Origin of the sequence: Aeromonas sp. 102P, from assembly GCF_051920345.1 — a bacterium.
In the GTDB taxonomy this organism is placed as follows: Bacteria; Pseudomonadota; Gammaproteobacteria; order Enterobacterales; family Aeromonadaceae; genus Aeromonas; species Aeromonas veronii.
The window spans coordinates 2,586,858-2,644,528 of record NZ_JBQBCZ010000001.1 but is presented as its reverse complement, the minus strand read 5'-3'; the positions used below and the strand labels follow the sequence as shown (position 1 = coordinate 2,644,528).

The 57,671-nt window shown below is 59.9% G+C and carries 37 protein-coding genes, 6 tRNA genes and 4 pseudogenes (2 of these 47 cut by a window edge); 20 read left to right on the top strand and 27 right to left on the bottom strand.

The genetic code is table 11. The annotated features are described in order from the left end of the window. Window positions 1-287 carry the 3' end of a transcription-repair coupling factor gene (gene mfd, locus ACTG1K_RS12445; RefSeq protein ID WP_440006822.1) on the top strand. The gene continues 3,196 nt to the left of window position 1, outside the view, so the window shows 287 of its 3,483 coding nt (coding positions 3,197-3,483); its start codon lies beyond the left edge, outside the window; its stop codon occupies window positions 285-287. A 246-nt stretch (window positions 288-533) separates the two neighbouring features. On the opposite strand, the gene fbp is transcribed toward mfd, so the two are convergent. Next, entirely contained in the window at window positions 534-1,568 is a 1,035-nt protein-coding gene (gene fbp / locus ACTG1K_RS12440) for a class 1 fructose-bisphosphatase (RefSeq protein ID WP_202006001.1), read from the bottom strand. Between the two features lie 382 nt (window positions 1,569-1,950). Between fbp and ACTG1K_RS12435 the strand changes: the two genes are divergently transcribed. Next, on the top strand, window positions 1,951-3,567 hold the full coding sequence (locus ACTG1K_RS12435) for a peptide ABC transporter substrate-binding protein (RefSeq protein ID WP_124929635.1): 1,617 nt from the start codon (window positions 1,951-1,953) through the stop codon (window positions 3,565-3,567). A 16-nt stretch (window positions 3,568-3,583) separates the two neighbouring features. Here the strand turns inward: ACTG1K_RS12435 and ACTG1K_RS12430 are convergent. The 5 genes and pseudogenes from ACTG1K_RS12430 to ACTG1K_RS12410 all read right to left on the bottom strand — a co-directional run bounded on the left by ACTG1K_RS12430 (window position 3,584) and on the right by ACTG1K_RS12410 (window position 9,257). Beyond that, window positions 3,584-4,747: pseudogene (locus ACTG1K_RS12430) on the bottom strand (IS3 family transposase). A gap of 70 nt (window positions 4,748-4,817) precedes the next feature. Continuing rightward, window positions 4,818-5,678 carry a PA4780 family RIO1-like protein kinase gene (locus ACTG1K_RS12425; protein WP_019445814.1) on the bottom strand — a complete coding sequence of 287 codons (861 nt, stop codon included), beginning with the start codon at window positions 5,676-5,678 and terminating at the stop codon, window positions 4,818-4,820. A gap of 195 nt (window positions 5,679-5,873) precedes the next feature. Further along, window positions 5,874-6,869, bottom strand: coding sequence for an LpxL/LpxP family acyltransferase (locus tag ACTG1K_RS12420; RefSeq protein ID WP_425855341.1), 996 nt, complete (start codon window positions 6,867-6,869; stop codon window positions 5,874-5,876). Window positions 6,870-7,019: 150 nt separating this feature from the next. Then, window positions 7,020-8,009 carry a lauroyl-Kdo(2)-lipid IV(A) myristoyltransferase gene (gene lpxM, locus ACTG1K_RS12415; protein WP_440005528.1) on the bottom strand — a complete coding sequence of 330 codons (990 nt, stop codon included), beginning with the start codon at window positions 8,007-8,009 and terminating at the stop codon, window positions 7,020-7,022. Between the two features lie 255 nt (window positions 8,010-8,264). Beyond that, window positions 8,265-9,257 (bottom strand): TDT family transporter, encoded by a 993-nt coding sequence (locus tag ACTG1K_RS12410; RefSeq protein ID WP_236287922.1) that lies wholly within the window; start codon window positions 9,255-9,257, stop codon window positions 8,265-8,267. Between the two features lie 102 nt (window positions 9,258-9,359). Between ACTG1K_RS12410 and ACTG1K_RS12405 the strand changes: the two genes are divergently transcribed. After that, a complete protein-coding gene (locus ACTG1K_RS12405) occupies window positions 9,360-10,265 on the top strand; it encodes a LysR substrate-binding domain-containing protein (protein WP_040068074.1) in 906 nt (301 codons plus the stop codon). A 95-nt stretch (window positions 10,266-10,360) separates the two neighbouring features. Here ACTG1K_RS12405 and nfo read toward each other — a convergent pair whose 3' ends face one another. The 5 genes from nfo to ACTG1K_RS12380 form a co-directional block, all read right to left on the bottom strand. After that, complete coding sequence (nfo, locus tag ACTG1K_RS12400; RefSeq protein WP_005333444.1) at window positions 10,361-11,203, bottom strand: deoxyribonuclease IV; 843 nt, start codon at window positions 11,201-11,203, stop codon at window positions 10,361-10,363. 317 nt (window positions 11,204-11,520) lie between these two features. Beyond that, window positions 11,521-11,850 (bottom strand): YbaB/EbfC family nucleoid-associated protein, encoded by a 330-nt coding sequence (locus tag ACTG1K_RS12395; RefSeq protein ID WP_005333445.1) that lies wholly within the window; start codon window positions 11,848-11,850, stop codon window positions 11,521-11,523. 114 nt (window positions 11,851-11,964) lie between these two features. Beyond that, the gene (dnaX, locus tag ACTG1K_RS12390) at window positions 11,965-14,556 is read right to left on the bottom strand and encodes a DNA polymerase III subunit gamma/tau (RefSeq protein WP_440005526.1); all 2,592 of its coding nucleotides are present in this window, start codon (window positions 14,554-14,556) and stop codon (window positions 11,965-11,967) included. A gap of 172 nt (window positions 14,557-14,728) precedes the next feature. Further along, window positions 14,729-15,274 carry an adenine phosphoribosyltransferase gene (apt, locus tag ACTG1K_RS12385; protein ID WP_005352403.1) on the bottom strand — a complete coding sequence of 182 codons (546 nt, stop codon included), beginning with the start codon at window positions 15,272-15,274 and terminating at the stop codon, window positions 14,729-14,731. 134 nt (window positions 15,275-15,408) lie between these two features. Beyond that, entirely contained in the window at window positions 15,409-15,786 is a 378-nt protein-coding gene (locus ACTG1K_RS12380; protein WP_111900114.1) for a YbaN family protein, read from the bottom strand. Between the two features lie 123 nt (window positions 15,787-15,909). On the opposite strand from ACTG1K_RS12380, the gene dusC reads away from it, so the two are divergent. The 3 genes from dusC to ACTG1K_RS12365 all read left to right on the top strand — a co-directional run bounded on the left by dusC (window position 15,910) and on the right by ACTG1K_RS12365 (window position 18,200). Next, complete coding sequence (gene dusC / locus ACTG1K_RS12375; RefSeq protein ID WP_429206058.1) at window positions 15,910-16,854, top strand: tRNA dihydrouridine(16) synthase DusC; 945 nt, start codon at window positions 15,910-15,912, stop codon at window positions 16,852-16,854. Between the two features lie 97 nt (window positions 16,855-16,951). Beyond that, window positions 16,952-17,320 carry a TraR/DksA family transcriptional regulator gene (locus tag ACTG1K_RS12370; RefSeq protein ID WP_005333451.1) on the top strand — a complete coding sequence of 123 codons (369 nt, stop codon included), beginning with the start codon at window positions 16,952-16,954 and terminating at the stop codon, window positions 17,318-17,320. Window positions 17,321-17,480: 160 nt separating this feature from the next. After that, on the top strand, window positions 17,481-18,200 hold the full coding sequence (locus ACTG1K_RS12365; RefSeq protein ID WP_201950754.1) for a substrate-binding periplasmic protein: 720 nt from the start codon (window positions 17,481-17,483) through the stop codon (window positions 18,198-18,200). Window positions 18,201-18,316: 116 nt separating this feature from the next. On the opposite strand, the gene yjjG is transcribed toward ACTG1K_RS12365, so the two are convergent. From yjjG to ACTG1K_RS12325, 8 genes and pseudogenes are all read right to left on the bottom strand, one after another. Then, window positions 18,317-18,997: a pyrimidine 5'-nucleotidase gene (gene yjjG / locus ACTG1K_RS12360; RefSeq protein ID WP_005333455.1), complete on the bottom strand. Its 681-nt coding sequence runs from the start codon at window positions 18,995-18,997 to the stop codon at window positions 18,317-18,319. Window positions 18,998-19,011: 14 nt separating this feature from the next. Then, window positions 19,012-20,510: pseudogene (locus ACTG1K_RS12355) on the bottom strand (M17 family metallopeptidase). Window positions 20,511-20,681: 171 nt separating this feature from the next. After that, window positions 20,682-20,758: transfer RNA gene (locus tag ACTG1K_RS12350), tRNA-Met, on the bottom strand. An 88-nt stretch (window positions 20,759-20,846) separates the two neighbouring features. Beyond that, window positions 20,847-20,923: transfer RNA gene (locus ACTG1K_RS12345), tRNA-Met, on the bottom strand. A gap of 88 nt (window positions 20,924-21,011) precedes the next feature. Further along, a tRNA-Met gene (locus ACTG1K_RS12340) sits at window positions 21,012-21,088 on the bottom strand. 87 nt (window positions 21,089-21,175) lie between these two features. Continuing rightward, a tRNA-Met gene (locus tag ACTG1K_RS12335) sits at window positions 21,176-21,252 on the bottom strand. Between the two features lie 88 nt (window positions 21,253-21,340). Further along, a tRNA-Met gene (locus ACTG1K_RS12330) sits at window positions 21,341-21,417 on the bottom strand. 94 nt (window positions 21,418-21,511) lie between these two features. Next, a tRNA-Met gene (locus tag ACTG1K_RS12325) sits at window positions 21,512-21,588 on the bottom strand. Between the two features lie 196 nt (window positions 21,589-21,784). Between ACTG1K_RS12325 and glgX the strand changes: the two are divergent. Beyond that, window positions 21,785-23,847, top strand: a pseudogene (gene glgX / locus ACTG1K_RS12320) (glycogen debranching protein GlgX). A gap of 94 nt (window positions 23,848-23,941) precedes the next feature. On the opposite strand, the gene ACTG1K_RS12315 reads toward glgX, so the two are convergent. The 3 genes from ACTG1K_RS12315 to ACTG1K_RS12305 form a co-directional block, all read right to left on the bottom strand. Then, a complete protein-coding gene (locus ACTG1K_RS12315) occupies window positions 23,942-24,661 on the bottom strand; it encodes a hypothetical protein (protein ID WP_440005524.1) in 720 nt (239 codons plus the stop codon). 198 nt (window positions 24,662-24,859) lie between these two features. Then, window positions 24,860-26,497, bottom strand: a complete 1,638-nt coding sequence (locus ACTG1K_RS12310) for an ATP-dependent endonuclease (RefSeq protein ID WP_069555949.1) — start codon at window positions 26,495-26,497, stop codon at window positions 24,860-24,862. Between the two features lie 262 nt (window positions 26,498-26,759). Then, window positions 26,760-27,638, bottom strand: a complete 879-nt coding sequence (locus ACTG1K_RS12305; RefSeq protein WP_005333465.1) for a helix-turn-helix domain-containing protein — start codon at window positions 27,636-27,638, stop codon at window positions 26,760-26,762. 168 nt (window positions 27,639-27,806) lie between these two features. Between ACTG1K_RS12305 and ACTG1K_RS12300 the strand changes: the two genes are divergently transcribed. After that, the gene (locus ACTG1K_RS12300) at window positions 27,807-28,724 is read left to right on the top strand and encodes a DMT family transporter (protein ID WP_236302003.1); all 918 of its coding nucleotides are present in this window, start codon (window positions 27,807-27,809) and stop codon (window positions 28,722-28,724) included. Window positions 28,725-28,793: 69 nt separating this feature from the next. Further along, entirely contained in the window at window positions 28,794-29,660 is an 867-nt protein-coding gene (locus ACTG1K_RS12295; RefSeq protein ID WP_440005522.1) for a LysR family transcriptional regulator, read from the top strand. A gap of 76 nt (window positions 29,661-29,736) precedes the next feature. Here the strand turns inward: ACTG1K_RS12295 and ACTG1K_RS12290 are convergent, their stop codons facing one another. The 4 genes from ACTG1K_RS12290 to ACTG1K_RS12275 form a co-directional block, all read right to left on the bottom strand. Beyond that, complete coding sequence (locus tag ACTG1K_RS12290; protein ID WP_005333472.1) at window positions 29,737-30,513, bottom strand: TSUP family transporter; 777 nt, start codon at window positions 30,511-30,513, stop codon at window positions 29,737-29,739. A gap of 188 nt (window positions 30,514-30,701) precedes the next feature. Further along, window positions 30,702-31,457 (bottom strand): tRNA-uridine aminocarboxypropyltransferase, encoded by a 756-nt coding sequence (locus ACTG1K_RS12285; RefSeq protein ID WP_440005520.1) that lies wholly within the window; start codon window positions 31,455-31,457, stop codon window positions 30,702-30,704. Window positions 31,458-31,631: 174 nt separating this feature from the next. Next, a complete protein-coding gene (locus ACTG1K_RS12280) occupies window positions 31,632-32,843 on the bottom strand; it encodes an ROK family transcriptional regulator (protein ID WP_005333476.1) in 1,212 nt (403 codons plus the stop codon). Between the two features lie 132 nt (window positions 32,844-32,975). Beyond that, entirely contained in the window at window positions 32,976-34,643 is a 1,668-nt protein-coding gene (locus ACTG1K_RS12275; protein WP_047439503.1) for a methyl-accepting chemotaxis protein, read from the bottom strand. A 123-nt stretch (window positions 34,644-34,766) separates the two neighbouring features. Between ACTG1K_RS12275 and ACTG1K_RS12270 the strand changes: the two genes are divergently transcribed. From ACTG1K_RS12270 to glpC, 4 genes are all read left to right on the top strand, one after another. Beyond that, window positions 34,767-35,222 carry a YchJ family protein gene (locus ACTG1K_RS12270; protein WP_081990741.1) on the top strand — a complete coding sequence of 152 codons (456 nt, stop codon included), beginning with the start codon at window positions 34,767-34,769 and terminating at the stop codon, window positions 35,220-35,222. A 242-nt stretch (window positions 35,223-35,464) separates the two neighbouring features. Beyond that, window positions 35,465-37,138 (top strand): anaerobic glycerol-3-phosphate dehydrogenase subunit A, encoded by a 1,674-nt coding sequence (gene glpA / locus ACTG1K_RS12265; RefSeq protein WP_047439508.1) that lies wholly within the window; start codon window positions 35,465-35,467, stop codon window positions 37,136-37,138. Beyond that, window positions 37,128-38,393 carry a glycerol-3-phosphate dehydrogenase subunit GlpB gene (gene glpB / locus ACTG1K_RS12260; protein WP_047439510.1) on the top strand — a complete coding sequence of 422 codons (1,266 nt, stop codon included), beginning with the start codon at window positions 37,128-37,130 and terminating at the stop codon, window positions 38,391-38,393. The genes glpA and glpB overlap by 11 nt, the downstream gene beginning before the upstream one ends. A gap of 51 nt (window positions 38,394-38,444) precedes the next feature. Further along, window positions 38,445-39,647, top strand: a complete 1,203-nt coding sequence (gene glpC / locus ACTG1K_RS12255; RefSeq protein ID WP_440005517.1) for an anaerobic glycerol-3-phosphate dehydrogenase subunit GlpC — start codon at window positions 38,445-38,447, stop codon at window positions 39,645-39,647. A 103-nt stretch (window positions 39,648-39,750) separates the two neighbouring features. Here the strand turns inward: glpC and ACTG1K_RS12250 are convergent. Next, a pseudogene (locus ACTG1K_RS12250) lies at window positions 39,751-50,439 on the bottom strand (retention module-containing protein). Between the two features lie 726 nt (window positions 50,440-51,165). Here ACTG1K_RS12250 and nrfA point away from each other — a divergent pair. The 7 genes from nrfA to ACTG1K_RS12215 all read left to right on the top strand — a co-directional run. Further along, window positions 51,166-52,605 (top strand): ammonia-forming nitrite reductase cytochrome c552 subunit, encoded by a 1,440-nt coding sequence (gene nrfA, locus ACTG1K_RS12245; protein WP_423243608.1) that lies wholly within the window; start codon window positions 51,166-51,168, stop codon window positions 52,603-52,605. 53 nt (window positions 52,606-52,658) lie between these two features. Next, entirely contained in the window at window positions 52,659-53,258 is a 600-nt protein-coding gene (gene nrfB / locus ACTG1K_RS12240) for a cytochrome c nitrite reductase pentaheme subunit (RefSeq protein ID WP_047439514.1), read from the top strand. Then, window positions 53,255-53,935, top strand: a complete 681-nt coding sequence (gene nrfC, locus ACTG1K_RS12235; RefSeq protein WP_047439516.1) for a cytochrome c nitrite reductase Fe-S protein — start codon at window positions 53,255-53,257, stop codon at window positions 53,933-53,935. Before nrfB ends, nrfC begins: the two co-directional genes overlap by 4 nt. Before the next feature lie 87 nt (window positions 53,936-54,022). Continuing rightward, window positions 54,023-54,976 (top strand): cytochrome c nitrite reductase subunit NrfD, encoded by a 954-nt coding sequence (gene nrfD, locus ACTG1K_RS12230; RefSeq protein WP_047439518.1) that lies wholly within the window; start codon window positions 54,023-54,025, stop codon window positions 54,974-54,976. Window positions 54,977-55,095: 119 nt separating this feature from the next. After that, entirely contained in the window at window positions 55,096-55,539 is a 444-nt protein-coding gene (locus ACTG1K_RS12225; RefSeq protein WP_270906057.1) for a hypothetical protein, read from the top strand. A 46-nt stretch (window positions 55,540-55,585) separates the two neighbouring features. Next, window positions 55,586-57,535, top strand: a complete 1,950-nt coding sequence (gene nrfE / locus ACTG1K_RS12220) for a heme lyase NrfEFG subunit NrfE (protein WP_440005514.1) — start codon at window positions 55,586-55,588, stop codon at window positions 57,533-57,535. After that, window positions 57,532-57,671: the 5' end (the start) of a DsbE family thiol:disulfide interchange protein gene (locus ACTG1K_RS12215; RefSeq protein WP_440005512.1), read on the top strand. 487 nt of this gene lie beyond the right edge of the window; the window shows 140 of its 627 coding nt (coding positions 1-140); its start codon is at window positions 57,532-57,534; its stop codon lies off the right edge, out of view. Before nrfE ends, ACTG1K_RS12215 begins: the two co-directional genes overlap by 4 nt.

Sequence of the window (57,671 nt, the reverse complement as noted above, 5' to 3'; positions counted from 1 at the left end):
TGCCGGAGGCGACCAAAACTCTGCTGGAGCTGGCCGCTTTCCGCCAGCGTGCCACCGCCCTTGGCATTCGCCGGGTGGAGATGAGCGAGCGCGGTGGCTATCTCGACTTCACCCAGGAGACCAAGGTCAATCCGGCCTATCTGGTCAAACTGCTCTCCAGCCAGCCAAGGGTCTACAAGATGGACGGGCCGACCCGGCTGCGCTTCCAGGTGCCGACCCAGGATCGCGCCATGCGCCTGAAACTGGTGGATGGATTGCTGGCTGATCTGGCCAACAACAGCCTGTGAATATCTGCAACGCTGGCGGCGAGCCAGAGAGATAATGCCAACTAAAACGGGAGCCATATCGGCTCCCGTTTTGTTTATGTTGGCTGGTGACTAGCGTCTCCCTTCTCCCCTTGTGGGAGAAGGGTCGGGGATGAGGGGGGCAGTGAAAACCATTCCCCTCACCCTGCCCTATCCCAGGGGGAGAGGGAATCGCGCCGGAAAATGTTGGGCTTCGCTGCGCTCAGCACCAACCTACACCTCTGACGATCAGCCCTGGTTGGTCGGATCCTCATGGGCGGAGAATTCACGCATAAAGGCCTCGGCGCGCTCCACCATCTTGGTCGAGCCAACAAAGTAAGGGGTACGCTGGTGCAGCGCGGTGGGCTGGATATCCATGATGCGGCCAAAACCGTCAGAGGCCTTGCCACCAGCCTGCTCCACCAGAAACGCCATCGGGTTGCACTCATAGAGCAGGCGCAGCTTGCCGTTCGGCGAATTGGTGCCGGACGGATAGATGTAGATGCCGCCCTTGAGCAGGTTGCGATGGAAATCGGAAACCAGGGAGCCGATATAGCGGGAGGTGTAGGGTCTGTGGGTCGCCTCATCGCGCTCCTGACAATATTTCAGGTACTTCTTCACCCCGTCCGGGAACTTGATGTAGTTGCCTTCGTTGATGGAGTAGATCTTGCCCTCTTCCGGAATGCGGATGTTCTCGTGGGAGAGGCAGAAGCAGCCGATGGAGGGGTCGTAGGTAAAGCCGTTGACGCCAAATCCTGTGGTGTAGACCAGCATGGTGGAGGAGCCGTAGACCACATAACCGGCGGCGACCTGACGGTTGCCCGGTTGGAGGAAGTCCTCCAGCGTCACCGGCGAACCCTGCGGGCTCAAACGGCGGTAGATGGAGAAGATGGTCCCGACCGAGACGTTGACGTCGATATTGGAGGAGCCATCGAGCGGGTCGATCAGCACCACATACTTGGAGTTTTTGGAGAGCGGTGAGTCAAAGGCGACGAAGTCCTCTTCCTCTTCCGAGGCCATGCCGCACACCTCGCCGCGCGCTTCGAGCGCCGCCTTGAAGCGTTCGTTGGCGTAGACATCCAGCTTCTGCTGCACCTCGCCCTGTACGTTTTCAGCGCCCATGGAACCGATGATATCCGCCAGTCCCGCCTTGTTGATCTCCCGGTTCACCACCTTGGCAGCAAGGCGGATCGAGCTGAGCAACGAGGTTAGCTCGCCGGTCGCGGTAGGATAATCCGCCTGCTTTTTGACGATGAACTCACCCATGGTGATCATGTTTCGCATTTTTGTTCCTTTAGATCGCATCCGTTGGCATTGAAAACGTTTGCAGGCATCGGCAAAAAAAATGCCGATCACCGGCGGCCTTGATTTGTAACCTAATGTAACGTCTGTTTTTTGTTTTTGCAGCGAATTAAGCGGCCTATTAAATAGGCTATCTCGCCTAACGTTATGGTAAAAGACGCGTTTTATTCGGTTTCAATCGATAACTTCCAGCCCCTTAATTCGTGGCAATAACCTGCTGCAAGCCATGAGTTGACTGGCCTTGAGCCATTAAAAATGGAGTCTGATGGGCCTGCCGTTCCCTCAGCCATTGCCTCTTGAGATCCGATCGCCAATCCAGCACACTGATTTCGCTTTGGAAGCAAATAAAACTCAAGGATTATCAATGAACAAGACTCTCATTGCCGGCATGGTAGCCGGACTGTTTGCCCTTCCCGCCTGGGCTGCCCAGGTGCCTGCCGGTACCAAGCTGCTGCCGGATGCCCAACAAATCTACGTGACCAATATCGGCACCGAACCCACCACCATCGACCCCCAGCTGGTAGAAGAGACCGCCGGTAGTGCCATCGTCAACGATCTGTTTGAAGGGCTCTATGAGCTGGATAATACCGGCAAGATCAAACCAGCAGGCGCCGTCAGCTACGAGGTAGACAAGACAGGTACCGTCTACACCTTCAAACTGAGGCCCGAGGCCAAGTGGTCAAACGGTGAACCGGTCACCGCCGCCGATTATGTCTACGGCTGGCAACGGGCGGCCGATCCCAAGACGGCCTCCAACTACGCCTGGTTTATCGAGTTGACCGGAGTGGTCAATGCAAGCGAGGTGACACAGGGCAAGAAGAGCCCATCAGAGCTCGGGATCAAGGCGCTCGATGACCACACCCTGCAGGTCACCCTGAAAAATCCGGTCCCCTTCTTCCTGAAGACGCTTGCCCACTACACCACGTTCCCGGCCCCCAAGGCCACCATTGAAAAATTCGGCAAGGATTGGGTCAAACCGGGCAATATCGTCTCCAACGGTGCCTTTGTACTCAAGGAGTGGACCCCCAACGAGCGGCTGAGTGCCGAGCGCAATACCCACTACTGGAACAACCAGCATACCGTCCTGAACAAGGTGATCTATCTGGAGATCGTCTCCGAAACCGCCGCCTACAACCGCTATCGCACCGGTGAACTGCACTACACCACTTATCCGCTGGAGCAGTACAAACAGCTCAAGAGCAAGAGCCCGGAAGAACTGGTCAGCGTCCCCACGCTGGCCAGCTATTACTATGTCTTCAATACCCAGCGCAAACCGTTCGATGACCCGAAAGTACGCAAGGCGCTCTCGCTCGCCATCGACCGGGAGACCATCACCGACAAGATCCTGGGACAGGGACAAATTGCCGCATATAGCTTCACGCCCCCCATTGTGGACGGTTTTGAATTGAAAAAACCGGCCAGCCAGCTGCAGAGCAAAGAGGAGCGGATCAAGCAAGCCAAAGCCCTGTTGGCCGAAGCGGGATATGGCCCGGACAAGCCACTCACAGTGGACATTCTCTACAACACCAACGAGAGCCACAAAAAGATCGCGCTGGCCGTCTCCTCCATGTGGAAACACAACCTGGGGGTCACTGCCACCCTCAACAACATGGAGTGGAAGACCATGGTCTCGGCACTCAACGAGGGGGATTTCGGGGTTAGCCGCTATGGCTGGAACGGGGATTATAACGATGCCTCCACCTTCCTCGACATCATGACCTCCAGCAGCAGCGCCAACAGCGGCAAGTGGTTCAACAAGGAGTACGACGCCCTGCTGGCCAAGGCCCACGATTCGCTGGATCCCGCTGAACGCAATGCCCTGTATCAACAGGCAGAGGCACTCATTGATGCGGATGCCCCCATCGCCCCTATCTATTTCTCGGTCAAATCCAGGTTGCTCAAGCCTTTCGTGAAAGGCTACCCCCACCTTAACCCGCAGGATGTGGTCTACAGCAAGGAGCTCTATCTGGTTGCCCAGTAACCGGCTAGTGTAGTGGTCAACTAAATCCGGACTCTTGGTTAGGCCGTTCTTCGGCTTTTGCTGGTGGCATCCCGTCATTGTGGCAATGTGGACGCCGCCAGTTGTAGTAATCCATCAGGTAGTAACTGATATCCCGCTTCGCCTCTCGCAAGCTCATATATCCCATAGCCGGGAGCCACTCTGACTTCAGGCTTCTGAACAACCGTTCCATCGGGGCGTTATCCCAGCAGTTGCCACGCCGACTTATACTCTGGGTCATGCGATAGCGCCACAGTCGTTGCCGAAATGCCCGACTGCCATATTGGCTGCCCTGGTCGGAGTGAAATAGCACACCGGATGGGCAACCCCTCTGCTGATAGGCCATCTCCAGTGCTTTGATTGCCAATTCTGCATCAGGTTTATCAGACATCGCCCACCCCACGACCCGCCGGGTATGCAGGTCAAGAACCGCTGCCAGGTAATGCCAGCGACCACCTGCCCAGACGTAGGTAATATCGCCACACCACACCTGATTGGGTTGCTGGACATCAAATTCGCGGGCCAGCAGATTGGGAATGTCCGGTCGTTCAGACCGAGCGACCTGATAGCGATGAGCGCCCGGTTGCTTGGATACCAGCCCGGCTTCCTTCATCAGGTTACGTACTTTGAATCGACCAATCTGATATCCCAACTCCCGCATCATCGACATCAAGGCGCGGCTGCCCGCTGAGTTCCGGCTCGCTTTGAACAAACGGCGCAACTCAGAGCGCGGCTGCATGCGCTCACGGTTAATCGCCCGCCTGCGGGCCAGATAGTCGTAAAAACAGGATGTTGGAACATCGAAAGCGCAGCAGACCAGGGTGATGGGGGCTTGCTCCCTTAATCGGTCTATCAGCGCGTACGTGTGAACTCGTCCGCCATCAAGAGAGCAGTAGCCTTTTTTAGAATGTCCTTTTCACGTTCGAGTCGATTGATACGGGCTTCCAGCTCCTGGATTTTTTGCTGCTCCGGAGTCAGTGCTTTGCCGATTGGGGTTGTGCCAGTTCGTTCGGATTGCAGTTGCTGAACCCAGCGACGGAGTACGGTTTCATCGACATCCAGTGAACGGCTGGCTTCAGGGACAGAATATCCCTGGTCGAGCACCAGGGATGCGGCTTCGAGTTTGAATTTCGGCAGTAAATGAGCGACGTAATCTTGTCATTGAACACCTCAGGTCATGGTGGCGACTGTACCACCTAAAATGGTGTCCGGGATGATTAGACCACTACACTTTAGTAACTGTCTTCCTGCTCCGCCTTCATCCGGGCCTGACGGGCATAGGCCTCCTCCTCGGCGCTCTCGATCTCCTGCAGCACCGAATCGAGATCGATGGCGGCGCGGCTCTCTTCAAAGTGACCGGTCAGCTCGCTATCGGGGGTGAGTTTGCCATCTTCAAACAGCGCCCACATCTCCTGGGCATAACGGGTCTTGAGCAGCTCGGGGGCATACATGCCGTAGTAGTTGCGCATATTGTTGACGTCCCGCTCCAGCATCGCCTTGGCCTGGTTGTTGGCGGCGGCGTCCACCACCTGGGGCAGGTCGATAATGACGGGGCCCTGTTCATCCACCAGCACATTGAACTCGGAGAGATCGCCGTGGATAAGACCGGCGCAAAGCATCCGCACCACATAGCGGATCACCTTGTGGTGATCGATGACCGCCTGCTCGGGGGTAAGCGCCACATCGTTGAGGCGCGGCGCGACATTGCCATCCTCATCGGTGATAAGTTCCATCAAGAGGACGCCATCGAGGCAGACATAGGGCTGTGGCACCCGCACACCGGCCGCCGCCAGCTTGAACAGGGCGTCGACCTCGGTGTTCTGCCACACCTCTTCATGCTGTTTGCGGCCGTACTTGGAGCCTTTTTCCATGGCGCGAGCGCTGCGGCTGTTGCGAACCTTGCGCCCCTCCTGATAGACCACGGCCTGCTTGAAGCTGCGCTTGGACGCCTCTTTATAAACTTTGGCGCAGCGGATCTCGTCGCCGCAGCGCACCACATAGACGTCGGCCTCTTTGCCGCTCATCAACCGGCTGACGACCTCATCGACCAGGCCGTCATCAACCAGAGGTTGGATTCGATTTGGAATTTTCATGGCCGCCCTTTTACCCTATTTCCGCTCTCGAAGATAGCTCCGCGCACGCTCGCCTGCCTCTCCCTTTCATAAGACACCCTGTTATCCCCTGTTTGCGCTGTTTTTGTCCACCCGTTCGCCTTAAAAACCACCAGCAGCAGACCAAATACGAAAGGCGCCTGTGCCAACAAAAATGGCCCGCAAGCGGGCCAATTTTCAAGGTTCGGGCGGCAAGCCCTGACGAATGCGCTGGATCCCCGCTTCATAGAGGCCGTCATCCCCCTCCTGATGCTCCAGGGTTTCGAAGATCTTGAGAAACCACATGTACTGCTCGGGATGGCGCGCCACCTGCATCTCTACCACCCGGTTCATGGTATTGACGTCTGCCAGCAGATCGGCGGTGGGATAAGGGTCAAACGGCGGCTCAATCTCCAGCAGATAGCGCCCCTCATCCTCGTCATAGCTGGCGAAGATGGGCACGGCTCTGGCGCCAGTCAGTTTCACCAGCTTCGGCAAGGCAGGCAGGGTTGCTTTGGGGCGACCAAAGAAGGGGACAAACACGCTCGCCTCGCGGCCGTGATCCTGATCCGGCAGGTAGAAAAAACTGGCACCAGCGCGGATCGACTTGATCGCCGGCTTGATGCCGGCGCTGCGCTCATAGACCTTGCCCCCTTTGGCCCGCTCGCGGTTGATGTACCAGTCAAACACCTGATCTTTCGGACTCTTCATCATGGTGCACATCTCAATGCCCATCATGGAGAAGTAGCGGCCAATCATGTCGACCGCCCAGGTGTGAGGCACCACCAGGATCACCGGGCGGCCCGCAGCCTGCTCCGCTTGCACATGCTCCCAGCCGGTAACCTTGATGCGACGGGTCAGCCGCGCCTTGCTGCGCCAGCTGAGCTCGCCAAAGCCCATAAAGGTCTTGAGCCCGACCCGGATCGATTTGAGCAGCAGCGCCTGCCGTGCAGCGGCATCCTGCTCGGGAAAGCAGATCTTGAGGTTGGTATCGGCGATATAGGCCTGCTTTTTCGAAAAACGCAGCAGGGTTGGAGAGATCAGATCGGCAAAGCGATCCCTCAATCTCGCAGGAGTAAATGCCAGCAGGGAGAGCAGGCCCAGCGCACACCAGCTGCCCCACCATTTGGGATGCAGCAGGCGGCTATGAAATGAGGTATCAAATACCGGATCTAACGCAGACATGGCGGCCATCAAGTCATCAAAAACAAACGGTTATTGTAGTTATCCTGACATTTATTTCTACCCTGGGGAGGCTGGCCATCAGCCTGCAAGGCACTGATCAGACTAGTTATCATAAAAAATGGCCCACCTGGGGCCATTTCAATCAATCCAAATTCTGGGTCAGCCGTGGGGCGACAATCCCTTGCGGATCCGGCGTATCCCCTCTTCGTAGAGGCCATCCAGCCCCTCCTGATCTTCACGGGTATCGAAGATCTTGAGGAACCACATGTATTGACCCGGATGGCGCATCAGCTGCTGTTGCACCATGTCGTTCATGCGACAGGTATCGGCTATCACATCCTCGGTGGGATAGTTGTCGAACGGTGCCTCAATCTCCAGCCGGTAGCAGTGGTTCGCTTCGTCATAGCAGGCGAGCAGCGGCACCGCCTTGGCGCCACTGACCTGCACCAGACGGGGCAAGGCAGGCAGGGTCGCTTTGGGATAGCCAAAGAAGGGGGCGAAGATGCTCTTCTCGCGGCCATGATCCTGATCCGGCAGATAGAAGAAGCTGCGACCGCTCTTGATGGTCCTGATCACCGCCTTGATCCCGGCGCTGCGCTCATAGACGCGGCAACCGTTCTTGGCTCGTGCACGGTTGAGGTGCCAATCAAACACCGGATTGCGCGCCCGTTTCATCATGGTGCACATGGGCACCCCGCGCTGGGTGAAGCAGTAACCGGCGGCATCCACCGGCCAGGTATGGGGCACCACCAGGATCACCGGACGGCCGGCCGCCCGCTCCGCCTCGATATGCTCCCAACCGATCACCTGCATCCGGCTCATCAGATAACGCTGGCTGCGCATGGTGAACTCGCCAAATCCCAACAGACTCTTGAGGCCGACCCGGATCGAGGTCAGTGCAATGGCATCCCGCTCTTCCGGGCTCTTGTCCGGGAAGCAGATCTCCAGATTGGTTCTGGCGATATAGATCTGTTTTTTCGAGATACGAAACACCAGCGGAGCCAAGGCTTCGGCAAAACGGTCGCGCAATCGCACCGGCACAAAGGCGAGCAACATCAGCACACCGAGCGCCAGCCAGCTGAACCAGTAGCGGGGATGCAGAAAACGGGCTTCAAAAGAGGAGTCAAATACGGGATCTTGGGACGACATGTATTGGGGTCGAGCGAAAAAGTGGTGCTGCATTGTAGTCGTCCTGACAGGTAATACCAGTTAAATCCATGGCAAATAGCCCGCCACGGGCGCCACATCAAAAAACCATAAAAAAATGCCCCGCACTGCGGGGCATTTTGCTCGTTACACAACCAGGGTGGAGGCTCTTTGTCCATCCATCGTATGACTGGTCGTTTATCCCGTCGCTCTCGGAGCGCACTGCTTATCCATTTCCCGATGTCACATCATCAAGGTTTATCGGTGAGCCCCTTGGCGAGCCATGCCGTTGCTCATTTCTGTATCACGCTGCGGCAGAAAAAACATCAGGTAACGCAGTGCCACATACCCGACGATCACGGTAGCCACCCCCAGCTCGAAGTGGGCTAGCAGTCTGATCTGCTCGACGTAGTGACTGCCTTGCGCAAACCCTTCAACCAGATGGGCCACTTTGAACAGGGCGGTAGCACCTATCACCAGCGGGAAGGTAAAGGCGGCATAACCCGGCGAGAAGGGCAGACGCAGCAGTTTGATGAAGGCCAGATAGATGATACCGGTCATCAGGATGGCGATCCCCAACAGCACGGCCACCAGCAGCAGTGACGGCTCCTGGCTGACGGTCAGGTAACCGGCCAGAGAAAGGCTGGCAGGGGCCGCCAGAATGGCGATGGTCGGTTTGGCGGCATCCGGCACTTCATGGCTGAAGATCAGGCGATAGAGCATCAGCGGCAACATCAGGCCGTAGCAGATGATCCCGAACCAGAGCAGGCCGTTGGCCAGCGGGGCAAACTGACCGCCCGGGAAGGCGACGTCAGCCACGATGATCCCCACCGGCGGCACGAACCAGCTCGGCACCATGTGGTGGATTTCAAACTCTTTGGCGCGATGCCAGATAAAGGTGGCCAGGAACAGCAGGTGAACCGCCACGGCAAACAGCCAGAGGACCTCGCCCGCTTGCGGCGCAATCATACCCAGCGCTTTGGAGACCACCATGGTGCCCATGGCATAGGTCGGAACCACACTGCCCACCACGGGGTGAGCGAGATCCTGCAACAGCAGGCGGGGGTGGAGCAGAAACTTGAAGGTCAGGATCACCAGCAGCACGGCCGCGATGGCAGCGCCCAGCAGTTGCATCCGGCCATCGAAGTGACCGGCATTTTCCCAACACCAACCAAGGCTGGCGATGCCCAGCGCCAGACCCGCCATGGGTGTTGGGGCGGCAGCCAGTGATTTACGGGTTCTTGCGATCATGATGACACCTTTCTATTGATGACTATGGCGATAGGATAATGCCCCCTTATCGTTTACGATATCTAAATGAATTAAATCAATCATTCAGGAAAACCAAACACGATGAAACTGACCCTGCAGCAGCTGAAAGTGTTCGCCACCATTGCCCGCTATGGAAACCTTGGCCTTGCCGCCAACGAGCTCTGCCTGAGCAAGGGGGCTGTCTCCCAGTCGCTGCAGGAACTGGAGCGCCAGCTCTCCACCCCGCTGTTTGACCGCATTCACCCCAGATTGCAGCTCAACAACGAGGGGCGCCTGCTGCAACCGGCCGCCGAAGAGCTGCTGACCCGGATGCAGGATATCGAGAACCTGTTCAGCCCCGATGCCGAGCCGAGCGGCCAGCTGCGCCTTGGTGCCAGCCAGACCATCGGCAACTACCTGCTCCCCACCCTGCTCGCCAGCAGCAAACAGGAGCTGGGACTCCCCCCCAAGGTGACCATCAACAACACTCACCTGCTCTGCCATGCGCTGGCCAACTTCGAGCTGGATATGGCACTGATCGAGGGGGAGAACCACCACCCCGACCTGCTCGCCGAACCCTGGCTGCAGGACGAGATGCTGGTGGTGGCGCCACCCGGTCACCCGCTTGCCAACAAGAAGGAGCTCTCCCTCTCCCGTCTGGGGGGCGAGACCTGGGTATTGCGTGAAGCACAATCGGGCAGCCGCGAGCAATTTATCCAGCAGATCCAGCCCGAGCTGCCCCGCTGGCAACCAGGGCTTGAACTCAACACCCTGGAGGCGGTGATGCTGGCGGTGGAGAAGGGGCTTGGCATCTCCTTTATCTCCCGGCTGGCAGCCTCGGATCGCCTGGCAGATGGGCGGCTGATCGCCCTGCCCCTCTCCCGCCGCTTCCCGCGCCAGCTCTCCCTTATCTGGCACAAGCAGAAGTACCACTCCACCTCCCTGCGCCACTTTATCCACTTCTGCCGGGCTCAGGTGAAGGATGCCGAGGTGAGCCGCGCAGAGTAACGCCCGCTCGGAGCGCCGCTGGCAGGCCCGCCCGCCAATGACGGAAAAAGCAGAGAGGGAGCCACGGCTCCCTCTCTTTGATTCTCTTCTGAGTATCACTTCGCCAGACTGCGCAACCAGCTGATCTCCTCGCCCCAGATGGACTCGTCTATGGTCTCGAGGATCAGCGGAATGCGATCGAAACGATCATCATTCATGATGTGGTGGAATACAGCCTCCCCCAGATTGCCCTCCCGCAAGCTGTGGTGGCGATCGACCCGGCTACCGAAGGTACACTTGGCGCCGTTGATATGCATCCCCTTGAGATAGTGAAAACCCACCGTGCGGTCGAACTCGGCAAAGACGGCAGCGCAGCTCTCGGCGGTGCGCAGATCGTAGCCGGCGGCAAAGGCGTGGCAGGTATCGAAACAGATCCCGACCCGGCTCTTGTCCTCCACCCCTTCGATGATGGTAGCAAGGTGCTCGAACGACCAGCCGAGGTTGGTCCCCTGCCCGGCGGTATTCTCGATCACCGCCGTCACCCCTTCACTGCGCTCCAGCGCCCAGTTGATGGACTCGCTCACCAGCTTGAGGCTGGCCGCCTCAGGGATCTGCTTGAGATGGCTACCGGGGTGGAAGTTCAGATAGCAAAGCCCCAGTTGCTCGCAACGCTTCATCTCGTCGAGAAACGCATCGCGGGATTTGGCCAGACCATCGGGATCCGGGTGGCCCAGATTGATGAGATAGCTGTCGTGGGGCAGGATCTGCTCCGGCAGAAAACCGGCCTTGTCACAGGCCGCCTTGAAGGCACGGATGGTGGCATCCGACAAGGGCGCCGCCTGCCACTGACGTTGATTCTTGGTAAAGAGGGCAAACGCGTTGGCCCCGATGGCCTGGGCGCGGGCGATGGTATTCTCCACCCCGCCGGCCGCACTGACGTGGGCTCCGATATATTTCATACAATCTCCTCGATACGGCAAGCCGCCATTATGCCGATCCCGCCCGGCCACGCCAAACCGGGATATCCGATAGCGGGTATCGACAAACAGTGCCGCCTATACAAGGCGCTGCGTTTCATGGCGTAATCGGCCTTCGCTGTGGCAACCTCTCCCCAGAAGGGATAGTTAGAGCCCGTCCACGCCAGCATGGCGCCCATATAAAAACGCAGCGTATCGCCTGAGCAATAACGCTGCGTCTTTGGGTCTCTCGGCCGTCTCCCTTGCCGTGGCCCAAATGGCCAGCGACAAGGGAGCAAGAATGCGCGGGGAGAGTCGCCTTAGAAGGGCATTTTAAAACCCGGCGGCAGTTGCATGCCACCGGTCAGCTCGCCCATCTTGGCCTTGTTCTGCTCTTCCACACGACGCACGGCATCGTTGCAAGCGGCAGCAACCAGATCTTCCAGCAGCTCCTTGTCATCTTCCATCAGGGAGGGGTCGATCTCGATGCGACGGACGCTGTGGCTACCGGTCATGGTGACCTTGACCATGCCAGCACCGGCTTCACCGGTCACTTCCATCTGAGCCAGCTGCTCCTGCGCTTTCTGCATACGCTCTTGCATCTGTTGGGCCTGTTTCATCAGGTTCCCCATTCCACCTTTACCAAACATATGTCGTCTCTCGTCTTGAAATCCGGCATCCAGCGCCGGGCTGTGGGCTTGTCTGTCCTAGATGGGGACAGCCAAACTGCTTTTCAACCGGAAGCGAGCTCCCGGCCACGGAATTTAGCGGTTGAGTGGCTCGATGCTCTCGTGATGAAGCACGGCACCAAACCGCTGAACTAAAAACTGTACGTTGGGATCCTGCTCCAGATCCCGGGTCACCTGCTCGCGCACCCCGAGATAGAGGCGGTGTTCGATCTCGAGGGGGGTCTCCTGGTCAGGCACCACGCCGAGCGTAACCTCGACCTGCACCGGTTGTCCCAGCGCTGGCCCGATGATCTCGGCCAGATCGGCGCGCGCCTTGTCGCTCACCAGATGGCGCTGTTCAGGCTTGAGGGTTAGCAGTACCTTGTCCCCTTCCCGCGTCATCACCGAGTTGATGGCCAGCTGGCGCAGCCGCCCTCCCACCTGAGTGTGGGCGATCAACTCGGCCCAAGGGTCACCGCAACCATTGAGCAGCGAGGAGGGGATAAGGCGAGTCACCTCCCCCTCTTGCGGCTCGCTGTCGCTCTCGAGCTCATCCCAGTCGATGGTCTCCATCACTGGCTGAGGGGGTTCGCTCTGTGTCACGGGTGCAGCAGCCACCGCAGTGGTGGCAACGGGCGGCAGAGTCGCTGGGGCGGGCGTCACAGCTGGCGCCGCAGCACTGCGCTCGCCGGGTCGATAGCTCGGCTGCCCGTCGAGATCCCAGGGGGGCAGATCGGATGGCTGGGCCGGTGCCGTGACGGGGGCGTGGCTCATCACCTGAGTCTGCTCGGCAAAGCCCTGATTGAGGTACTCCTCGTATTCCCCGTTGTCACCCTGCGGCTCGTAACCGTCGCCATAGAGATCCACCGGCGGCAGATCATCATAGTGACCCATTGTCGCCATCCCCTGCCCGGCCGGTTGGCCGACCGGAGCTGGCTGTTGGGTGACGACCGGTACAGCAGCGGGCGCAACAGGGCGAGCTGGTGCAACCGGTACTGCGCGCGGCGCAGGCGCCGCCGTGGCATCCTGACCTCGCTGGCGGCTGCGCAGCATATTTCGCTTGCCAAGCAGGCTCTGCATGCTCGATACCGCTGAAACAGCTTCAGGTGCGCTAACCGGCGCGGTTGTCGGTTCGAGCGCAGGCTCGATGCTGGCAGTCTGCGACTCGCCACGGGAATGGTCCGCGTAGGCTGCGGCAGAAGCTTGTTCATAAGCATCTGCGGGCTGTGCAGCTGAGTGCGCAGACACATCGGGCTGCGCATGGGTCAACGCGGGCTCGGGTTGATACCCCATGCCCGCAGCCTCGCGCAGCAACTCATCCTGCTGGCTGAACAGCTCGGCAGCTTGCGCCTCCTCCTCGCTGTCGGCGGGGTTGCCGATGTCATCCGTCATCGCAGGCAGGGAGACATCAACCGCGGGCACGGCACTGGTAGCAACAGGGCTGGCTAGCGGTGCAGGCACGGCGCCGCTGATCGGTGCCAGTGCGGCCGATTCAGCGGCCGGGCGCTTTCCCGGCAAGGAGGCTACCGGCGTGGCACTGCTCGCCGCACTGCTCGTCATTGACGGGGGCAACGCAGTGAGGCTGGCCGGATGCAGGGCATCGCGCCTTGGGGAGAAGGCGAGCATCCGCAGGCAGGTCATCTCCAGCGCGGTGCGGCCATCGGGGGCCCAGGGCAGATCTTTACGGCCACCCAGCACGATCTGGTAGCAGAGCTGCACCTCTTCCGGGCTCATCGCCTTGGCCAGTTGCAGCAGGGAATCGGCATCCGCCCCCTGCTCCTGCACACTGGCAGGCAGCAGCTGCGCCATGGCGATGCGATGGAGCAAGCCTTCCAGCTCGGCGTGGAGCTGATCAAAATCGGGGCCCAGGGTGGCGATCTCAGTGATCTTGGCCATGGTCGCGGGGGCATCTTGCCGCAAAATGGCTTCCAGCAGCTGGTGCAGATGGCGGTGATCGAGCGTGCCCAGCATCGCCAGCACGCTGTCGAGGCGCACGCTGCCGTTACCGTGGGCCAGCGCCTGATCGGTCAGGCTCAGGGCATCGCGCATACTGCCGTCGGCGGCTTTGGCCAGTGCCAGCAGGGCGCGCGGCTCAAACGGCTGCCCCTCCTGATCCAGCACCCATTCGAGCTGCTTGGCAATCTGGGTCTGATCCAGACTCTTCAGATGAAACTGCAGGCAGCGCGAGAGAATGGTAATGGGCAGCTTCTGCGGATCCGTGGTGGCCAGCAGAAACTTCACATAGGGGGGCGGCTCTTCCAGGGTTTTCAGCAACGCGTTGAAGCTGTGGCGCGACAACATGTGCACTTCATCGATGAGGTAGACCTTGAAGCGGCCGCGGGCCGGACGGTACTGCACGTTGTCGAGCAGCTCGCGGGTATCTTCCACCTTGGTGCGGGACGCCGCGTCAATCTCCAGCAGGTCGACAAAGTTGCCCTGATCGATCTCGCGGCAGGTATCACAGACGCCGCACGGGTGGCTGCTGATCCCCTGCTCGCAGTTGAGGCTCTTGGCCAGAATACGGGCGATGGTGGTCTTGCCGACCCCGCGGGTACCGCTCAGCAGATAGGCGTGATGCAGCCGTCCCTGATCCAGGGCGTTGGTCAAGGCGGTCAGCACATGTTGCTGGCCTACCACTTGTTCAAACGTATGGGGGCGCCATTTACGCGCCAGAACCTGATAGCTCATAAATCCATCATGCAGGGAAGACAGGGCATTGAGGCCGGATGCTAACACAAATGGCGAGCTGGCTGTATCGGCTATCGGTGAGAGCGGGAGGGATCGCTTGATTTTCAAACCGATGCCCGCACGGGCACCGGTTCAATGCAGGCCCGATGCAGAGGATCGGGCCGAAGAGGCATTACTCGCCGGCCAGCTCGACCAGTGAGACCACCTTGATGCCAGCGGCAGTCAGGCGGGCATCGCCCCCCAGAGACGGCAGGGAGATGATGAAGGCCGCATCGGCCACTTCACCACCGGCACGGCGGATCAGCTTGACGGTCGCATCGACGGTACCGCCGGTCGCCAGCAGATCGTCCACGACCAGCACCTTGTCACCGGGTACGATGGCATCGGTGTGCAGTTGCAGGGTATCGGTGCCGTACTCGAGGGCATAGGACTCCTCGATCACTTCGCGCGGCAGCTTGCCCGGCTTGCGGACCGGCACAAAGCCCAGTCCCATGGCATAGGCAACCGGCGCGCCAAAGATGAAGCCGCGAGCTTCGGTGCCAACAATCTTGGTGATCCCTTGATCACGATAATGATTGGCCAGCAGATCGATGGTGGCCTTGAAGGCCTCGGCGTTCTCGATCAGGCTGGTGATGTCACGAAACAGAATGCCCGGCTTCGGATAGTCGGGAATGGTCTTGATGCTTGCTTCGATAAATTTCAGGGTTTCCGGATTCATGTGTTGACCGCTTATTTTTTTGACCCAGGGGTGGCCATTTTTTCTCAATTCCCTTCTGCGGGAAATAAAAAAGCCTGTCACGCAAAAATGACAGGCCGACTCCATAGCATTATTGCTGCAATAGCTTAGGGACTTCACTTCACCATTGCAACTGGCTCCAGCACCGGCAGACGCATTAACCAGGTGAGCAGGATCACCATTATGATAACCAGCAACCCCTTGACCCACAGCAGTGGCACCACCGCCAGCGACACCGAAAAGGTGAGCAAAATGAAGATAATGGCGCGCCGTCTGGCCTGACGACGAATGCCGCGATACTGCTGCCAATCCACGATGGGCGGGCCAAACCAGGGATGGGTCAACAGCCAGCGATGAAAACGGGGCGATGAGCGGGCAAACAGGGCGGCAGCCAGCAACATGAAGGGGGTAGTCGGCAACAGGGGCAGCACAATGCCCACAATACCGGTGACAAATGCCAGCCACCCGAGCGCCATTAGACACCAACGCTTCATTCCTTCTCCTTGCGTGATTTATCTCCCTCTAGCCTAACAGAGTTTGAGCGGGTGCTGACAGCGGGCCGCAACCCCACTACAATCTGCGCTCTTTTTTCTTGCCACTCTCGTCGGAAAGCCGTTATGCGCGTTATTTTGGCCCCCATGCAGGGGGTACTGGATCACCTGATGCGGGAGGTACTCACCTCCGTCAATGATTACGATCTCTGCGTGAGCGAGTTTATCCGGGTCGTCGATCAGCTGCTGCCCGCCAAGGTGTTCTACCGCCTCTGCCCTGAACTGCTGCAAGATGGCAAAACCCGCGCAGGCACCCCGGTGCGGGTACAACTGCTGGGGCAACACCCCGAGTGGCTGGCCGAGAACGCCGTACGCGCTATCGAGCTGGGCTCCCCCGGCGTCGATCTCAACTTCGGCTGTCCCGCCCCTACGGTCAACAAGAGCAAGGGCGGTGCGGTGCTGCTCAAAGAACCCGAAACCATCTACCGCATCGTCAAGGCGGTGCGTGAGGCAGTGCCCGCCCATCTGCCGGTGAGCGCCAAAATTCGTCTCGGTTACGATGACAAGGAGCTCTATCTGGAGAACGCTCAGGCGGTCTTTCAGGGGGGCGCCAACGAGCTGGCCGTTCATGCCCGCACCAAGCGCGAAGGGTACAAGGCCCCTGCCCACTGGGAGTACGTGGACGCCATTCGCCGTGCCCTGCCCATCCCGGTCACCGCCAACGGCGAGATTTGGGATCACAAAGATGCCCTCGCCTGCGCCAGGGTCTCGGGTTGCGATGCCCTGATGGTCGGGCGCGGCGCCATCTCCCTGCCCAATCTGGCCAACGTGATGAAAACCGGCTGCCCGCACATGAGCTGGGCCGAAGTGCTGCAGTTGATGGTGAGCTATACCGAGCAGGATCTGGCCAGCGAAAAAGCCGACTACTATCCCAGCCGCATCAAACAGTGGTTCAGCTATCTCAAGCGGGAATATCCCGAAGCGGACCAGCTGTTTCAGGAGATCCGGGTGCTCAAAGAGACAGATCCCATCCGCGATTCCCTGCTGCAAGCAGCCAAAAGCCACGGCTAACCACGTTTAACTTGACGCATATCATCTTGATAGAGTTATCGGATCCCTATACTGCCCCGAATCTGTCGTCTGTCCTGTGGGGGATAATGTGTGTGAAATGACGCAAGCACAGTTGACTGTCTGGCGTAATCGCCTGCTGTCAGACTGGGCCCAAGTACGAGAAACGCTGATCGGTCAGCTCAAAGCCTGCCGCCGTGACGAGTGGGCCGAGCAGGTCGGTCACTGCGAGCAGGATCAACTGGTGGAACTGACCAGCCGGCTGGATCTGCCGAAGGTAGAGCAGAGTGTGGCCCGCCTCAAGCGGATCGATGCGGCACTCTGCCAGATGGATCTTGGCCTCTATGGCCTCTGCTCCGATTGTGAAGAGCCGCTTTCCATCGAACAGCTGGAACAGGATCCGACTCTGCAACGCTGCCCGCGCTGTGAAACCCGTTACCGCAAGGGATTCCACGCCCACGAACTGTGAGGGATGCACATCTGTGCATCCGCTCAACCCTCAGCACTGGTTACTCCGTCGTTCCTGTCCAATACTCACCGTATCAGCCTGTTCGAGGGTATGCGTTGTGTACAGACTCTTGTTGTTATGGTGTTTGTGTTGCCAGGCTACGGCACAAGAGTCATTGGTCGTGGGCTGGGTCGACTGGCAGCCCTTCAGTTATCGCAATGAACAGCAACAGCTCCGCGGACTGGATGTGGAGCTGCTCAACGCCATCTTCCTGCGTGCCGGTTATCAGGCCAGATTCAGTGAAATGCCCTGGGCTCGCGTGTTGCACGAGCTGAAATTCGGCACGGTTCAACTGGCCATGTCAGCCAATATCACCGCCGAGCGGCAGCAATATGCCCGCTTCAGCCACCCCTATCGGGAAGAGGAGACGGCCATCGTCATCCGTCGGCAAGATGCCGAGCGCTGGCGCGGGATCACCACCCTGGAGCAGTTGATCAACACCCCTGACTTCCATATCGGGGTGCTCAAGGGCTTTGATTATGGCAATACCTTCCGCCAGTTGATGGCAAGGCCCGAGCTGCAGCCCCGTTTGCAGATGCGCCTGCGGCTGGAGCAGTTACTAAAGATGTTGCAAGGGGGACGGATCCAGGGGTTTATTCTGGATCCCCACGGACTGCAGGAGTGGCAGGGTAAGGATGGCGTGCAGGACAAGCTGTATATTCTGCTGCATATCGAACTGACACCAGTTCACCTGATGCTGAGCAAAGAGAGCACCACAGAGGCGCAACTGCTGCGGATCAATCAGGCTATCGATCAATTGAAACAGAGTCCCGACTATCAGCAGATCCTCGATCGCTATCAGTTCAGATCCCTGCATTCACAGGAAAACACTCATAAGTAAGGGGAGCATCTGCTCCCCTTGCAGTCTCAAACAAACCCAATCCTGTCTCAAACAGCCCTGGTTGCAACTTGCCAGGACGTTTTGGTCACCGATAACGTGATGGTTAAACTTGGCTATCAGCGTCCCAGCACAATGTCGGCAAGGTGGGCGAAGTGGTGGATTTCGTGTGTGGCATCGCACTCGCCCGCTTGCCGCGCCGGGTTGTACCAGCAGGTTGCCAGCCCCTGCGCCGCCGCCCCGGCAATATCGGTTTTCGGATTATCCCCCACCATCAGCACCCGGGCCGGATCCGGCTGCCCCATCAGGGAGAGGGTGTGCTGGAAAATAGCTGGCGCCGGCTTGGTCACCCGGATCTCATCGGAGATCACCAGCGGCTCGAACCACTCGCTCCAGCCCAGTTTGCCAAGCCGCCCCCGCTGAGGCACGCTGAAACCATTGGTGATGATCCCCATCCGCACCTTGCTGCGCAGCTGCTGCAGGGTCTCGACCACCCCTTCGAGAGGCATGCTAAGGGCTATGATTTGCTCCAGAAAGGTGTTGTTCATCGCCATGGGATCGGCGGCAACCTGCTGGGCAAAGAGGGAGAAGCGGGTCTGCTGCAACGCCGTTGCATCGATCTCGCCGTCGTTGTACTGCTGCCAGAGCCCGTGGTTGAGGGCGTGGTACTGCGCCATGCTGGCGTCATCAGCCTGTACGCCATAGATCTGCAAGGTATGCGTCAGCGCAGAGGCGACCGGAAAATCGAGCAGGGTTTCATCCAAATCGAACAGCACCCAGTCATAGCTTGGTTGTTTCACAGAACTCCTTGTTATCATTCAGATTGTTCAGAGGCTTGGCGACCAACTCTGCCAAGCGGGCTGGCCAGCAGATCCAGCGTGAGGCGCACGCCAAAGCCGGTCACTTCGCTGGAGACCACCCCATTGCCCCCCTTGTTGCGAAAACCGCTAAGGTCGAAGTGCAGCCAGGGGGTCTGCTCGGGCACGAAGTGGGCGAGGAAACGGGCCGCATCGATGTGATCCGGCGAACTGCCCGGTGCACATTGCAACAGATCGGCCCACTCGCTCTCGATGTTGTCGTCGTAATCGTCATCAAGCGGGAAGGGCCAGATCCGCTCACCGCTGCGCTGACCCAGATTGACCAGCGATGTCATCCATTCGCTGCGATTGGTAAAGACGCCGCTGTAGCGGCTACCCAGCGCCCGTTTGCAGGCCCCGGTCAGGGTCGCGTAATCGAGCAGCAGATCCGGGGTATCCTGCACCGCCATCGCCAGGGTGTCGGCCAATACCATTCGCCCTTCGGCATCGGTATCGACCACCTCGATGGAGGTGCCATTGATGGCAGTCACCACCTCACCGGGGCGATAGGCGTGAGGGCCGATATGGTTCTCGGCAATGGCCAGCCAGCAGTGCACCTCGTAGGGTAGCTGAGCTCGGCTGATGGCGTAGAGGGCCCCCAGCGCCACTGCACTCCCCCCCATGTCCAGATGCATGCCATACATGCTGCCGGAGACCTTGAGGTTGTAACCGCCAGAGTCGTGGCAGATCCCCTTGCCCACCAACGCAATGCGGCGCACTGGCTTGGGTGGGTAGTAGCTGAGCTTGACCATGGCTCCCTGATTGTCTTCCGAGCCACGAGCAACGGCCAGAAACGCCCCCGCCCCCAGCTCGGCTAGCTGCGCCTGATCATAGTGATGGCACTGCCACCCCTCATCTTGCGCCAGCTTGCTGACAAACTCGCGATAGCTGGCGGCCGTCAGCTCGGAGGCAGGCAACACCGCCAGATGGCGAGCCAGCCCGTTCCCCCCGCTTCGCTGTAAAGGCGCGCCAAGTCCAGCACCACCGCAGGTGAAACCTTGATCTGCTGATAGCTCCAGCTGCTTTCACTGCGGCGCTTGCTGGTGGGCAACGAAATATTGGCGGCAAGCAGGGCTGACAACATCACTTCGGCCAGCATCACTCGCTCGGAGGGGGAAAAACCTTCCAGATGCAGCCCGAGCCGCTCCACATTGAGCCCAGAAAGAGGAGCAATCCAGCTTCTGATCTGTTTATAGAGGCGGTGATCCCGCGTCACACTGCCGGCCACAAACATCACCTGCAACAGGGTATTGCCATGCATCAGGGTAAAGGGCGCTTTTTTCCCCAGCGCAAGCTGGGTCTGGAGACCCGCAAGGGCGGGGAGCGAAAGCAAGGACTCCTTCTGCTCTTCGGCGATCAGCAGCAGTTGCAACGGCAGCCCTTGGGCAAGGGCTTCGGCCAGCGTGGCATCCCGGCTTTCAATAGCAGGAGGAAGATAGGTGAAGGGAGTGATCACAGGCGCGTGCCTCATCCATGAAGAGATACCTGATGATACCCAACAAATGGTTGATACGACCAGTTTTGGTCTTGAAAAAGCGTCAGAAATAGCAGCAATCACCAGATGGTGACGAGCATCAAGAAGGATTGTTCAATGGTTGGCAATACAGGAAGGGAACTTTCAGAAAGTTGGTTGCGGGGGCCGGATTTGAACCGACGACCTTCGGGTTATGAGCCCGACGAGCTACCGAGCTGCTCCACCCCGCGTCCGAATTGTCACCCCCAAGCCGAGCAGTAGCTTGTTGGCGTTTGTCTGCCTTCGACTGTTTATACAATCGCAAGCTGACGAAAGAGTTGGTTGCGGGGGCCGGATTTGAACCGACGACCTTCGGGTTATGAGCCCGACGAGCTACCGAGCTGCTCCACCCCGCGTCCGAATTGTCACCCTCAAGCCGAGCAGTAGCTTGGTGGCGTTTGTCTGCTTTCGACTATTTATACAATCGCAAGCTGACGAAAGAGTTGGTTGCGGGGGCCGGATTTGAACCGACGACCTTCGGGTTATGAGCCCGACGAGCTACCGAGCTGCTCCACCCCGCGTCCGAATTGTCACCTTCAAGCCGAGCAGTAGCTTGGTGGCGTTTGTCTGCTTTCGACTGTTTACACAATCGCAAGCTGACGAAATGTTGGTTGCGGGGGCCGGATTTGAACCGACGACCTTCGGGTTATGAGCCCGACGAGCTACCGAGCTGCTCCACCCCGCGTCCGAATTGTCACCCTCAAGCCGAGCAGTAGCTTGGTGGCGTTTGTCTGCCTTCGATTGTTTACGCAATCGCAGGCTGACGAAAGAGTTGGTTGCGGGGGCCGGATTTGAACCGACGACCTTCGGGTTATGAGCCCGACGAGCTACCGAGCTGCTCCACCCCGCGTCCGAATTTTTCTCGAAGTGGCCGAGCAGTAGCCAGTTCGATTTCTCCTTTTCCACCAACCGGTTACACCGGTTTGACTGGTCAGGATCTCAGATGGTTGCGGGGGCCAGATTTGAACTGACGACCTTCGGGTTATGAGCCCGACGAGCTACCGGGCTGCTCCACCCCGCGTCTGAGGTCGCCAATAATAGGCGCCAGCGTACAGATTGCAAGTAAATATCTCAAAAAAAGTTTATTCGTAGATTAATCGGACAAATAGTGCGGTCATTAGCAGCATCATGCTGTTTTTTCAAGCAATCGAGTCCTTGCCAGGCATCCGGCACTACACTCAATAAGGTGAACACTCCTCATTTTGGGTAGGTAGAATATGCGCATCTCCGCCGGTCACTGCCGTCAGTTGGGGGCCACACCCGACAGTAACGGCGTCAACTTCGCGATCTGGGCACGCCTCGCCAGCCGGGTCGAACTGCTGCTCTTCGCAAGCGCAGACGATGCGACCCCCGAGGTGATCCCCCTCTCCCCTCGCCTTAACCGCACCGCCTACTACTGGCATATCCATGTGGAGGGGATCTCGGTCGGGCAGCGTTACGCCTATCGCATTCAGGGCCCGTGGCGCCCATATGGCGGCACCCGCTTCGATGCCGAGAAGGTGTTGCTCGACCCTTACGGCCGCAGCATCGAGCTTGGCGCCAATTACGATCGATGGGCGGCGGCCCGTCCAGGCAGCAATCTGGCTTGTTGCGCCAAAAACAAGGTGGTCGATACTCGCCACTACGACTGGGAAGGGGACAAACTGCCCGCTCACTCCCTCTCCCGCTCGGTGATCTACGAACTGCATCTGGGGGGCTTTACCAAGTCCCCGAGCTCCGGGGTCGATCCGGCGCTACGTGGCACCTATCTCGGGCTGATTGAGAAGATCCCCTATCTGCAATCTCTCGGCGTCACCGCCGTCGAGCTGCTGCCGGTGTTCCAGTTCGATCCTCAGGATGCGCCCAAAGGACTCTCCAACTACTGGGGTTACAGCCCCATGTCCTTTTTCGCCCCCCACGCCCAATACGCCTGCGGCGATGATCCGCTGACCGAATTTCGCGACATGGTCAAGGCGCTGCACAAGGCCAATATCGAGGTGATCCTGGACGTGGTTTACAACCACACCGCCGAAGGGGGTGATGATGGCCCCACCTTCTCGTTTCGCGGCATCGACAACGAGGCCTACTACATCCTCGACAACAACCAGAAGGACACCAACTATTCGGGCTGCGGCAACACCTTCAACGGCGCCCATCCGGTGGTGCTGCGGATGATCATGGACAGCCTCCACTTCTGGCGTCAGGAGATGCACGTCGATGGCTTTCGGTTTGATCTGGCCGCCATTCTGTCGCGGGATGAATCGGGTCAGCCGCAGGCCAATGCGCCGACCCTGCGCACTATAGATACCGACCCCAACATCGCCGACATCAAGCTAATTGCCGAAGCCTGGGACGCGGGGGACTCTATCAGGTGGGGTCACTCGCTGGCGCCCGCTGGCGTGAGTGGAACGGCCAGTTTCGGGATGATGTGCGCCGCTTCCTGCGCGGGGATGACAACAGCGTCACCGCCTTTGTCGAGCGGCTGTGCGGCAGCCCCGACATCTACCACTATCACCACGCCGATCCCGAGAAGAGTATCAACTTCGTCACCTGTCACGACGGTTTTACTCTGTGGGACTGGGCCAGTTACAACAGCAAGCACAACGAGGCCAACGGGGAGGAGAACCGTGACGGCTGCGATCATAACTTCAGCTGGAACCACGGCCATGAAGGGGTAACGGAAGATCCCCAGATCAACGCCCTGCGGATGCGTCAGGCCAAAAACATGATGGTGGCGACCCTGCTCTCGGTGGGCTCCCCCATGCTGCTGATGGGAGACGAGCTGCTGCGCACCCAGCGGGGCAACAACAACGGCTACTGTCAGGACAATGCCACCTGCTGGATGAACTGGCTGCCCAATGCCCGCAGTCAGGAGATGTTCCGCTTTATGAAGGAGCTGATCCAATACCGCAAACACCTGTTCCAGCGCCCGGAGCAGGAGAGCATGCCGCTGTCACTCACCGAGATCCTGCGCCACAGCGAGATCTGCTGGCATGGGGTCAACGCCGGGCAACCGGATTTCAGCCCCCACTCCCACGCCATCGCCATGTCGGCGCTGTCGAGCGAAACCAAGCTGGCGCTCTATGTGCTGTTCAACGCCTACTGGGAGCCCCTCACCTTCAACCTGCCGAGCCCCCCCAAGGGGGTCGGCGGCTACTGGCGGCGGATCCTCGATACCGCCCTCCCCTCGCCGCAGGATATCTGCACCTTCGGCATGCCGCTGGAGGGATTGACCCGGGAGTATCTCGCCCAGCCGCGCAGCAGTTGCCTCTTTATCTGCGGGGCCGACGATTTCTATTGATCGATTGCTGTGAATTGATAACAGCGATACCTGCAAGCCAGATATGCAAAAGCCCCGAGCCAAGGCTCGGGGCTTTCTCTTTTCAGCGCCAGTGTCAGATCAGCTGGTGCAACACGCTGGTAGCGGCAATCTGGGCGATCAGCAGGCCACACAGGGAGGTGGAGACCACCACTGGCGCGGTATCACGCTGCAAGTAGAGTGGGCTGAACCAGAGCAGCAGAGAGGCCACCAGCAGCGCTGCCTGGGTCACCACCGCCGGGATCAGGGCATCGAGATTGGCCTCACCCCCTTGCCAGCCCACCAGCACTGCCAGCCAGACAAGGCTGGCCATCGCCCCCACCAGACCGGCCAGTGGCAACAGGGTGTTGAATGCCTTGAGACGATGACGGGCCCGCAGCAGCATCAAGTGGGCAAAGGCCGCCCCCAGCATCGCCATCTGCAGCAAACCGCTCACCCAGCCCTGCAGTTGCAGCAGCCCGATGCCATAGAGAGCGAGCGGCAACGCCGGTAGCCAGAGCAGTGTCGAGGAGACTGAACGCTTCCCCTCCAGCCGTGACTGGGCCAACGACAAGCCAACCCCGAGCACCAGTGCGGCCCCACCACTCCAGATGAGCCAGCTGGCAGCCTTGGCTTCCACCGCCAGCATCAGAGAGAGCGCGGTAATGACCCAGATGGAGAAGAGCTGCTGAGTGATGCGCGAGCGCTGGCCAGGGCAGATATCACCGCGCCACAGCACGATACCGAGGGCGATCAGGGCGCCAAGCGCCATCAATCCGGTAAGGGGAAAGAGCCAAAAAGGGAGTTGGACGAACACGACGCCTCCAGCAGTAAAGATTCGAGGTGCGCCACCGGGGCGCCAGAGAGGGGCGAGTATACCCAAACCGGCGGCTATCCCCAATCGCGACAAACAATCGTGGGCAAACAATCCGGGGCAATTTGCTGCCAGCAGAGCCCACCTTGAGGGGCGCCCTGCTGGCAGCCATGTCCATAGGGACGGGATGCAGCGCTGGCTTTAGCCCTGACCGCGGGCCAGCGCCACCACTCGGGCAAACATCTGGCGGATCACCGGCGGAATATGCTCGGCGCCGAGCCGCTCCGCCTCTTCCACCACCGCCAGCGCCATTCCCGGCTTGCTGCGGTGATGGATCGCCTTGTTGATGATGTGACTGGCGCTCCACATGGCGCGCCCGCCCACCCCGGCCTCGCGACGAAACACAGCTTCAAAACCGTTGTGATAGAGGTAGTGCTCGATGTCTGCGGCAGGGAGCTGGGTCAGTCGGTCCCGCTCCCGCTCTCCCTTGAGCTGGCCCCGGGCCGAGGTGGCATACTTGAGCCCAGCCTCGTCGCCATCGGTCAGCAGGTGCCACTCGATGCCAAAGTCCCGCGCCACCTTGATGAGCGGCGACTGGCCGCACTGGGCAAACTCGATGATCCGCACCCCTTCGGCCCGCAGACTGTAACCGCAGATCTGCGCCAGCTCGGAGAGCAGCCAGATCTCGGTCTCCCCCTCCACCAGCAGCCAGCAACGGGCAAACAGCGACATGGGGCGGTTGATCCGCACATGGAAGGCGATCTTGCGCAGATCGTCGCTGCTGTAACGCTCGCCCCCCAGCTGATGACAGAGGATATCCTGCTGACGGCGCACCAGCCGCCGCACCTGATTGAGCGGCAGGGAAGAGAGCAAGTCCCCCGAGTTGGTGGTGAGCAGCTTCTGACCCGGCAGTTGTTCCAGCAGCCCCCACGCCAGCGCCAGCATGGTCGGATGCAGCCGGCTCTCCGGGTCCTCCAGGATCATGATGGGGCGGGCCCCCTCCTCCAGTTCGCGGTTGCCCCGCGCTTGCAGCAGAGTAGCCGCCATCCCCGCCATCGCCAGCTGCAGCGCGCGGTTATCGGCGCGGCGCAGCAGGGTATGCAGGTTGCCCGGGTTGCGCAATGTCATGGGGCGATTGATGATGTCGCGCTGACTGCGTGGCTTGTTCTTGATGGGGGCCAGGGCGTTGAAGTAGTGATCCATCAGCTGGCGCACCGCCTGCAACGCCTCTTTGAGCTCCGGCTCGCCGATCCGCTGGGGTTCGTCGATCAGCTTGTCCGCCAACTCGCTCAAGCGATGCTCGGAGAGATCTCCCCACTGCAATGTCTCCACCCCGTTGCGAGCGGTACGGGCGTCCCGCAGCCGGAACACCGGGTTCATGGTGATGAGCAGGCAGACCAGCTCGTGGGTGTTGGCGATGGGCAGGCTCTTGCCTACCCCGTCGAGAAAGTCGTGAATGGTGAGCACAGAGCCATCCGCCTGCAGCTCGGCGCTGGCGCGATAGTGAATGCGGTGGAATTTGTCCTTGTGCAGCACCCAGGAGGGGCAAAGACGGGCCAGCCGACGGGAGTGCTGACACATCTGGGGTCTGTGCTCACTGAAGGTGAGCACCAGTTGCAGGTGGCGCGCCGGGGCCAGTTCGGGATCTTCCGGTTGGTGAAAATCCTCGGCGGTGAACTGATAGGGCTCGGCATCCTGCCCCAGCAGACACCAGAGGGCGCGCAGCAGGCTCGATTTACCCCAGGTATTCTCACCGATCAGCACTGTGGTCTGATCCAGCCCGAGCGACAGGCGATTTATACCGCGAAAACCTTTGACTTCAATACGTTCCAGAAACATCCAGCCGTGTCCACATCATTGTGATGGGGCAATAGTGGCAAAGTTACCGGAAAAATCCTATCGCAGGCGGGGCTTTTTCAACGTGAACTGTGAGGCACTGCAGGTTCGGGAGGGGTAACAACAGCGGTGCGATCTTGCGGGGCATTCCAGTGGCTGAACCAGAGATGACGGGTACGGATTTGACGTTTGCGATAATTCAATGGGCATTCCTTTCAATGGATAAGTGGTAGAGAGTACACCTCTTTTGCCCAAAGTCTCAGGGTTATCTGTGACGAGAAGATGACAATTGCGCCCGCCACTGCCCCGGCGTCAAACCAAACGCCTCGCGAAAACGATTACCGAAATGGGCCTGGGAAGAGAAGCCACACTGACTGGCGATGCTGGCCAGCGGCTCGGGGCCAGCCAACAGCTGCTTGGCCCGTTTGAGCCGCAGCCCAAGCAGATAGCGGTGGGGCGGGCAGCCGAGACTCTGGCCGAACATGCGGGCGAAGTGATACTCGCTCAGCCCCGCCTGCTGCGCCAGCTCTGCCAGCGTGACCGAGTCAGCCAGATGGGCCTGCAGATACTCCTGCACCCGCTTGATCACCACGGGCGCCAGCCCGCCGCGCAGAGGTGGCAAACCGGGAGCCTCCTCGGTGTGGTGGCGATAGGCGTGGAGGATCAACATCCAGGCGCCGTGGGAGAGTGCCAACCGATCGACCCCGTGCTGCCACTGAAGCTGCATCAACTGGCGCTGCACCAGTCCGGCCGCCTGCGGATCGTCGATAAAGGTCTTGTCCACCAGTTGCAGGTGGCGCCCCTCCTTGTCACACACCTCCTCGGCGATACGGGTGAGGTGAGCCGGGGTGAAGTAGAGATGAAAGAAGCGAAACTCTTCGCGCACCAGCCACTCGGATCTGTGGTGATCCGGCATGATGCACACCTTGCCGGTGCCGCCGTGGCCACCCGGCCCATCGAGTCGCTCGGTCTGCTCGCCTCCTTGCAGATAGACGCTCAGGGTGTGGTGGCCCGGCTTGTGATAACGGGTCTGGTCATAGCAGTTGCGCCAACTGGCGACGCCAAGCCCAGGTTCGAGCCAGCAGGCGTCCTCCAGCCGGGCGCCGGTGCTGACCAGTGCATCAAATACCCCTGCTGTTTTCATTCGCACCTGCCGCCTGTTCCGGTGTACATGTTATGCCGCTGCCATCCATCTTACCGACCGCGCCCGCAGATGACAGCGCAGGGCGATGAAAAACCGCAAGATGGTGCAATCCAGCCATCAGGGCTCGCCCCATAGTGGGTCATCTCTCCCTGACTCACCGGAACTGTGATGAATCTGATGCTCTATCTTGCCACCGTGCTTATCTGGGGCAGCACCTGGATTGCCATCGCCTGGCAACTTGGCCCCATCCCCATCGAGGTGTCGGTGCTCTACCGCTTCCTGCTGGCGGCGGTGGCACTGTTTGCACTGCTCGCCGCCAGCGGCCGCTTTCCGCGCCTGCCGTGGCATGGCCAGCGCTATGCGGCGCTGCTCGGTGCCCTGCTCTTTTCCACCAACTTTCTCTGCTTCTACCACGCCACACGCTATATCCCGAGCGGCATGTCGGCGGTGATCTTCGCCAGTGCCAGCATCTTCAACGGCCTCAACCTCTGGCTGTTCGAGCGCAAGCGCCCCACCCTGCGCTGGTTGCAAGGCTCCTTGCTGGGACTCTTTGGCACCCTGTTACTGTTCTGGCCGGTGCTGGCGGATGCGCAATTGGGTGCAAACGGCTGGAAGGGGCTGCTGCTCGCCTGCGGCGGCACCCTCTGCTTTTCGCTGGGCAATCTGGTCTCGGCCCGGGGCCAGCGCCATGGCTACCACGTACTGCAACTGGTGCCCTGGGGCATGGTTTACGGCGTGGTGCTGCTGCTGGGCTGGGTCACATTGCTCGGGCAGCAACTGGTGGTGCCGACCGATGGCCACTATCTGGCGGCCATGGTCTACCTCGCCCTGTTTGGCTCGGTGAGCGCCTTTACCGCCTACCTGACGCTAGTGGGGCGCATCGGGGCCAGCAAGGCCTCCTACGCGACCGTGCTCTTTCCGCTGGTGGCGCTTACCCTCTCCACCTTTTACGAAGGTTTTGTCTGGCAGCCGGTATCGGTGGCCGGAGTGGTGATCAGCCTCATCGGCAATCTGGTGATCTTCGCGCCGCCCTTAAGTGAATGGCGCATTCGACCGGCCAAGGCAGCAAACGACCCTTGCTCCTGAACCAGTCAGCCCCTAAGGTAGCGCTGATCAATCTGTGACGATCCTGATGGCGATAAACAAGGGGGCGAGATGTTACTGGAAGGGCTGGAGACGCTGAGCCTGCTGGCAAGTGAAGGAACCATGGCCAAGGTGGCCAGTCGCCTCTATATCAGCCAGTCGGCGGTGAGCAAGCGGATTGCCCAGCTGGAGCAGCGCCTTGGCAAGAAGTTGATCGAGCCGGAGGGGCGCCAGATCCGCCTCACCCCGCAGGCAAAGGAGCTGCTGGAGCGAGTGGCCCCGAGTCTGGCAGAGATGAAGGGGGTGCTGGCCGATAGTCAGGATCTGGCGGATCAGAGCCCCCTCCCCATCGCCTGCTCCGAAACCCTGCTGGCCGGTTATCTCGCCCACTTTATGCGCGACTATCTGGAGCGCGATCCCCACCTTGCCCTCTCCACCCACCACACGCCGGTCATTCTGGCACGGGTGCGCAGCGGCGATGCCCTGCTCGGCATCTGCGCCGGTCGGCTCCCACCCGGCCATGGCCTCGGCGCCGATCTGCTGCTTGAGGAGCCCTTCTATTTGGTGGGCGAGGCGCAGCAGAGCCTGCCGCCAGCCAGCGCAGAAAGCAGGCGCAAGATCCTCACCATGGATCTGGAGAACCCCTCCAACCGCTACCTGCGCGAACCGCTGGCTTATTTGGGGCTGGAGCCCGCCATGGAGCTCGACTCCTATCTTGCGCTCATCGAACTCGCCAAGGCAGGTATTGGCCCTGTGCTGCTCCCCGCTGGCCTGCTGGGGCTGGTGGGAGAACAGGGGGAGATGGCCCGCCCACTGCCCGGGCTGGGCCGCCCCCTGCATCTGGTCTACCGGCCAAACAGCCTCAAGCGAGAGCGGATCGCCAGGCTGGTGAGCGCCCTGCACCAACACTTTCGCCACCGCAGCGACACGCCGCGCTAGCCGTGTAAAACACCTGATATGACAACGGGGCCCAAGGGCACCGTTAACAATTGCGATGCGGCAAGCAAGGCGCACATCAGATCCAGGCAAACAGCTCGGGATACTGGCTCCACACCAGCTTGGCAGACATCAGCAAGGAGACGGTCACCAGCAGCGGCTTAATCAGCTTCACCCCTTTTTTCAGCACCATTTTGGAGCCAAAACGAGCGCCGATAAACTGCCCCAACGCCATGCAAAAACCGACACTCCACACCACCTTGCCACCAAGAGCAAAGAACAGCAGGGAGGCAATATTCGAGGTGAAGTTGAGCAGCTTGGTATGGGCGGTGGCGCGCGCCATGCCAAAGCCCGCCAGCGCCACGAAACCGATGGCAAAAAACGAACCTGTGCCCGGCCCGAAGAAGCCGTCATAAAAGCCGACCCCGCCCCCCACCAGCAGCGCAAACAGCATGGGAGTCAGACGGCGGGAGCTCTCGGCATCGCTTACCCGCGGCGAGAAGTAGAAGTAGCAGGCAAAGGCCATCAGCAGGAAAGGGAGCAGGCGCTCGAGAATGGCGGCATCTATGGTCTGCACCGCCAGCGTGCCGATGGCCGCACCGATAAAGGTGCAGATCACCGCAGGCCAGATCATGGCCCACTCAAGCAGCCCCTTGCGGGCATAGAACCAGGTGGCGGAGAAAGAGCCAAAGCTGCTCTGCAGCTTGTTGGTGCCGAGCACCAGCGCGGGGGGCATACCGGTGGCAAGCAATGCTGGCACCGTCAACAGGCCGCCGCCACCGGCGATGGCATCGATAAAGCCGGCGACAAGCGCCACACCGAACAGGGCAAACAGGGTAACCAGTTCCAATTCCATCCATAGACCTCACGAGAGTGGGTTGCCCGAAGGAGCAACCGGAGAACACCAAAACGACGTTGTGCGGTGGGCTGCACAGGCTGTCCGTTATCCTAGCGAGCCACTGACCATGAATCTAACGAAACAGTGGCAGCCAATTGATTCCTAATTTTCATTAATTTGAGTTGCCTCAACCCTCAGAAGGCCAGTTAGCAAGCCGGCGAAGCGACGTTCGCTTCCTTGATGGCCGCCAGCGCCTCACAGAGATGATCCTCATCGGCACCGGGGAAACGGCTGACCCGACCGGCCATGTAGCGGCTGCTGAACAGATTGAACCAGTGCTGCAGTGCCTGCCCCGCCTTGAGCTCCCCCGCCACTTCCAGCACGCAGGCCGCCACTTCGGCGGTGCAGAGGTGCTCATCGCAGTTGGCGACCCGCATACCGTAGGTGGAGAGCGTATCGGGTTTGATGGCGAGCACCGGATAACCGTCCAGATAGGGGCTCTTGTTGAACATCTTGCGCGCCTCCGGCCAGGTGCCATCAAGCAGGATAAAGAGCGGTTTTTTACCCGGTGCCAACGTCACCTCGCCGGTCAGGCGGGCAGGCGCCTTCTCGCAAGCGGGAAAGACTACATAGGGCTGCCAGGCGGGATCGGCCAGCAGGGCCAGCAGCTCGGGATGGGGCTGGGTGCGCGACCAGAGAAACGCCCAGGTGGAATCCGGCAACACATCGGCGATCAGGCGACCGGTGTTGGAGGGCTTCATCGGCTCGCTGTCATACATCAGCAGGCAGAAACCGGCCTCCGCTTTGAGCTCGGGGCGCCACTCGCAGGCACACCAGTCCTCGCGCAGCTGACAGGCCGGACAGCGGGCCAGGGTGCCGCCACGGGCAAGAAACGGTCGGGTAGAGATACTCTTGCGCCAGGCCCGCAGGCGGTTGACGGCGTGATCAGGAACAGGCTTCATCTAGGTTCACAACTGGAGTCAAAACAGGAACGGCAGCGGTGCCAACAAGTCACGCCGCCACAGGGCGCGATAACAGGGGGACTGCCGGAAAAGCGCAAGATTGTACCGAGTTACGGGCTGGCGGAACAGCAATCCGTGCCCCTTTCGCCAGACACAGAGCCAACTCCTCTTGCCTTACGACTCCTGACAGCTGCGCAGCAGCTCCAGCAACAGGCTGCCATCGCGCAGTGCCTTGTGCACCTGCACCGAAGTGGGCTTGGTGGGATCTTCGTAGAAGTGGGTGGATTCAATCTGCAGCCGCACCAGATATTCGGCGGGCAACTGGCTGGCCAGCGACTGGTGCAGCATGGGGAACAGCAGCCGATCGGCACGGGTGATTTCCCCCCCCAGCAGCAGCTTACCCGGATTGAGCAGGCAGATGAGATTGGAGAGTACCTTGGAGAGGCGACCCGCCGCCTGATGGAGAATATCCTGACAAAGGCTGTTGCCTGCAAGCGCCAGCTCGCACAGCTCGCGGATGGTGACGCTCTCGGGCAAGTCGTGCTCCTGCATCCGCTCGCGCAGATCCCGGTATTGCGCCTCCAGCGCCTGATTGGTCACCAGGGTACAAGCGCAGCCAAAGCCGCCGCAGTAGCAGCGCTGGCCATAGGGTTCGAGCTGCAGGTGGCTGAGATCCCCGAGCAGCGCATTCTCGCTCTCAATAAGCTGACCATTGACCACCATACCGACCCCGATGTCGTTGTGGACAAACACCAGCACCGCATCGGCGCAATTTTTGGCGGCCCCCCACTCCCGCTCGGCCTGGATCCAGGTGCGCACGTCACCGCTCACCAGCACAGGTACCGAGAACGCCTGTTGCAGAGTCGGGCCAAGGGGCCAGTTGCGCAGATCGTAGAAGGGGAAGTGCTTGACCATGCCGGAGTGGCGCTCCACCTGACCCGGCAGGCAGAGGGCGATACAGGCCAGACTGAGGGACTTTCTCGGCAAAAACACCTTGATGGCGTGCACCAGACTGCCCAGCAGATCGGCGCGCTCCTCCTCGGTAAAGAGGTGGCGCTGGCGGGCCAGCGAGCGGCCGGAGAAGTCAAACAGCGCCATGTCCACATAGCCCCGCCCCAGGCGCATGGAGAGAAACTGGAAGCGGCGCTCGTTGATGCGCAGCAAAGTCTGACGACGGCCGCGCCCCACCGAACTTTCACCACAGGTGACCACCAGACCCCCATCGAGCAGTTCCCTGGTGATCTTGGTGATACTGGCAGGCGAGAGGCCGGTCAGGCGGGAGAGATCGGTGCGCGACAGCTCCTTGTGCTCTTCCAGGCTGGCATAGACCAGGCCGTAGTTGAGCTGCCGGATCAAATCGATACTACCTTTCACGATCTCATTCATAGGGTATGGGGCAAAGGCTGAAAAAAAGAGGCTGGCAATTTTCACACATTATTGGTCAATCCCCAAATAAAGTGCGGCCTGAACCGGGGGTCAGGCCGCATCTTGTGGTTGCCGTCACGGACCATTGCAAGATCAATAACGGAATTGCGATACCAGTTTGCGCAATTTGTCGCCGGTACTGGCCAGATCGCGGGTGGTGCTGTTGGATTCCACCGCCGCGCTGGTCAGCTCGCTGACAATCTGCTGAATGGCCACCAGGTTCTTGTTGATCTCCTCGGAGACCGCGTGTTGCTCCTCGGCGGCGGTGGCGATCTGGATGTTCATGTCGTTGATGGTACTGACCGCCATCACCATGCTGTCGAGGGAGCTGGCGATATGGCTCGCCTCCTGCACCGTCTCCTGGCTGCGATCCTCGCTCGCCTGCATCACCTCCACCGCCTGCTTCACCCCACCCTGCAGACGTTGCAGCATCTCGTTGATCTCTTTGGTGCTCTGTTGGGTACGGCCGGCCAGCGAACGCACTTCGTCCGCTACCACCGCAAAGCCGCGCCCCTGCTCACCGGCGCGGGCCGCCTCGATGGCAGCGTTCAGCGCCAGCAGGTTGGTCTGCTCGGCAATGCCGCGAATGACCTCCACCACAGAGCCAATCTTGGCAGTCTCTTGCGCCAATTGCTCGATAACGCCGGAGGCGGTATGTACCTCCCCCACCAGCCGGTTGATACTGTTGATGGCCCCGCTCACCACCCCTCGGGCGGCGTCCGATTCACGGGCCGCATCGCTGGTTGCTGTCGCGGCATTGGAGGCACTGGCAGCCACCTCCTGCGCGGTGGAGCTCATTTCGGTCACCGCTGTGACCACCTGATCGGTCTCGCGACTGTGACCCTGCATCTGATGGTCATAGTGCTCGCTAAGATGGTGCAACTTGTCGACCGCGCTGAAGAGGTGATTGCTGGTCTCGCCCACCTGACTCACCACCGACTGGATCCGCTCGACAAAGCGGTTGAAGGCGCTGGCCAGCTGGCCAATCTCGTCCTGACTCTGCACCTTGAGACGCTGGGTCAGATCCCCGTCGCCGTTGGCAATATCGTTCAATGCCAGCACCGCATCCGCCAACGGCTTGGTGACCCGGTTGCCCACAATGACGGTTGCCACCAGGGTGATACCGAGGATCAGCAGGATCACCAGCACACTGCTCTGCAACGAGGCATGCATGTTGCTCTCGCGCTCTGCCCGCAAGGCCGCCAGCTCGTTGTCGATATCATCGATATAAAAACCGGTACCAATGGCCCACTGGTATTTGTCCAGCACCAGAGTAAAGGCCAGTTTGGGAGCATCGCGACCGATGGAGGGCTTGGCCGTCCAGTATTCGGTAAAACCATCCCCCTGACGGGCCGATTTAAGGATCTCCTGGATCAGCAATTTGCCCTTAGCATCCTTGTCGTTCCAGCGGTTTTTCCCCTCCAGCTCGGTACGCACCGGCAGCAGTATGGTGTTGCCCTCGAAGTCATAGACAAAGAAGTAGCCGTCACTGCTGTAACGCAGCGGCCTGAGCAACTCTTTGACCTTTTGACGATTTTCCGGAGAATCCGGCAGGGAATACACGGCATCGACGGCGGTTTTGGCCATCATGATGTAACTGCTGAGCAGCGCTTTACGCTCCTTGATGGCATTTTCCCTCGCCACCACCAGATCAGACTCCAGATCACTCTTGGAGACCATGTAGTTACTGAGATTGACCACCAGGGCCATCAGCAGCACGGGTACTGCACCCAGTAACAGGATTTTCTGCTTTAGCGTCATCTTTCACATCCTTGCAGCTGTTTTTATTGGAATTCCTTGCTTACCCATCAGTATAGGTGCTGGCAGGGCGAGCCCAGCTTTCGTTACAATTCCCTTAAACAAATCGGCCAAAACGTGAAAATCATGAATCTTTGTCCTTGCGGCTCAACCCTTTCTCTCGAATTGTGCTGTGGCTCACGTCACAGTGGCGCAGTGGCTGACACCCCGGAGCAGCTGATGCGCTCGCGCTACAGCGCTTTTGTGCTCGGTCTGGGGGAGTATCTGGTCCATAGCTGGCACCCGGCCCACCTTGGCGGCCTCACCGCCGAAGAGCTTTCACGCATCGACACCCGCTGGGACGGTCTCGAGATCATCGCCAGCCAGGGCGGCCCGGAGGATGAAACCGGGATGGTGGAGTTCAAAGCCTGGTTTCTGGACGGGGATGAGCGTCACTGCCTCCATGAGCGTTCTCGCTTCGTGCGTTATCAGGGGCGCTGGGTCTACACCGAGGGAGAGCAGGATCCGGCTCCCCTCAAGGCGGGGCGCAACGATCCCTGCCCATGTGGCAGCGGCAAAAAGCACAAGAAGTGCTGCGGCTGACGCATCACACACCCACCAGACTCGTCAAACAGTGACAAGGGGCATCCGATGCCCCTTTTTTGTGTCTGCCATTCGCCACCAGCCCATCAACCGATGCGATAACAAGCGTGACAAATGTCACATAATGCTCATTAACGCGCGAGCAAATGAGCGTTTGCGAGCGCAAACTTGGCCCATATCAAACATTTTCACTCAGAAGTAGGCCACACTGGCCTCATCTGGAAGAGATGAGACGGGCAACAATGAAAAGAATAACTACACAAGTCGTCATCATAGGCGGCGGTGCCACAGGGGCCGGCATCATGCGCGATTGCGCACTGCGCGGCATCGACTGCATCCTGCTCGAGCGCGATGATATCGCCGCCGGCACCACCGGCCGCAACCACGGCCTGCTCCACTCCGGTGCCCGCTACGCGGTGACGGATCAGGAGTCCGCCCGCGAATGCATCCAGGAAAACCGCATCCTCAAGCGGATTGCCAGCCACTGTGTCGAGGACACGGGCGGCCTCTTCCTCACCCTGCCGGAAGATGACATCAATTTCCAAACCACCTTTATGGATGCCTGCGCCCTGGCCGGTATCGAAACCCGCCAGCTCGATCCCGGTGAAGCCCTGCGTATGGAGCCCAACGCCAACCCGGCGATGATCGGCGCCATCCATGTGCCGGATGGTACGGTCGACCCGTTCCGCCTCGCCGCCGCCAACGTGCTGGACGCCAAAGAGCATGGCGCCCGTATCTTCACCCACAGCAAGGTGCTGGGACTGCTGCGCACGCAAGATCGGGTACACGGGGTCAAGGCGATCAACACCCGCACCGGCGAAGCGTTCGAGGTGGAGTGTCAGGAGGTGATCAACGCCGCCGGCATCTGGGGCCAGCAAATTTGCGAATACGCCGATCTCGGCATCCGCATGTTCCCGGCCAAGGGCTCCCTGCTCATCATGGATTACCGCATCAACCAGCTGGTGCTCAACCGCGCCCGCAAACCGGCGGATGCGGACATTCTGGTGCCGGGCGATACCATCTCCCTCATCGGTACCACCTCCAGTCGCATCGATTACAACAAGATTGACCAGCTCACCGTCGAGCCCGAAGAGGTGGAGGTGCTGCTGCGCGAAGGTATCAAGCTCGCTCCCATCATGGCCCGCACCCGTCTGCTGCGCGCCTACGCAGGCGTTCGCCCGCTGGTGGCGGTGGACGGTGACGACACCGGCCGCAATATCAGCCGCGGCATAGTGCTGCTGGATCACGCCGAGCGCGATGGCCTCAAGGGCTTCAACACCATCACCGGCGGCAAGCTGATGACCTACCGCCTGATGGCCGAGTGGGCCACCGATCTGCTGGCCAAGAAACTCGGCAACAGTAAACCCTGCCAGACCGCCGAACTTAGCCTGCCCGGCTCGCGGGATCCGGAAAAGGTCTCCGCTCCCGGTCTCTCGGTGCCGGTCGAAGGCTCCGCCCAGTACCGCCACGGCGAGCGGGTCATCGCCTTCTTCCGTGACAATCCGAAAGCCAACGCCCTGATCTGCGAGTGCGAAATGGTCACCGCGGGCGAAATCGAATACGCCCTGCGCGAGCTGGATGTGGACAACCTCATCGACCTGCGCCGCCGCACCCGTCTGGGGATGGGGCCCTGTCAGGGCGAGCTGTGCGCCTACCGCGCCGCCGGTCTGATGCAGGAGTATGGCAAGGCCGACGGTCGCCAGGCCTGCGTCATGCTGCGCCAGTTCCTCGAGGAGCGTTACAAGGGAACCCGCCCCGTCCTGTGGGGCGATGCCTTGCGCGAGGCCGAGTTCACCTACTGGATCTACGAAGGGCTGTTTGGCCTGGGGGAATGGACGACGCCACAGCTGGTTGCCGATACCCCACGCGACCCAACCAGCGAGACCACTCACAAGGAGAGCCGTCATGAAGTTTGACAATATCGTTATCGGCGGTGGCATGGCGGGACTCTCGGCTGCCCTGCGGCTGGTGGAGGCAGGCCAGAAGACCCTGCTGATGGCCTCCGGCCAGAGTGCCCTGCACTTCTCCTCCGGCTCGGTCGATCTGCTCGAAAGCGAGGGAGATCCCCGCGCCGCCCTGCCCGCCTTTATGGCTGCCCATCCGGATCACCCCTACAGCAAAGTAGGAATGCAAAATATCGAAGCGAGTCTGGCCGATCTGCAGCGCCACTGCGCCGAGCAGGGATTGCCGCTGGTGCGCCACGACACCAATCACCAGCGCCTGACTCCCATCGGTACCCTCAAGCGCACCTGGCTCTCCCCCGATACCTGTGCTTGCGTCACCGATGCGCCGATCCCGGACGTGCTGCTGCTGGCCACCCTCGAGGGCTTTCGCGACTTTCATCCGGCACTGGCGGCCGCCAATCTGGCGACCCATCCGCGCTTTGCCCACTGCCGTATTCTGACCGGCGAAATCCGCCTGCCCCAGCTGGCCGAATTCAGCCGCAATCCCCACGAGTTTCGCTCAGCCGACATCGCGCGCCTGTGTGACAAGCATCATCTGGTGGCCGATTTGGCCCGCGAGATCAGCCGCATGGTGCAGGAGAGCGGCGTACCCGGCTGCCGCCATATCGTGCTGCCCGCCTGCCTTTCGCTGGGGCTGGTTGGCCCGCGTCTGGCGGAGCTGGAACAGCGTACCGGCTGCACCATCAAGGAGGTGGCCACCATGCCGCCATCACTGATCGGGATGCGGATGCAGGAAGCCCTCAAACGCCGCTTCATCGCCCTTGGCGGCACCTTCCTCACCAGCGAGCGGGTGCTGGGTGCCCGCTACGAAGGTGACCGGGTAGTCGGCGTACATACCCAGAATGGCGATGATCAGCTGTTTGAAGCGGACAACTTTGTGCTCGCCTCCGGCAGCTTCTTCAGCCGCGGGCTGGAGTCCCGTCTGCGTGGCATTCGCGAGCCCATCTTCGATGCCGATGTACTGAGTCTGGAGGAGCGGGACGCCTGGGCCGGTCGTCGGCTGTTTGACCACCACCCTTTCATGGGATTCGGGGTCAAGACCGACGACAAGCTCAGAGTGCTGCGCGGTGGCAAGCCGCTCGCCAACCTCTACGGCGCTGGCAGCGTGCTGGCGCACTATGACCCCATCAAGGAGGGGTCTGGTTCTGGTGTCGCGGTTGCTACCGGCTGGCAGGCTGCCGGCCATATTCTGGGCGCGGCCCAATGATTACTACGTCCCATATCCCGTGTCTTCATCATCGCCGGGAGGAGAACTGACATGCTACTGGATCATGCCAACCAAACTTTCGATCAGTGCATCAAATGCACTGTCTGTACCGCCTACTGCCCGGTGGCCAAGGCCAACCCCGCCTACCCCGGCCCGAAACAGGCGGGCCCGGATGGGGAACGGCTGCGGATCAAGAGCCCGGAGCTGTTTGACAGCGCCCTCAAGCACTGCACCAACTGCAAACGCTGTGAAGTGGCCTGCCCGAGCGGGGTGCGCATCGGTGACATCATTGCCAAGGCCAAGCATCATTACAGCGGTTTCAAACCGGGGATCCGCGAGTTCGTGCTCTCCCACACCGATCTGATGGGCAGCATGTCTACCCTGATGGCCCCGGTAGTCAACTTCACCACCGGCCTCAAGCCGATGAAGCTGGTGCTGGACAAGGCGCTGGGGGTCTCATCCCACCGCGATCTGCCCAAATACTCCCAGGGCACCTTCCGCGGCTGGTACAAGAAGCAAAAAGAATCTCAGGCCCGCTTTGCGCGGCAGATCGCCTACTTCCACGGCTGCTACGTCAACTACAACCACCCGCAGCTTGGCAAGGAGCTGGTACAGGTGCTCAACGCCATGAACATCGGCGTGCAGTTGCTGGAGCGGGAGAAGTGCTGCGGCGTACCGCTGATTGCCAACGGCTTCATGGACAAGGCCAAGCAGCAGGCGGCCTTCAATATCAAGCAGATGGAAAACTCCCTGCTGGGCAACGAGATGCCGCTGCTAGCCACCTCCTCCACCTGCGGCTTTACCCTGCGCGATGAATATCCCCACCTGCTGGAGCAGGACAACCACAAGGTGCGGGATCGCATCTCGCTGGTGACCCGCTTCCTGTGGAACGAGTTTTACAAGGGCAACAAACCGGCGATGAAGCCGCTCAATCTGCACATCGCCTACCACACCCCCTGCCACATGGAGAAGATGGGGGGCGTCATCTACACCCTCGAATTGCTGCGCGCCATTCCCGGGGTCAAGGTAACGGTACTGGAGTCCCAGTGCTGCGGCATCGCCGGCACCTACGGCTTCAAGTCCGAAAACTACCAGACCAGCCAGACCATCGGCGAGGGGCTGTTTGATCAAATCAACCGCCTCTCCCCCGATCTGGTGATCACCGACTGCGAGACCTGCAAATGGCAGATCGAGATGAGCACCAGCTTCCGCTGTGAACATCCGATCCACCTGTTGGCACAGGCGTTGGCCTGAATCCCCCGGCCCTTACGGCCGCATAAAAACAATCCACGCAGAGATAAACAAAGAGCCGGCAATTGCCGGCTCTTCTTTTTTACTTTACGCTTCACACACGCTATCAGGGGTGCTGGATGATCAGGCTATGCTGATCTTCCAGCATGCTCTGCAGGATATCGTGGGACGAGGTGCTGGTGAGATTCCAGCTGGTCAAATCCACATCCTTCAGGGTGATCTGCTGGGTCACATGACCATCCCCGGCTGGCGCCACCGAGAGGTTAACATCGCTCAGGCCATTGCTCCCCGTGGTCACCGAGGCTGAGAGATGCTTGAGCAGATCATCGACACCATTGCCAGTGACCCCTTGCAGCATATCAGCCAGATCGATCTTGTCCCCTTGCTCCGGATGGAAGTCGGTGATGGTATCGATGGCGGGCTGCCCCTGACTCCCCTCATCCCCGTGCTGCCAGACGAAGAGATCGCTGCCAGCCCCGCTGGTGAGGATGTCGTTGCCATGCCCCCCCAATAGACGGTCATCGCCGGAGGAACCAAACAGCCAATCCCCCTGATCGGAACCGACCAGCTCATGACCACTCTGGCCGTGCACCGTAATGGTCTCAAGGGGCGTGCTGACGGTTGAGCCGCCGACACTCGACTCGGCACTGATCCCCAGCACATGATCACCGTCGCCGAAACCGCTGAAGTAGAGCGGAACCGAGTGATCGGCCGGGATCAACCAGTCGCCATTGCCATCGGCATGACCGACGCTCTGACCATGCTCATCCTGCACCTGAGCACCATTCAGGCCGCTGATGCGGATGGAGAGCTCGCCGGTGGCCGGATTGACCACGCTGGCGTTGATGCCAAGGGGGATAACGGCCCCCTGCAAGGCATGGAACGCATGCTGATCCACCGTCAGACCCGGCATATCCGGCTCGGGAGTGACAGTGATGGTCACCTGATCGGTGTCGCTCAGAGAACCGCCCGCACCGCTGTTGCCCTGATCGGAGGTAGTGACGGTAAGGGTATCTTCTCCCCAGAAATCTTTGGCCGGTTGATAGTGCAGGTTACTTGCCAGCAACTGGTTGAGATCGGCCAGCGACCCCACCAGGGTGATCTCGCTGGTACCCGCCCCCTGCACCATCACGGCACCGGTTGCGCCCAGCAGGGTCAGCACACCATGCTCGACCCGCAGCACCATGGAGACTGGTGCACTGCCTGCATCCACATCCTTCACGCTGACACCGGATAGCGACAGGGAGCCATCCTCCTTCACCGTCATGCTGCCAGGCAGCTGATTGACCGGGGCATCGTTGACCGGCTGCACCTCGATAGGCAGCACATCGGTATCGCTGAGTGCCCCGCCACTACCCGTGTTCCCCTGATCGTTGGTGACCATGGTCAGGGCGTCATTGCCGTAGAAATCACTGTTGCCCTGATAGGTGACCCCACCAGAGAGCAAGGCATTGAGATCGGCCAGCGTGCCGGTCAGCACCAGCGAACCGGTGCCGTTGCCGACCACTGTCACGCCGCTGCCAGCAGGCAGCGTCAGGGTGCCATGCTCCACCGACAGGGTGATCTTGATGGGGCTGTTGCCCGCATCCACATCTTTCACCTGCAAACCGTGGATGACGAAAGGCTGATCTTCCTGCGCGACCTGAGGGGTCGTTGGCAATACGTTGATTGGCGCATCGTTGACCGGGCTTACATCCACATGGATGGTGCCATTGACCTCGGGGCCGAGGGCGCCGTTGTCGAGGCTCTGGGCGGTGATCTTGAGATCCAGTGCACCGTTGGCATCATTGGTCACCAGCTCGACAGCACCCAGCTTGCCACCCTCGGTAGTGACCTGCCAGCGACCGCCACCCAGATCAACAACCGTCCCCGCCACGCCGTTTGGCAAGCGGATCTCGGCACCATCAGGCACCCCTTCGATGGTGACCCGCACCTGCTCGGGCTTGTTCTCATGCACATTACCCGCACTGCCGCCGGTTGGCTGGGTATCCCGGGTCTCCAGCCCCAGATCAAGAGTAATCACATCCCCTTCGGTACCGCTTGCCTGACCCTGAATGTCAGCGATAAGGGCATCCCCCACCGGATTGACGGTGACGGTAAAGCTGCCACTGGTTTCGAGCGGAATGGTGAGCCCCTTGTCGAGGGTAAAGGCGCTCAGCGACAGCTCCACGGTGCCGCTGAAATCAGCTGGCGGGATCAGGGTCAGCTTGGAGAAATCGGTCCCCACCGGGATCTGCCAGACGCCGCCACCATTGTTGACCGCCGGAGCCGACAGGGTGAAGCCATCCGGTACCCCCTTGATCTGCAGCGCGACGATCTGCTCCGAGCCATCATTGTCGATAAGGGTGCGCCAAATCCGGCAAGGTTGACCGTGCCATCCTCGCTCCCGGTAACGCTATGCACCGAGAGCTGAGCCGGATCGTTGACCGGTCTCACCTCAAAGCCGACCTGGCCGCTCCAGCTGCCGCTGTCAGTCACCTGTTGGCCGCCGACCAGCGCGGTATCGACGATATCGACCTTGATGTCGAGCGGTACCTGACCGCTGAAATGCTCTTTGGGCACAAACACCAAGTCCTTGAGCGCCGCCACGTCGTTGACCACCAGAGTGTTGACCGGCTGGCCGCTGCCATCGAGGAAGTAACCATATTTGGCATCCACCGTGATGGTGACCCGCTCCACGGTTTCGAGGCCGCCACCCGCGATGGAGGGGCTGATATCGGCCAGTTTCACCGAGAGATCGAGGTGGATCTCGCTATCTTCCAGATTGTCAGGCTGTCCGTCATGGTTGGTGTCCTGCACGGTCAGTGTCAGTTCCGGATGCTCGCCACGGCCACTATTCACATCGACCACGGGGGCCACATCGACCCGTACCGTGCTGCTGTCGACCTTGATGTCGCCACTGGCGGTATCGGTATTCACCACCTTCACCTCGATATTGAGCGAGCCGGCAAAGTCTTGCGGCAAGCCGAGGGTCAACCCTTCCAGGCCCGCCAGTGACGGCGGCACCTTGATGACGTACTCACCGGTCGAGATGTTGTACTCGGCCCCGCTGATAGTGACGCCCGCTGGCAGCCCCTTGAGGACAATGGTCACCTCGTCGCTCGCCTGGTCGGCGGCGCCGATATGGATCACGCCTTTGAGCTGCTGACCAAAATCAACCCGGATATCCTCCTTGCCCACCAGCACGGCGTTGTCGTCGATATCGACAGTCGCCGCCGGCGTCTTGGGCGTCACTGGCTTGTTTTCAAATTCGGCACTGGTTTCCAGGCTCACTTTGACATGGGCGCTGGCATCGCCATCATCGCCCCGGTCGATAACCATGGCATCGATGCGGATCGGTTCGACCTTGCCGACAAACCCGTCCGGCGCATGCAGCTTGAAGCTGCCGAGGTTGCCCGCCGGCACGATCCAGCTGCCGTTACCGTTGTTGATACCGCCAACCACCACGAACTGATCGCCTGCACCACCGTTCAACACCGGCTGGTTGATCACCAGATAGTCGATCTCCTCCACGCTCGAGGGATCGAGGTCGGTAAAGACGAAGCGTCCAGTCAGGTCTATATCAGCACCGCTCTGCCCCACGAGAGCTCCACCGCTCTGGGTCAGCACGCCATCGGGCTCCACCACGGCCTGGATATCGACATGCAGATTGCCATCGATCACCTTCTCGGCCACCGCGCCCGAATCCACATCATGCTGGGTCACGGTAACATGGCTCTGGATATTGGTATCCCGATCGCTATCCTCCGGCGCCTTCACCAGCAGCTGCCCCCCGTTGAGCAGGCTGTCGAGCTGGGCAGCAGTCAGGGTGACCTTGCCACTGACCACGGTCAGCTGGCTCTCGACACCGCCGACTCGCAGCCAGATCTGGTAGCCATCCTTCACCCCGGAGAGACTCAGCGCCGTCACCTTCTCGGCGCCGTCAGTAAGGGTCGGATGCCAGTCCAGCACGGTGAACTGATCTTCCAGGCCATGGCTGGTCTTGCTGTAGTCGGTGGCGTCAATTTCCGGTTCCACCTTGATATGCAGCGGCACATCGAAGCTCTTGTGATCACCATCGTTCTCGGTCACCACCACCTTGGCGATCAGGTTCAAATCCGCCGTGCTGTTATGGGGCGGCTGAATAAGCAGGTTGCCAAAATCGGAGACATCGACCTGATAGGTCGGCTTGCCATGGGCGTCGAGTCCGGCAAAGGTGAGGGTCAGCTCCTTGCCATTGGCATCAAAGACCCGAGCACCTTCCGGCAGCCCTTGCAGCACCACGTTGAGGCTCTCGGAAGTATCGTGCGGGGTATCGACCCACTCGCCCGAGGTGAGGGTAAAGTTGAGCGGTGCCCGTCCATCCTCACCCACTGTGGTGGCATAGCCTGTCCCTTCGGCCTCCCAGCCGGTATTGCCAAGCTCGAAGTGAGGCTGATCCACCACCCCCACCAGATCCACATGAAGGGTCTGGGAGCCCGTCTCCTTTTCGTTCACCACGGTATGGGTCTGGCCACTGGCATCGGTCAAGGTCGCCGTGTCTTTCACCACCCCCTTGATGGTCAGATCGAAATCGACGTTGCTGTTTTTCGGCGGTTGCAGCTTGAGTTCGCCAATCCGATCAAAAGGAACCTCATAGTAACCGGCTATGTTCTGTGCAACGGCGGAACCACCCAGCAACAAGGTTGCACCGTCAGGCAGACCACTGATGCGGACAAACATCTGCTCGGAGCCATCGAGTTTGTCACCCAGATGAGCAAGGGAGATCTTGCTGCCCAGATCGAGCAGGGTGTCTTCCTTGCCCTGAATGTCACGCACGGTGAGCTTGGCGTCATCGGCCACCGGATTGACGTTGATCACCAGATCAATTTTGTCTCCCTGCGCCGTACCCTGCCCCTGAGCGATCGGGTTCTTCTCGGTGCTGATCGGCGTCACCGACAGCTTGATGTCACCACTGAAATCCTTGCCCGGAACCACAGTCACCTTGTTGATGTTGCCGGCCGAAACTGTGTAGATGCCACTGCTATTTGGCTTGAGCTCGACTCCGTTGAGCATCAGGGTTCCCTTGCCCGCTTCCAGCTTGATCTGATAGGTCAACGTCTCGGATCTGTCTGTATCAGTCAGGCTCGCCTTGACGTCCAGCTTGATACCCGTGCTGTCTTCATTGGTGTCATAGTGGCGAGTGGTGTTGGCTGTGTCCCACAACGGCTTGTCGGCCACGCCGCGCACTGTCACAGCCAGATCGCCCGTTACAGCCGCAGGTGCTGCCCCTTCGGTGACACCGACCTGCAGTTGCACCTGGAAGTGCAGCGGCTGACCGCCAATGCTCCAGCTCGACCAGTTGCTTGAAGGCACAAAGGTCACCCCCTGAGTGGTGTAGTGAACATTATCACTGGTCACCATGGCCGCTGGCGGCACGATAAACCACTTGCCATCAGCCGTGGTGGTGAGGGCAACGCCGTTGTAATAGAAGGTGCCATGGGCATTGGCTGGCGCCTGGATAAGCAACTGATCCACATGCTCACCGCGATCGAAATCGCCAATATCGAGCTGCATGTTGATAGGGATACCCAGCCTCGGGTCTTGCGCCCCCTGATCTTCGTTACCAATGGCTGTGCTAACGGTAAAGCGCACCGCTTCATCCTGCAGATTGAGGGTCAGTGTGCTGTCTGCACGATCGCCATCGCCATCGACCAGATGGGCTGTCACCACCTGACTGAGCTGACTTGCATCGTGATTGAAACCGGCCGCAGGCTTGAAGGAGTAGGACCCATCGGCAGAGATGGTCAGGGTTCCCATAACCTGCTTGCCATCGGGGCTCAGCACATCTTGTATCAAAGAGCCATTGATGGCGTACGTCAGGCCATTGATGGTAATCGACTCGACGCGGGCACCATCCGCACCTTCATTGGCAGTAGGCAGCAGATCGCCGGTCACGGTACTGCTCCCCTCGCTCAGGGTATGTGCCAGCACAGTGCCGATAGGCATGTCATCTTGTACCGTCACGGTCACACTGACGTTCGGACTGCGATCGCCATCATGATCGGTGACAAACAGCGGCACTTCGATGGTCAACTCATCCTTGCCCTGTGCACCGTGATCAAGCTGGCCTACCAGATGGACGCTGTAACTGCCGTTAACATCGAGGTGGACCCAGAAAACGGGTTTGCCCCCCTCGGCCGTAGCCAGATACCAGCCGGTGCTGTGTGCCGCCAGCGTAACCGCTTTGCCACCCGACGTGAGATGATTGGCCTGATTGAATGCAGCCACATCCAGCTCAAGGGAGGCAACCCGATCCGAACCGGCAGTGATGGTCACCTTGCCACTATCGGTTTCTCCACTCTCTGCTGGTGTGGTCCCCGGATGCTGACCGTTCACTGCATCGAGATCCGACTCCTCGACCCGAACCGGTTCAATGGCGGATATGATCGGGTTGATGCCATCAGTCACCGTGACAGTGGCGGTGCCCTGATTTTTACTGCCGTCGCTGTCGGTGACTTCGACCGGCAGATTCAGTTCCAGCTTGTTGTCTGCCCCGTGATCCAGGTTGGTATGCACCGTTACCTGATAACCGATCTCTGCGCTGGTGTGCGCGGCGATGTAGGCAGGGACGGTGGGGATGGAGACCGTCATCACTACCAGACCGCCACTGGTCACCGCCTGGAAGGTGTGACCATCGGTGCCAACCGCTTTCCAGGTCAGGGGTTCACCGTTATGGGTGATGGGCTTGCCGCTGGCATCCATGACCTGACCGGAGAGGGTCAGTCGCACATCAGTCACCGGATCCGAGTCAGCCTTGATGGTGATCTTGCCGCTCGTCTGCTGGTCATCAGTGGCAGAATTGGCGCCATCGAAGCGCCCTTCATTGAGGGTTACATCGGTCAGGGTGAGGGTTGGTTTCTCCCCTTCCCCAATCTGGATATTGAGGGTGCCGCTGGTGCTGTCGTTGTTGCCGCCCGCCTTGTCGTAGTCGTTGACGATCACCTTGATGGGCAGCTCGGTCACGGCGTTAGAGCCCTGATAAAGCCCCTGATAGAGGGTGACCTGATAGTCAAACCCGTTTTTGCCCGCCTGATCGAGGCTGCCAACCAGTTTGACCTCGAACACCTCGACCCGCTGGCCATCCACCATCACATAGCCCTTGAGCAGTTGGCTGCCGGGGATCAGCGGGTCACCATCCACCAGCTCGTACTGCACCGGTTTACCCAAGGCGGTCAGCACAGGTTGTTCGCTGCCATCGGCAAAGGCCACCTCGACCACCCGATCCGACCCGGCTTGCACATCGAAGTGACCGGTTTGACTCAGGCTGTTGCTGCCAGTGAGGTCCCCCTCATCCAGGGACACGCCTTTGCCCGGGATAAAGCTTGGGGCCTTGCCATCCGCGATGGTGAGCGGCAGCGTGGTACCGATGCGATCGCCATCCTTGTCGGCCAGGGTGACGGCAAGCGGCAGGTTGAGGGATTCACTCCCCTTGTGATCCAGCTCGCCGCTCAGGGTGACCTTGGCGGTGACGCTCCAGTTACCGTTGTTATCGACCAGGCTCAGCTCGGCGCGCAGCACCACCAGCCCACCGGCGGTTCCGACCAGTTGGCCGGTTGCGGGATCGACGGTGAAAGTAACCGGGTTGCCGTGGCTGGTGAGTCCGGTCAGGGTGCTCTGGATAGCGGCGATGTCAAAACCGAGAGAGTTAGGGTCAAGGGCATCGCTGCCGTGCGCGACCGAGAAACTCATGGTGCTGACCGCGGCTGCCTCACCTTGCGCCATCTCGGTGATGGTGGTGCCGGTCACGGCGGAGATGGTCGGATTGGCACCATCCCCCACCGCAACCGTAATGGTGGAGGAGACCCTGTCACCATCGCTGTCGAGCAAGGTAAAGCCTGCCTTGAGCAGGCTGTCGGCACTGCCCTGATCCAGCGGTTGATGGAGGGTAAAGCTGTATTTGCCATCGTTACCGAGGGTCAGCTCAAACACCAGCTTGCCATCTGGGGTGCGTCCCTCGATACGATGATCGGCCACCGCGATGGTCACGGCCTGCTTGCCCGAGGTGAACCCTTGCAGCCCCGGCTGATTGGCATCGAAAGTGATGCTGGCCAGCGGATCGCTGCCCGCAGTGATAGTCAGATCACCGTCAAGGGTCTGGTCTTGCTGCCAGTTGCTATCTTCGGTGAGCGTGAGGGAGACAGGATTAACCTGCGGCAAGGCACCATCGGTAATGGTGATATTGAGGGTGCCGAGATTGCTCTTGTCGCCGTCAAAATCTGAGCCCTGTACCTTCAGGCCAAGGTTGAGGCTGTTGGTCGCTTCCGGCTCGTCAACCCCCCCCGGTCAGAGAGACGTTGTATTTGCCATCCAGTCCGATGGTAACGGTGAGGATTGCCTTGCCCTGCCAATCCTTGACGATCAGCTGGTTGTCCTGAACCTCGTAAGTCGTCGCCTTGCCCTGGCTGGTAAGCCCCGCCAGCGCCGGTTGGTTAGCCTCAAAGTTGAGGGAGACCAGACGATCGCTGCCCACCGTCACCGGCAGCTGACCATCGATGCTCTGGTTGCCCCCCTCTTGCAGGGCGACCCCCTTGTCGATGCCCAATGCGGGATCACTGCCATCATTGACAGTCAACGTCAGGTTGGCACTGGTGCTGTCGCCATCGATCTCGTTGGCGCTAACCTGCAAACCGAGGGAAAGCGTGTCGCTGCCCTGATGATCGAGCGGGCCGGTGAGGGTGACCACTACCCGACCAGCCAGATCGCTGCCCTGCTGCTGCGCATTCAATTCGGCGCGCAGCACCTCCACCCGTTGGCCACTGCCATCCAGGTAGTAACCCACCAGGGTGCGATCATCGGCAAATTCAAAGGTCAGCGGATGACCATCGCTGGCAAGACCCGAGCCGTTGAGGGTAGTCAGGGTGCTGCTCTGATTGCTGAACACCAGCGAATCCACCAACAAAGGATCGACACCGTGTTTGACTACAAAGCGACTCTCACCCACTACGGCAGCACCGTTGATAAAGGCATCTTCGGTCAGGGTAATGGGCGGGAGATCAACGTCAAAGTTGGGCGGATTGCTGTCCACCAGATTGATCACCAGCGGCGCCTTCACCAAATCGCCGTCGCTGTCTCGATATTCGAGGTTGAACGGCAGGCGCAACACGTCCTGACCGTGATCCAGGCTTTGACTCCAGACGATGCGGTAACTTCCGTCATTGTTGAGGGTCAGGGTGAAGACAGTCGCCCCACCAGCACTGGCGGTCAGGGTCTGACCGTTGATGGTGTAGCCAAGAGGCGCGCCATGGCTGACGAGCCCCAGCCCTTCCAAGGCACTCTGATCAGCGGAGAACTGGACTTGCAGATTGCCATCCTGGCCAGCACCGGTATTTAGACTACCGGTCGCGGTGATCGGGCCACCGGCCAATCCGGCTTCGGAGAGCGTCAAGGTTTCGCTCTGACCGATCAGCGGCGCCCCATCGCTGGCGCTGTTGCCCGCCAGATCGGTGACACTGGCACGCACTTCAAAGGATTGATTGATACCGGAGAGATCAAGACTGCTCACCTGCCAGCGGCCATCGGCCCCCACCAGTGCCGAGGTGGTCAGCAGCGGCTGGCCATTGCTGTCAACAAGTGTGATGGTGACACTCTGACCCGCTTCCACATTGCTGGTGGAACCACTCAGGATGGCGCTGCTGTTGCCAAACAGGGCTGCGGAATCGAGATCATCGATATCGATAAAGGCCTGGGTATCGACATTGATAACAAGGGTATCGCTGGCGCGGTTGCCGGCAATATCCACGGAATTGACCTGAAACTGGTACTGGCCATCGGCCAGGGTCTGCGGCAGCTGATATTGCCAGTTACCGGCGGCATCCACCGTCAGGATGGTGAGCACGCTGCCGCCAAGGCTCAGGGTTACGGTGGCGCCGGGCTCCCCCTTCCCTTGCAGCAGCGGGGTATTGTCACGGGTCAGATCATCGGTCTGGCTGGCGCCGGTGTCGCTCTCATCGGCGAGATCGAGGGTAATGGTGGTGATGGTATCGAGCAGGGTCTGTCCGGTATCACTGGCGTTGTTGCCCGCCTGATCCTGGGTATTAGCCACAATCTGCAACGGGCCATCCACCAGCTTGCCGGTCACATCGCCAAAATTGGCTTCCCACACCAGGCCGGGCAGCACCACGGTCGTCACCGTCAGTGAATTTCCCGCCTGATCGATAAGGGTCACAGTGACCGGCTGGCCCACCTCCACATCATCCACCACACCACGAATGATGACGCCCGCCGCTTCATCGGCGTTGATAATGTTGTCGCTGGTTTGGGGTTCGGTGATGGTGATGGCGGCAAAGAAATCACGCTCTTCGGAAAACAGCAGCTCATCGCCCACAGATTGCACCGCATGATCGGTATCAAAACCGGCCTCGGCCAGGGTGGCATCATTGGTACGATCGACCACCACAAAACCACCCGAGCTGGAACCGGCAACACCACCTATATTGCCAGCGGCTGCGGCAGCGTTACCGGCGGCGGTCTCCTGGAACAATTCGGTCGGGTCAATACCCTGACGAATCGCCTCTTGCAATGAGGCCAGTTCCGGATCGGTCGGTTGTCCATCAGCAGCAGGCTCAGGTTTGGCGACCATATCTTGCTCACCAGCAGGATCACTGCCCGGCTCGGCTAGTTGAAAATGGCCCCCTTGGGCAGCTTGCAGGCGATCCCCCGGCTGCAATGCCATCCCCACTTTTGCTCGTATGACAGATCCATCTGCACTGATGACAAACACGGAGCCCTCGAGTTGGGAGATCACCGTGGACTTTTCAATTTGCAACTCAGCCATACAACCTCCAGCAAAACCTTAACCACCAACATCAGTACCTACAGGGTACTTGTCTGTTCAATAATCATACCGCACCAGACTAAGTGGGTCTTTTCGCTATTTTCGACAATGATTGCCATAAAATGGCCATAACTTACAAGATTGTGCATCTAACAGGCCTTTTTAAATGAAATGAGATTTGGATGACCCCAATCCCATCACCTTTATTAACAGGTCTATCAGACTCCATGTGACCATTTCTGTCGTTTGACGATAAATCCACTGCAGCTTCAATAAATGGATCATAATCCGAAGGTCAAAAGCTCACACCACAACACCGCAAATTTGCATATTCAGTCAATTATTAGCATAAGACATTGCCAGAATATGTGAACAATACGGCAGCAATCAGGATCAGCAGCAAAAAGTGCCAGTACGCAACTGTACCGTTCAAACTCCTGCCATCGAATGCTCGGCAGTTAACAAGAAGTTGAGTTTCCATAAAATTTAATCCAGATCTCATTTCAGCGATCAATCCTGTGCACCAATTGATCTGGCACAACTCTCCCTCCGATAAATCATCATTAAATTTACCTATTTGTTAGGGTAACCCTCGAGCAATCATATATTGCGCGGTTTTATTCACCCGCAAGCGAATGTCTGCCCACCCCGCCCGACGGGGGGAAGATCCACACCAAGATGGAACGGGTCAGACGAGACCAAAACATTTATCTGGGAGTGATAAACGTGGGTTCACAACACAGGCATATCAAACTGGGCCTCGCCGCCCTGCTGCTGACTACCAGCCTTGGCAGCAGCGGCTGGGCACAGGCAGCCGATGACACGCAACCCAAAGGCAAGATCGAGGCGCGCAGCGAGCTGTTCGCCAAGGATCACGCCGATCAGTTCACCAGCTGGCAAGCCACCAGCGAAAGCAAGGAACGCACCGATGCGCTGGCGGAAGATCCCAACATGGTGGTGCTGTGGGGCGGTTACCCCTTCGCCAAGGATTACAACAAGCCGCGCGGTCACTTCTATGCCCTGACCGATGTGCGCGAAACCCTGCGCACCGGCGCCCCGAAAACAGCCGAAGATGGCCCCCTGCCCATGGCCTGCTGGAGCTGCAAAGGCCCGGATGTGGCCCGCGTCATCGACGAGCAGGGTGAGGATGGCTACTTCAAAGGGATGTGGGCCAAGGGCGGCCCCGAGATCGTCAACACCATCGGCTGCGCCGACTGCCACGACACCGCCTCGAAGGAGTTCAAGGAGGGTAAACCGGCCCTGCACCTCTCCCGTCCCTATGCCGATCGGGCCATGACAGCCATCGGCAAGCCGTTCAAGGAGCAGGGGCGCTTTGATCAGCAGTCCCAGGTGTGCGGCCAGTGCCACGTGGAGTACTACTTCAGCGGCCCCACCAAGGCGGTCAAATTTCCCTGGGACAAGGGCACCACGGTGGAGCAGATGGAGGCCTATTACGATGAAATCGGCTTTGCCGACTGGACTCATGCCCTCTCCAAAACCCCCATGCTGAAAGCCCAGCACCCCGAGTACGAAACCTGGCGCGCCGGCATTCACGGCCAGAACAACGTCGCCTGTGTCGATTGCCACATGCCCAAGGTGCAGAACGAGCAGGGCAAGGTCTACACGGATCACAAAGTGGGGAACCCCTTCGATCGTTTCGAGCAGACCTGCCGCAACTGTCATACCCAGAGCAAGGAGATGCTGCAGGGGATCGTCAAGCAGCGCAAAGAGGCGGTAATCGAAACCAAGCTGAAGGTCGAGAAGCAGCTGGTACACGCCCACTTTGAAGCCAAGGCGGCCTGGGATGCCGGCGCCACCGAGGCTGAGATGAAGGATATTCTGCAGGACATCCGTCACGCCCAGTGGCGCTGGGACTACGCCATCGCATCCCACGGGGTGCAGATGCACGCCCCCGAAGTGGCCCTCAAGGTACTTGGCAGCGCGCTGGATAAAGCCGCTGACGCCCGCACCAAGCTGGCGCGCCTGTTGGCCAGCAAGGGGATCAGCCACGAGATCGCCATCCCCGACATCTCCACCAAGGAGAAAGCGCAAGCCGCCCTTGGCATGGATATGAAGCAGTTCAACAGCGACAAGGCCCAATTCCTCAAGACCACGGTCCCCGCCTGGGATGCCGAGGCCAAAGCAGCCGGACGGCTGGCACAGTAACGGCGCCTGCGGGTCCGGCGCCAAGTCGGGCCCTCAGCGGATGGAGGCTTCCTATGGGTGATTTAACGATGGATTTTTTACGACTGATGCTGATGGCAGCCATGCTGCTCACCAGCCTGCAGGGTCAGGCGGCCGAGCCGGCAGCAGCCCCTGTTCCAGCTACACATGAGGTGGAATTTTTACGCAATCCCGACAAGGCCTGCACCGACTGTCACAAGGAGCAGAGCGAAGGGATGCACGGCAAGCATGGTCAGGCGACCAATCCCAACAACCTTAAACCGGTGACCTGCACCAACTGCCACGGCCAGCCCTCCCCCCAGCACCGGGAAGGGGTCAAGGATGTGATGCGCTTCAGCCACAGCCTGAAGGATAAAGAGAGCATCAAGCTTTATCCCATCAGCGAGCAGAATGGAGTCTGCATGAGCTGCCACGAGCCTAAAGAGCTGCGCGAGGCGCTCTGGGCCCACGACGTGCACGCCACCAAGCTCACCTGCACCAGCTGTCACCAGTTGCATCCGGCCAAGGAGCCCATGGTGGCGATCCCGGAAAAATCCCGCATCAAGCTCTGCGTCGACTGTCACAGCAAGCAACATGAGGCCAGCAAGGCCCGGCAGGAGCAGTCCAAACCGGCTACCGGCAAGGAGGCATCATGAGCTGCTCTCGCCGTGACTTTATGGCGGGCATGGGCGCAGGGGCCCTTATCATGATGACGGGGCCGACTCGCACCCTTGCCACCCCCCTTGCCCACAGCCAGACCATAGACGGGGTCCGCTATGGCATGATCCACGATGAGACGGCCTGCATCGGCTGCACCGCTTGCATGGATGCCTGCCGGGAAGTGAACAAAGTGCCAGAAGGGGTCTCGCGCCTCGAGATCATCCGCTCAGGCCCCATCGGGGAATTTCCCGACGCCGAGTACCACTTCTTTCGCAAGTCCTGCCAGCACTGTGACAACGCCCCCTGCGTGCACGTCTGCCCGACCGGCGCCTCCCATATTCGCAAGGAGGATGGCATCGTCGATGTCGACGCGGATCTCTGCGTCGGCTGCATGTATTGCCTCGCCGCCTGCCCCTATCAGGTGCGCTTTATCAACCCGGTCACCCGAGTGGCGGACAAATGCGACTTTTGCCGCAAGACCAACCTGGCGGCGGGCAAGGAGCCGGCGTGCGTGGAATCCTGCCCCACCAAGGCGCTGGTGTTCGGCAATCTGGATGATCCGGACAGCCCCATCGCCCAACGGCTGGTGAAGGAGACCACCTATCGCTACAAGCAGGCGCTCGGCACCTCGCCCAAGATGTACCGCGTGCCCAAAGGGGAGATAAAGTCATGACGATGCAAGCGGCATTTCACTTCCCTTCCCTCGTGTGGGAATTTGTCCGATCGCCATCTACCGCAGTAACAGAAGGAGGAATGGATCATGTTGCATGACGCATTTCACTTCCCTTTACTGGTGTGGGACTGGCCCATCGCCATCTATCTCTTTCTGCTCGGCATCTCCGCCGGGGCCACCACCCTCTCGGTGCTGCTGCGCCGCAAGGGGGCCGGCAGCGAGAGCGGCATCATCAAGGCGACTGCCATTCTGGCGCCGGTGAGCGTGGTGCTGGGGTTACTGATCCTCATCTTCCACTTGGCCCGCCCCTGGACCTTCTGGAAGCTGATGTTCCACTATCAGTTCGACTCCGTGATGTCCATGGGGGTCATGCTGTTCCAGGTCTACATGGCGGTGCTGTTCGCCTGGCTGGCGGTGGTGTTTCGCTCCGAGATCGAAACCTTGCGCAGTCACCTGCTGCAAGAGAAGTTCGCCTTTGTGGATGATCTCATCGCTTGGCTTGCCCGCATCGAGCGGCTGCTGGCGCCGCTGTTGCTGCTGCTTGCCGTGCTATTGGGGGCCTACACCGGCTTTCTGCTGTCGGCGCTCAAGACCTATCCGCTCTTGAACAATCCGGTGTTGCCGGTGCTGTTCCTCATCTCCGGCGTCAGCTCTGGCATCGCCTCCACCATCTTGCTGGCGGTCACCCTGTTCAAGGAGAACCATCACAGCCAGGGGGTGAGCTTTGTTCACCGCTTCGAGCGGCCGGTGCTGGCGGTGGAGGTGCTGCTGCTGGTCTGCTTCTTTACCGGCCTCTACTTCGGTGGCGGTCAGAAAGAGGTGGCCATGTGGGCGGCCATCGGCAGCGGCTTCTGGGCTCAGGTGTTCTGGATCGGGGTGGTGGGCATCGGCATGCTGCTGCCCCAGCTGCTGGCCCTGCTGACCCCGGCGCCGCTGCGGGAGCGAAACGGCCATCTGGTACTGGTCTGCAGCCTGACCCTGGTGGGGATCCTGCTGCTGCGCTACTTCGTGCTCTACGCCGGCCAGATGACAGTAGTTTAAAGGTATGATCACCAGCGCCAGCCACCTTCGGGTGACTGGCGCTGGCTCGTTGATTCGCAAGTGAAATCTAAATGGGGATAACAACGTTGGAATTTCTTTATCGAGGGTTCAACTGCCATATGACAGTGACCGATGCAATGGTTCCCAAATCGCTATCGGATGATCCAGAGCAAGGCGCTGAGTTTGGTGATGACAGAGTTCAATGCGGAGACTCAGATTTCACATGCGGACTCTCTATCACCAATAGCATTCACTCACACGAATACGGTGGGAATGGTGAACCAACTGGAGGGATATCGACAACCCCGCATTTTGAAGTAGCCAAACGCTATGCCTTGGGAAATGGAAGGTTTGCCAACGGCCATGTCATCCGAATGTCCATCCCAGAATTAAAGAAAGCTGGCGTAACCATCTATCGAGTCAATGATTGCCTTGATACCCCCTCAGTCCCTTCGGATGACGAACATTGGATCTATTTCAAAGGCGAGTTTCCTCAAAGCACCATTGTGGAAACGTTCCACGTCTACTCAGAAGCGCCTTCTGGGCCTGAGTTGAAAGACTGAAATTTGTAATTAATTCAATTAATTTCTAATTGCATTTGGAGGTTGTGTGCTGGCGGAGCTCGGCTATCTCTCACTGTTGCTGGCGACCGGGCTCGCCCTGCTGCAAGGGCTGCTGCCCTGGCTGGGGCTCGCCTCACGGCCGCTGCTCGGCTGCGCAACACCGCTGGCCCTCCTGGTCGCGCTCCTGCTGTTGGCCGCCCTGCTGCTGCTCGCCGGCTGTTTTGGCCTCGATGACTTTACCCTGGTCTATGTGGCCCAGCACGCCAACAGCGCCCTGCCCCTGGGCTTCAAACTGGCTGCGGTCTGGGGCGGCCACGAGGGCTCCATGCTGTTCTTCGTCTTTGCGTTGGGGCTGTGGGGCGCTCTGGTGGCCCTTTGCTCCAAGCGGGTCGATCCGCTGATCACAGCCCGGGTACTGGCCATCATGGGGCTGATCGTCGGGCTGTTCGGCCTCTATACCCTGATCTTCTCCAGCCCGTTTGACCGCCAATTCCCGGGGCCGCTGGAGGGGCGCGATCTCAACCCCATGCTGCAGGATATCGGCCTCATCATCCATCCGCCCCTGCTCTATCTCGGTTACGTCGGCTTTGCGGTCAACTTCGCCTTCGCCATGGCGGCGCTCCATTCGGGCAGACTGGATGGCGCCGTGGCCCACTGGAGTCGCCCTTGGGCGCTCGGCTCCTGGGTCTTTCTCACCGCCGGCATAGTGCTGGGCTCCTGGTGGGCCTATTACGAGCTCGGTTGGGGCGGCTGGTGGTTCTGGGATCCGGTGGAAAACGCCTCTCTCTTGCCCTGGCTGCTGGGCACTGCCCTGCTGCACGCCCTGATTGTCTGCGAGAAGCGCGGCGCTTACGGCCACGCCGTGCTGTTGCTCTCCATCTTCACCTTCGCCTTGAGCCTGCTCGGCACCTTTGTGGTGCGCTCCGGGGTGCTCACCTCGGTGCACGCTTTTGCGGTGGACCCCAGCCGCGGCCTCACCCTCTTGTTGCTGCTCGGCTTGCTATTGACCAGCGCCCTCACCCTGTTTGCCCTGCGGGCGGATATTCGCGCCCCCTATGCCCGCTTTGGCTTCTTGTCAAAAGAGGGGCTGCTCGGCGCCACCATCCTGCTGCTCTGCGTGGCCTGCGCCAGCGTGTTGCTCGGCACCTTCTACCCCATGGTGTTCCAGTCGCTCCATTTGGGCTCGCTCTCGGTGGGCGCCCCCTATTTCAATACCATCTTCGTGCCGCTGGCCCTTTGCCTGATGGTGCTGATGACCCAACTGCCGCGCCTGCGCTGGCAGCTGCTTGCCGCAGGTTCCCGACTCAACACTTTGTTGCCGCCACTGTTTGGCCTGCTTGGTGGCGGGCTGCTTAGCCTTGCCTATCTGGAACAGGGATCGTTTTCCGCTAGCTGGAGCGGTATCCTCGCCAATATGGTGAGCCTCTGGCTGATGGCCAGCCTGTTGCTCAATACCCCATGGCGCGAGCTGACCATAAATCGGTTCGGCAGCTTGATCGCCCACCTCGGGGTGGCGGTGTGCGCCCTCGGCATCGCGCAGGTGAGTCACCACAGTCAGGAGGGGGGCGCTGTGCTAAGTGCCAACCAGCCCTACCAGCTCGGCGCCTTCGAGTTTCGTTATGAGGGGCGCGAGCCGGTAATTGGCCCCAACTACACCGCCGAGCGCATCACGCTTAGCGTGCATAAGAACGGTAAAGAGGTGGCGCGGCTGACGCCGGAGCGGCGCTACTACAGCGTGCGCACCATGAACATGAACGAGCCCGGCATTGCATGGGGAATGCTTGGCGATCTCTACGTGGTGCTCGGTGAGAAGATGGGGCCAGATGCCTATGCCATGCGGCTGCACTACAAGCCGCTGGTGCGCTGGATCTGGCTCGGCGGCCTGTTGATGATGGCAGGCGGCACCCTCCGCCTGCTCGCCCGTCGCCCCTTGCTCGCCTCCCGTTCCGTTGCGGTTGACGCCTCCCATCTCCGGCTCGAACAGGAGGCGTTATGAGATCCCGCCTGCGCCTCTTTCTTCCCCTGCTGCTGAGCCTGGGGCTCGGCGCCCTGCTCTGGCTCGGCCTTGGCAACAATCCCTACAGCCAGGATGAGGCAACCCTGGGGCGCTCCCTGCCTGCGTGGCAGAGCGA

Coding starts and splice junctions, on each gene's coding strand:
- nrfD (WP_047439518.1), top strand. CDS start 54,023: ATGTTGCATGACGCATTTCACTTCCCTTTACTGGTGTGGGACTGGCCC.
- ACTG1K_RS12305 (WP_005333465.1), bottom strand. CDS start 27,638: ATGAAAACAGCAGGGGTATTTGATGCACTGGTCAGCACCGGCGCCCGG.
- ACTG1K_RS12280 (WP_005333476.1), bottom strand. CDS start 32,843: ATGAATGAGATCGTGAAAGGTAGTATCGATTTGATCCGGCAGCTCAAC.
- glpC (WP_440005517.1), top strand. CDS start 38,445: ATGCTACTGGATCATGCCAACCAAACTTTCGATCAGTGCATCAAATGC.
- dusC (WP_429206058.1), top strand. CDS start 15,910: ATGCGCGTTATTTTGGCCCCCATGCAGGGGGTACTGGATCACCTGATG.
- ACTG1K_RS12435 (WP_124929635.1), top strand. CDS start 1,951: ATGAACAAGACTCTCATTGCCGGCATGGTAGCCGGACTGTTTGCCCTT.
- ACTG1K_RS12420 (WP_425855341.1), bottom strand. CDS start 6,869: ATGGCCGCCATGTCTGCGTTAGATCCGGTATTTGATACCTCATTTCAT.
- glpA (WP_047439508.1), top strand. CDS start 35,465: ATGAAAAGAATAACTACACAAGTCGTCATCATAGGCGGCGGTGCCACA.
- ACTG1K_RS12300 (WP_236302003.1), top strand. CDS start 27,807: ATGAATCTGATGCTCTATCTTGCCACCGTGCTTATCTGGGGCAGCACC.
- ACTG1K_RS12425 (WP_019445814.1), bottom strand. CDS start 5,678: ATGAAAATTCCAAATCGAATCCAACCTCTGGTTGATGACGGCCTGGTC.
- fbp (WP_202006001.1), bottom strand. CDS start 1,568: ATGCGAAACATGATCACCATGGGTGAGTTCATCGTCAAAAAGCAGGCG.
- ACTG1K_RS12275 (WP_047439503.1), bottom strand. CDS start 34,643: ATGACGCTAAAGCAGAAAATCCTGTTACTGGGTGCAGTACCCGTGCTG.
- ACTG1K_RS12225 (WP_270906057.1), top strand. CDS start 55,096: ATGACAGTGACCGATGCAATGGTTCCCAAATCGCTATCGGATGATCCA.
- ACTG1K_RS12395 (WP_005333445.1), bottom strand. CDS start 11,850: ATGTTTGGTAAAGGTGGAATGGGGAACCTGATGAAACAGGCCCAACAG.
- nrfC (WP_047439516.1), top strand. CDS start 53,255: ATGAGCTGCTCTCGCCGTGACTTTATGGCGGGCATGGGCGCAGGGGCC.
- dnaX (WP_440005526.1), bottom strand. CDS start 14,556: ATGAGCTATCAGGTTCTGGCGCGTAAATGGCGCCCCCATACGTTTGAA.
- nrfB (WP_047439514.1), top strand. CDS start 52,659: ATGGGTGATTTAACGATGGATTTTTTACGACTGATGCTGATGGCAGCC.
- ACTG1K_RS12370 (WP_005333451.1), top strand. CDS start 16,952: ATGACGCAAGCACAGTTGACTGTCTGGCGTAATCGCCTGCTGTCAGAC.
- ACTG1K_RS12310 (WP_069555949.1), bottom strand. CDS start 26,497: ATGTTTCTGGAACGTATTGAAGTCAAAGGTTTTCGCGGTATAAATCGC.
- ACTG1K_RS12405 (WP_040068074.1), top strand. CDS start 9,360: ATGAAACTGACCCTGCAGCAGCTGAAAGTGTTCGCCACCATTGCCCGC.
- ACTG1K_RS12285 (WP_440005520.1), bottom strand. CDS start 31,457: ATGAAGCCTGTTCCTGATCACGCCGTCAACCGCCTGCGGGCCTGGCGC.
- lpxM (WP_440005528.1), bottom strand. CDS start 8,009: ATGTCGTCCCAAGATCCCGTATTTGACTCCTCTTTTGAAGCCCGTTTT.
- glpB (WP_047439510.1), top strand. CDS start 37,128: ATGAAGTTTGACAATATCGTTATCGGCGGTGGCATGGCGGGACTCTCG.
- ACTG1K_RS12410 (WP_236287922.1), bottom strand. CDS start 9,257: ATGATCGCAAGAACCCGTAAATCACTGGCTGCCGCCCCAACACCCATG.
- ACTG1K_RS12295 (WP_440005522.1), top strand. CDS start 28,794: ATGTTACTGGAAGGGCTGGAGACGCTGAGCCTGCTGGCAAGTGAAGGA.
- apt (WP_005352403.1), bottom strand. CDS start 15,274: ATGAATCCGGAAACCCTGAAATTTATCGAAGCAAGCATCAAGACCATT.
- ACTG1K_RS12270 (WP_081990741.1), top strand. CDS start 34,767: ATGAATCTTTGTCCTTGCGGCTCAACCCTTTCTCTCGAATTGTGCTGT.
- ACTG1K_RS12290 (WP_005333472.1), bottom strand. CDS start 30,513: ATGGAATTGGAACTGGTTACCCTGTTTGCCCTGTTCGGTGTGGCGCTT.
- nfo (WP_005333444.1), bottom strand. CDS start 11,203: ATGAAATATATCGGAGCCCACGTCAGTGCGGCCGGCGGGGTGGAGAAT.
- ACTG1K_RS12380 (WP_111900114.1), bottom strand. CDS start 15,786: ATGAAGCGTTGGTGTCTAATGGCGCTCGGGTGGCTGGCATTTGTCACC.